The organism is Vibrio sp. J2-4 (assembly GCF_021728155.1).
GTDB classification, from domain to species: Bacteria; Pseudomonadota; Gammaproteobacteria; order Enterobacterales; family Vibrionaceae; genus Vibrio; species Vibrio diabolicus.
Genome location: NZ_JAKKCN010000002.1, coordinates 979537 through 1037207, shown reverse-complemented (window position 1 = coordinate 1037207; position 57671 = coordinate 979537). Strand labels below are relative to the sequence as shown.

General features: G+C 44.3%; 46 protein-coding genes (1 of these 46 running past the window's edge). 8 read left to right on the top strand and 38 right to left on the bottom strand.

Annotation, left to right across the window (positions count from 1 at the left end):
* The first annotated feature begins 60 nt into the window (after positions 1-60).
* Entirely contained in the window at positions 61-354 is a 294-nt protein-coding gene (locus tag L3V32_RS10175; protein WP_237284226.1) for a hypothetical protein, read from the top strand.
* Between the two features lie 221 nt (positions 355-575).
* Here L3V32_RS10175 and L3V32_RS10165 read toward each other — a convergent pair whose 3' ends face one another.
* The 3 genes from L3V32_RS10165 to L3V32_RS10150 all read right to left on the bottom strand — a co-directional run bounded on the left by L3V32_RS10165 (position 576) and on the right by L3V32_RS10150 (position 2762).
* On the bottom strand, positions 576-998 hold the full coding sequence (locus L3V32_RS10165) for a hypothetical protein (protein ID WP_149192595.1): 423 nt from the start codon (positions 996-998) through the stop codon (positions 576-578).
* A 156-nt stretch (positions 999-1154) separates the two neighbouring features.
* On the bottom strand, positions 1155-2114 hold the full coding sequence (locus L3V32_RS10155) for a phosphotransferase (RefSeq protein WP_213969127.1): 960 nt from the start codon (positions 2112-2114) through the stop codon (positions 1155-1157).
* Between the two features lie 135 nt (positions 2115-2249).
* Entirely contained in the window at positions 2250-2762 is a 513-nt protein-coding gene (locus L3V32_RS10150; protein WP_237284214.1) for a GNAT family N-acetyltransferase, read from the bottom strand.
* A 665-nt stretch (positions 2763-3427) separates the two neighbouring features.
* Between L3V32_RS10150 and L3V32_RS10140 the strand changes: the two genes are divergently transcribed.
* Entirely contained in the window at positions 3428-4390 is a 963-nt protein-coding gene (locus L3V32_RS10140; protein ID WP_012841657.1) for an integron integrase, read from the top strand.
* 43 nt (positions 4391-4433) lie between these two features.
* Here the strand turns inward: L3V32_RS10140 and L3V32_RS10135 are convergent, their stop codons facing one another.
* The 8 genes from L3V32_RS10135 to L3V32_RS10100 all read right to left on the bottom strand — a co-directional run bounded on the left by L3V32_RS10135 (position 4434) and on the right by L3V32_RS10100 (position 12319).
* Complete coding sequence (locus tag L3V32_RS10135; RefSeq protein WP_046876177.1) at positions 4434-4907, bottom strand: DUF2947 domain-containing protein; 474 nt, start codon at positions 4905-4907, stop codon at positions 4434-4436.
* A gap of 13 nt (positions 4908-4920) precedes the next feature.
* Positions 4921-5508, bottom strand: a complete 588-nt coding sequence (locus L3V32_RS10130; RefSeq protein WP_005376917.1) for an HD domain-containing protein — start codon at positions 5506-5508, stop codon at positions 4921-4923.
* A gap of 1 nt (position 5509) precedes the next feature.
* The gene (gene rimJ / locus L3V32_RS10125) at positions 5510-6094 is read right to left on the bottom strand and encodes a ribosomal protein S5-alanine N-acetyltransferase (protein ID WP_237284213.1); all 585 of its coding nucleotides are present in this window, start codon (positions 6092-6094) and stop codon (positions 5510-5512) included.
* A 36-nt stretch (positions 6095-6130) separates the two neighbouring features.
* Positions 6131-7675: a transcriptional regulator TyrR gene (gene tyrR / locus L3V32_RS10120; RefSeq protein WP_005396927.1), complete on the bottom strand. Its 1545-nt coding sequence runs from the start codon at positions 7673-7675 to the stop codon at positions 6131-6133.
* Positions 7676-7775: 100 nt separating this feature from the next.
* A complete protein-coding gene (locus tag L3V32_RS10115; RefSeq protein WP_237284212.1) occupies positions 7776-8816 on the bottom strand; it encodes a YcjF family protein in 1041 nt (346 codons plus the stop codon).
* Entirely contained in the window at positions 8813-10189 is a 1377-nt protein-coding gene (locus L3V32_RS10110; RefSeq protein ID WP_237284211.1) for a YcjX family protein, read from the bottom strand. The genes L3V32_RS10115 and L3V32_RS10110 overlap by 4 nt, the downstream gene beginning before the upstream one ends.
* Before the next feature lie 253 nt (positions 10190-10442).
* The gene (locus L3V32_RS10105; protein ID WP_012841654.1) at positions 10443-10628 is read right to left on the bottom strand and encodes a hypothetical protein; all 186 of its coding nucleotides are present in this window, start codon (positions 10626-10628) and stop codon (positions 10443-10445) included.
* 173 nt (positions 10629-10801) lie between these two features.
* On the bottom strand, positions 10802-12319 hold the full coding sequence (locus tag L3V32_RS10100) for a fumarate hydratase (protein ID WP_140244820.1): 1518 nt from the start codon (positions 12317-12319) through the stop codon (positions 10802-10804).
* Between the two features lie 271 nt (positions 12320-12590).
* Here L3V32_RS10100 and pabB point away from each other — a divergent pair, with 271 nt between their 5' ends.
* Positions 12591-13952 (top strand): aminodeoxychorismate synthase component I, encoded by a 1362-nt coding sequence (pabB, locus tag L3V32_RS10095; RefSeq protein WP_237284210.1) that lies wholly within the window; start codon positions 12591-12593, stop codon positions 13950-13952.
* 370 nt (positions 13953-14322) lie between these two features.
* Here the strand turns inward: pabB and L3V32_RS10090 are convergent, their stop codons facing one another.
* Positions 14323-16023 carry an ATP-binding protein gene (locus tag L3V32_RS10090; RefSeq protein ID WP_237284209.1) on the bottom strand — a complete coding sequence of 567 codons (1701 nt, stop codon included), beginning with the start codon at positions 16021-16023 and terminating at the stop codon, positions 14323-14325.
* A gap of 7 nt (positions 16024-16030) precedes the next feature.
* Positions 16031-16570 carry a heme NO-binding domain-containing protein gene (locus L3V32_RS10085; RefSeq protein WP_104973913.1) on the bottom strand — a complete coding sequence of 180 codons (540 nt, stop codon included), beginning with the start codon at positions 16568-16570 and terminating at the stop codon, positions 16031-16033.
* Between the two features lie 242 nt (positions 16571-16812).
* Between L3V32_RS10085 and L3V32_RS10080 the strand changes: the two genes are divergently transcribed.
* The 5 genes from L3V32_RS10080 to L3V32_RS10060 all read left to right on the top strand — a co-directional run bounded on the left by L3V32_RS10080 (position 16813) and on the right by L3V32_RS10060 (position 22958).
* Positions 16813-17412 (top strand): CoA pyrophosphatase, encoded by a 600-nt coding sequence (locus L3V32_RS10080; RefSeq protein WP_005396902.1) that lies wholly within the window; start codon positions 16813-16815, stop codon positions 17410-17412.
* Positions 17413-17756: 344 nt separating this feature from the next.
* Positions 17757-19010, top strand: a complete 1254-nt coding sequence (locus L3V32_RS10075; RefSeq protein WP_005396901.1) for an aromatic amino acid transport family protein — start codon at positions 17757-17759, stop codon at positions 19008-19010.
* A gap of 98 nt (positions 19011-19108) precedes the next feature.
* The gene (locus tag L3V32_RS10070; RefSeq protein ID WP_005396900.1) at positions 19109-20470 is read left to right on the top strand and encodes an L-serine ammonia-lyase; all 1362 of its coding nucleotides are present in this window, start codon (positions 19109-19111) and stop codon (positions 20468-20470) included.
* 210 nt (positions 20471-20680) lie between these two features.
* Entirely contained in the window at positions 20681-22396 is a 1716-nt protein-coding gene (locus L3V32_RS10065; protein WP_046876184.1) for an EAL domain-containing protein, read from the top strand.
* A gap of 94 nt (positions 22397-22490) precedes the next feature.
* A complete protein-coding gene (locus tag L3V32_RS10060; protein WP_065646580.1) occupies positions 22491-22958 on the top strand; it encodes a GNAT family N-acetyltransferase in 468 nt (155 codons plus the stop codon).
* A 91-nt stretch (positions 22959-23049) separates the two neighbouring features.
* Here the strand turns inward: L3V32_RS10060 and queD are convergent, their stop codons facing one another.
* The 25 genes from queD to L3V32_RS09935 all read right to left on the bottom strand — a co-directional run.
* Complete coding sequence (queD, locus tag L3V32_RS10055; RefSeq protein WP_167394193.1) at positions 23050-23421, bottom strand: 6-carboxytetrahydropterin synthase QueD; 372 nt, start codon at positions 23419-23421, stop codon at positions 23050-23052.
* Positions 23422-23772: 351 nt separating this feature from the next.
* Entirely contained in the window at positions 23773-23934 is a 162-nt protein-coding gene (locus L3V32_RS10050; protein ID WP_153904392.1) for a hypothetical protein, read from the bottom strand.
* A gap of 281 nt (positions 23935-24215) precedes the next feature.
* A complete protein-coding gene (locus L3V32_RS10045) occupies positions 24216-24767 on the bottom strand; it encodes a hypothetical protein (protein WP_021453316.1) in 552 nt (183 codons plus the stop codon).
* A gap of 42 nt (positions 24768-24809) precedes the next feature.
* Positions 24810-35267 carry a PLxRFG domain-containing protein gene (locus L3V32_RS10040; protein WP_237284208.1) on the bottom strand — a complete coding sequence of 3486 codons (10458 nt, stop codon included), beginning with the start codon at positions 35265-35267 and terminating at the stop codon, positions 24810-24812.
* Between the two features lie 90 nt (positions 35268-35357).
* The gene (locus L3V32_RS10035; protein ID WP_237284207.1) at positions 35358-37109 is read right to left on the bottom strand and encodes a hypothetical protein; all 1752 of its coding nucleotides are present in this window, start codon (positions 37107-37109) and stop codon (positions 35358-35360) included.
* Positions 37110-37120: 11 nt separating this feature from the next.
* On the bottom strand, positions 37121-37390 hold the full coding sequence (locus tag L3V32_RS10030; RefSeq protein ID WP_237284206.1) for a hypothetical protein: 270 nt from the start codon (positions 37388-37390) through the stop codon (positions 37121-37123).
* On the bottom strand, positions 37391-37897 hold the full coding sequence (locus L3V32_RS10025; protein ID WP_021454673.1) for a hypothetical protein: 507 nt from the start codon (positions 37895-37897) through the stop codon (positions 37391-37393).
* Between the two features lie 19 nt (positions 37898-37916).
* The gene (locus tag L3V32_RS10020) at positions 37917-38594 is read right to left on the bottom strand and encodes a hypothetical protein (protein WP_237284205.1); all 678 of its coding nucleotides are present in this window, start codon (positions 38592-38594) and stop codon (positions 37917-37919) included.
* Positions 38587-38940: a hypothetical protein gene (locus tag L3V32_RS10015; protein ID WP_127891400.1), complete on the bottom strand. Its 354-nt coding sequence runs from the start codon at positions 38938-38940 to the stop codon at positions 38587-38589. The genes L3V32_RS10020 and L3V32_RS10015 overlap by 8 nt, the downstream gene beginning before the upstream one ends.
* A 125-nt stretch (positions 38941-39065) precedes the next feature.
* Entirely contained in the window at positions 39066-41483 is a 2418-nt protein-coding gene (locus L3V32_RS10010) for a hypothetical protein (protein ID WP_237284204.1), read from the bottom strand.
* Positions 41484-43094, bottom strand: a complete 1611-nt coding sequence (locus L3V32_RS10005; protein ID WP_237284203.1) for a hypothetical protein — start codon at positions 43092-43094, stop codon at positions 41484-41486.
* Entirely contained in the window at positions 43094-43318 is a 225-nt protein-coding gene (locus L3V32_RS10000; RefSeq protein ID WP_020840883.1) for a hypothetical protein, read from the bottom strand. Before L3V32_RS10000 ends, L3V32_RS10005 begins: the two co-directional genes overlap by 1 nt.
* Positions 43319-43439: 121 nt before the next feature.
* Positions 43440-44300, bottom strand: coding sequence for a DUF4376 domain-containing protein (locus L3V32_RS09995; RefSeq protein WP_169628560.1), 861 nt, complete (start codon positions 44298-44300; stop codon positions 43440-43442).
* Positions 44297-48841, bottom strand: a complete 4545-nt coding sequence (locus L3V32_RS09990; protein WP_237284202.1) for a hypothetical protein — start codon at positions 48839-48841, stop codon at positions 44297-44299. Before L3V32_RS09990 ends, L3V32_RS09995 begins: the two co-directional genes overlap by 4 nt.
* Before the next feature lie 19 nt (positions 48842-48860).
* Entirely contained in the window at positions 48861-49532 is a 672-nt protein-coding gene (locus L3V32_RS09985; RefSeq protein ID WP_031856814.1) for a DUF6682 family protein, read from the bottom strand.
* A gap of 8 nt (positions 49533-49540) precedes the next feature.
* On the bottom strand, positions 49541-50119 hold the full coding sequence (locus L3V32_RS09980; RefSeq protein ID WP_062850815.1) for a hypothetical protein: 579 nt from the start codon (positions 50117-50119) through the stop codon (positions 49541-49543).
* On the bottom strand, positions 50119-50583 hold the full coding sequence (locus L3V32_RS09975) for a hypothetical protein (protein ID WP_020840888.1): 465 nt from the start codon (positions 50581-50583) through the stop codon (positions 50119-50121). Before L3V32_RS09975 ends, L3V32_RS09980 begins: the two co-directional genes overlap by 1 nt.
* 113 nt (positions 50584-50696) lie before the next feature.
* Positions 50697-51143: a hypothetical protein gene (locus tag L3V32_RS09970; RefSeq protein ID WP_025604732.1), complete on the bottom strand. Its 447-nt coding sequence runs from the start codon at positions 51141-51143 to the stop codon at positions 50697-50699.
* 59 nt (positions 51144-51202) lie between these two features.
* Positions 51203-52426 carry a N4-gp56 family major capsid protein gene (locus L3V32_RS09965; protein ID WP_237284201.1) on the bottom strand — a complete coding sequence of 408 codons (1224 nt, stop codon included), beginning with the start codon at positions 52424-52426 and terminating at the stop codon, positions 51203-51205.
* A gap of 14 nt (positions 52427-52440) precedes the next feature.
* Positions 52441-53553, bottom strand: a complete 1113-nt coding sequence (locus tag L3V32_RS09960; RefSeq protein WP_127891399.1) for a hypothetical protein — start codon at positions 53551-53553, stop codon at positions 52441-52443.
* 207 nt (positions 53554-53760) lie between these two features.
* On the bottom strand, positions 53761-54246 hold the full coding sequence (locus L3V32_RS09955; RefSeq protein ID WP_025562158.1) for a hypothetical protein: 486 nt from the start codon (positions 54244-54246) through the stop codon (positions 53761-53763).
* A 26-nt stretch (positions 54247-54272) separates the two neighbouring features.
* Positions 54273-54527 (bottom strand): Gp49 family protein, encoded by a 255-nt coding sequence (locus tag L3V32_RS09950; RefSeq protein ID WP_213967218.1) that lies wholly within the window; start codon positions 54525-54527, stop codon positions 54273-54275.
* A 66-nt stretch (positions 54528-54593) separates the two neighbouring features.
* Complete coding sequence (locus L3V32_RS09945; RefSeq protein ID WP_020840894.1) at positions 54594-55106, bottom strand: hypothetical protein; 513 nt, start codon at positions 55104-55106, stop codon at positions 54594-54596.
* Positions 55107-55125: 19 nt separating this feature from the next.
* A complete protein-coding gene (locus tag L3V32_RS09940) occupies positions 55126-57231 on the bottom strand; it encodes a phage portal protein (RefSeq protein ID WP_021822480.1) in 2106 nt (701 codons plus the stop codon).
* Positions 57232-57242: 11 nt separating this feature from the next.
* Positions 57243-57671, bottom strand: partial view of a putative pyruvate/2-oxoglutarate dehydrogenase complex, dihydrolipoamide acyltransferase gene (locus L3V32_RS09935; protein WP_021454674.1) — the final stretch only. The gene runs 1365 nt beyond the window's last position; the window shows 429 of its 1794 coding nt (coding positions 1366-1794); the start codon falls outside the window, past its right edge; the stop codon is at positions 57243-57245.

Below are 57671 nucleotides of genomic sequence, written 5' to 3'. Positions count from 1 at the left end.
CAATAAGCTTTATGTATTTTGATGCACTCAAATCAGGCGTAGTTTCAAAGCGGCGACTCAATGAAACCACGTGGAATAAACAACGCCGCAGAAAACGAACTCACAACACCAAAGAGCACTTTTGGAAAACCAATCTCACAATGTGGACTTTCAACAAAGCCACTGAAACCACATGAGCTTACCACACCAGAGAAAACGCCATCTCAGCGAGTAAATCGGCTTTTGTATCAACAAACTCAACGAGCAGAGTTTCAGCAAAAAAAGTTCGACTCAGTTAACCCCAAAGTCACCGTACCAAAGAACAAACCAACCGTTGAAACGATGCCAATTTTGGATTGTCAGCACACTAGTTAACACTAAAATTGAAAGCCAATACGACAACTTAAACCTTGAGCTTTTACCACTAGATCTTGCGATATAGCTGCGTTTTTCCTCTTGCAAACTAACGCCCGCTTAAGTGGTGAGCAACACTACCACGAAACTCAATTATTGCACCGTAAACACCAAAGCCAAATCAAACCAAAACCGCCAAGCGTTGCGAATCCGTCTTAAAGCGTTTGTTAAGCGCGTTTTATTTACTGGTGATTATTTCTTTTTTGCAGTTCAGCCATTTTAATTAAAGGTTCCAAAGCACCCATCATATCACCCGCTTTTTGTGGATTTGACATTAACTGCTGCATAAACTGTATACCCATTTCTTCACCCATATTGGTTTTTTTGGGAATTACCGTTTCATTAATTATGTTAGTCATTGTATCCATTAACTGGCGCTGAGATTCAGAAACCGTTTTTTCGATAACCGCTGATTTTTTATCTATCTCAGCTAAAACGGCTTTGGTTCGTTCTTGATATTCTTCCATTACTTTCTGAGTTTTTTCGAAGTTTTCGCGAACTTCACGCTCTGAATTTCTAGCAGCTTGAATCGCTACGATAGCAAGAATTAGTGATGCGATACTTGCTAAGAAAGAGATCGTTTCTATTAAACCTAAATTTTCCATAATGTTCCTTATTTTGATTGAAGCGCTTAACGCCCTGTTAAGGTGTGAGCAACGCAATACCCAAGCTCCCGCATACCACCTTAACCACTAAAACCAACGCATTGTAAAAATGCCATGCGTTGTGAATCACTCTTAAACAGTTTGTTATGTACCGCCTCAAAACAAGGCACTTTCAATTTGGAACCATTGCTCCATAAAAGGGATAAAGTCCCTTTGAGGTATGAACTTCTGTGCTGCTGTATTATTTTTTAAAAATACTTCCTCCAAAGCCCACACATGGTGGTCGGCGTAAACAGCCCACGCCTTTGCTCCATCGTTAAGCTCTAATCGGGATAGAGGCTTGACAGACAGATAGCCTTTTAACAAAGCTAATGACCTATGAAGCTCCAAATCGAACATAAACATGCATGCTCTCGCCAACTCATAACCAGGAGGCATGTTTTGCACTAAATCCCAGTCGATCACGTCGCTTACTGTGCAATTAGAATCAAAAAAGACATTGAAATGATGAAAGTCGCCGTGGATTAATTGCCTGCTTGTTAACGGGGTATATGAGTGCGCAGCTTCTGAGCTAGCTAGATAATCACGCTGTTGCTTTACTCTTCGTAGCACCGAGCTATTCGTATCAAACTCACTATTGGCTTCAATAGTGGCGACTATGTTTTGTAGTCTATCGACCCAAGCACTTTTACCCCAAGATAGCTCAATTGTTGGAAAGTCGTTTCCAACCACAGAAGCGAGTTGAACATGCAGGTCAGCAAGGGCTTTTCCCAGCTGAAAAGCATGAGACTCAGACAGAGCACTTTTTTCGATTAACGTTCCTTTTGCTTCAGGAAATAGAGCATAAAACTCATCACCTATTTTACAAAAGGAGTGGTGATCGCGCGTCAAAACAGGGGCAATTATAGTATTCAAATTTTTCGATAGCTTTCTCAGTAGCTCATGTTCTAACTTGATCTTAGCAACATTGCGAACACTATATTTTCTAAGATAATAAGTCTCTGAGGATTGGATACGAAAAACATGATTCGTCGCACCAGCTGATTGACGTTTTATACTAGCGCCAGAACCAATCTGACTCCAGTTTTCACCAACCTCACGAACAAAACCACTCATAATTCCAGTTACCTCTTAGGTACATAACGCCTCATTAAGGTGTGAGCAGCGCTTGGCTATACTTGAGCGAAGCGAAAGCGCCAAGCGTTGCGAATCACTCTTAAATGCTTTGTTATGTGAATTTTTCCAGCGCACTCAATACACACAACCATTAAACTTAATGACTTGACTGCTTAGAGCGTGACCAACATTGTAAGTCTTAACCATGCCTCCACGGTAGACAAACTCGTTCCAATTTTTCTGCTGTATATCGTAGTAATGAATAGGACAAACTAACTCTGAATACCCTGAACTTCGATATACATCTGGCTCATAAGCAAAGAGAAAAGAATGAGTTACACCAAAAAACACCAAGTATTTATCAAGTTCTTTTACGATGACTTTGGCTAAGCCCAGACCACGCTTATTTGATGCAACAGCAATGCCGCCAACTATGCCCGCTTTGAAGCTTCTTGATCCTTGTGACATTAAACGACTGTAAGCAAAACCAGTAGCGATAATCTGATTTTCGTCTTCGATGAGAGCTGCACAAACGAACTCGTGATTAAAATTGACCGTAGAATCTTGGCCAAAAACCGAGTTTAGATGTGCATTAAGTGCAGCTTCATGCGCCTCGATTCCACCATTTTCGACGACTGATATTTTCAATATTCGCTCCATTCACATAACGCCTTGTTAAGGTGTGAGGCACGCAATACCGAAGCTTCCGCATAACACCTTAACCACTAAAACCAACGCATTGTAAAAATGCCACGCGTGCCGAATCACTCTTGAACAATTTGTTATGAGACATTTTTTCGCAATAGATTCTTTCTGTGCTTTTGATACTGCCTACTTTTAAAAAACCAATCACTGCCTGCGAGAAATACCGCGCCAATGACAGTAACTAAATAAAGACGGTACGAAATAAAAGGCGACAGGTTCAAGTAAAAATCGTTTTGAACAAATGCAGTACCAAATATAAATGGTACACAGAAAGCTAATCCATGAGTAAGACAGTGCCTTAGAAAGCCTCTCTTTTGAATCTTGAGCCACTGAACCTGTTTTTTCCGTTCCATCTATTCCACTCTATTCTGCATTTTTTATGGTGGCTCATAACGCTTTCTATACGGCAATTTGCCTCCTTTCTGGCAGGCTACCGCCTTCTTTCTGATCAAAAGCGCTATGAATCGTAGCACCTATATGCATGAAACAAATAGAAAAACAGTATGAATATGTGTGGTCGCGCGCGCAATTAGACGGCGCAATGCACGCTAATTACAAAAGAGCTGATAGATTGAAGGGGCTGTATAAATAAACAGGTCAATTTTATCATGAAAAGTCAGTTTTTACTTAGTGTAAAAGAGCACATGCTTACTCGTCATTATGCGAATAAAACCATCGAAAGTTATCTATTTTGGATAAAACGCTTTATCACTTTCCACCAGCTTGCCCACCCTTCAACACTAGCAGAAGATGATGTCGTTCAGTTCCTGAGTTACTTAGCGGTAAAAGAAAAAGTTGCGGTAAAAACGCAAGCTTTGGCACTGAACTCAATATCATTTTTATATCGTGATTATTTCAAAACTCCACTATCACTTGATATGAGATTTCAGAAATCTCTGACCGAAAAGAAACTTCCCGTTGTGTTAACCAGGGAGGAGATCCGACGATTCGTTCAACATATCGACCCGAGGTATAAACTCCATATTCAGCTGCTTTATGGCTCAGGGCTTCGAGTCATGGAGTGCTTGCGCTTAAGAGTTCAAGACATCGATTATGATTATGGTGCAGTTCGCGTTTGGCAAGGAAAAGGAGGTAAAAATCGTACAGTCACATTAGCCAAAGAACTGCATGAACCACTCAAAGCTCAAGTTAATTTAGCAAGAGATTACTATTTTAAAGATAGACACATGCCTGGTTATGCGGGCGTATACATCTCTGAAGGTTTACGACGTAAATACCCAAAAGCGGAGCTAGATTTTAACTGGCACTTTTTATTCCCATCAACAAAGTTAAGTACAGATCGGGACACCGGAGAGCTCAGAAGGCATCATATCAATGAAAGTGCAATACAAAGAGCGGTAAAGCGCGCTGCAACGGATGCGTGTATCGAGAAAACAGTAACATGCCATACACTCAGGCACAGCTTTGCCACGCATTTATTGGAGTCTGGTGCTGATATTAGAACAGTACAAGAGCAGCTTGGTCACACCGATGTAAAAACCACCCAGATTTATACTCACGTTATCGAGCGCGGGGCTGGTGGCGTGTTGAGTCCATTATCCAGCCTTTAGAAAAACAAAGCCACCTCGAAAAGGTGGCTTGCTGTATAACTCGCTATTGACGAACACCGAGTTTCACATTGCCTTTTGAATCAAACCAAAGCGCTTGTGAACGGCGACGTCCAATCAATATTGGACCATCATCATAAAAGAGAAAGTTCTTCCAATGCTTTTTAAAAATCGACCACTTAGTTTCGATGACATTGTACTTCTCGTAGCAAAAGTAAACGGTCACATCGTCTTGCCAATCGATATGTGCTTCTACTTCCGCTGGCATGTCCGGATCATCCAACTCCCACGCAGCCATCCAATCAACGACTTCAGACCAGTTCGCCTCATTCATTGGCCAATCTTGGGAGCTAAGTCGATCCATATCAGGGCTTTGAGCACTAATATTTTCTTTCCAAAATTGTGCTGAACGAGCTTGGCTCATCGGCTTAATAAAAGCCAAATCTTCTTTTGGCACAGGCATCGACTGATGCGTAAAAATCCATTTTCTTTGGTATTCATCCAAAGGCAAATAAGACATTCAGTCTCCTTTATTACGATTTCAGCCAACCTTTCTCTGTGGCTTCTTCTATCAACTCTTTCGCTTTGTCCCATAAGGTAACAGAGCCAAATTCAATTCGTTTATTAATGGTAAGTGCTTGTTCACGAGAGACGCCATGCTCCTTCCAACTCTGACCATTATTATGGTAGTTCAAGAGCATTGGAATTAACCGATCGAGTGCTTTTGCATACTTAGCATCATCGGTCTGCGCGGCTTCAAATTCATGCCAAAGCGCCAATAACTCTTGCTCCTGATCGCTGGGTAACATACCAAACAAGCGCTCTGCGGCTCTAATTTCTTTTTCTGCTTGCTCTTGAGACGCGGCAGTATCATAAACAAAGGTATCACCCGCGTCGATCTCTACTACGTCATGTATCAATAACATTTTCATCACTCGGCAAATATCAACAGGCGCATTCGCATGCTCTTCCATCAATATTGCCATCAGTGCGACATGCCAACTATGCTCACCACTATTTTCGAGACGCCCTTCAGCACTTTTAACTCGGGTTCGGCGCAAAATACTTTTGAGTTTATCGAGCTCGATTACAAGTGCTAATTGCTTTTCCAATCGCTCCATACTATCGCCCTTCTGGTTGCCAATTCGGATTAATAAGTGACGTTAGAACGTGGTCTTGCCATTCACCATTAATCAAAAGGTAATCTTTTGCATACCCTTCTCGATTGAACCCTACATGCTCTAGCACAGATTCACTGCGTTTGTTGTGAGGCATGTACCCGGCTTGAATACGATGCAGTTTCTGAACGTTAAACATGTAGTCGCAAGCCATAGTTAATCCACGACGCATATAACCATGCCCTTGTGCTTTTTCAGCGAGAGAGTATCCTACGTTACAAGAATAAAAAGGGAAACGACTCAAATTACTAAAGGATATCGTACCTAGCATTTCACCCGAAGAGGCTCTGACCAAGAGGCAATAATACCCCAGCCCCATTCGATGCAGCTCATTGAGCTTGATAAGCTTTTGCAACCAACCGTTCACTGAGAAAAAAGCCTCTTCACGTTTCGGCTCAAACGGTTTCAGGTATTCTCGGTTCCCTTGAAAATACTCGGCAATCATATCTGCATCACCGATTTCAGCGGTACGCAGAAGCAAGTCACCGTCCAACTTATGAACGGCGATAGATGAGCTGTTATCTTCCATTACAAATGATTAATTCCGTCTTTTCGTTCAATTCGATTAATTCTTGCGGATACCGTAATCACGCAGTTTATTAGCGATTGAGGTATGCGATACATTTAAGCGCTTAGCAAGCTTGCGGCTTGATGGGAATGACTGATACAAACGCTCCAGAACCTGAGATTCATAGTCACGCATGATCTCATCCAATGAACCGTCGATGTTAAGCGTTGCACTACCAGCGCCGACTGATTGAGGCTGAGGTAAATTGAAGTGTTCCGCGTTTAGTATACCACCATCCATTTCTGTGAGCGCTCGAAGAACCATGTTATCCAGCTGGCGCATGTTTCCTGGCCACTGATAATTTGCAAGGGCATCAACTAGGCCATCATCAAACTCTGGCTTATCAATCCCAAGCTGTTGAGCATGTTTCGCCACAAACAACTCAAGCAATGGCGCAACGTCATTTGAGCGCTTACGTAACGGAGGAATGCTGAGCGTAAGTACGTTGAGACGATAATACAAATCTTCACGGAACATACCTGCCTCAGAAAGTTCGGCAAGGTTATGTTTTGTTGAAGCGATGATACGAACATCGACATGCATCTCATCTTCTGCACCGACACGACGGAAATTACCATCTTGTAGAAAACGTAACAGCTTGATTTGAAGATGCGAACTCATTTCACCTATTTCATCAAGAAATACTGTCCCGCCATTTGCTTGCTCAAAGATGCCTTTGTGACCTTGTTCATGATTAAATGAACCCGGGGCATGACCAAAAAGTTCGGTTTCTGCTACATCGTCAGGCATCGAAGCACAACTCAAAACTAAGAATGGCTTGCTCGCACGGCTAGAACGGCTGTGGCAAGCTTTAGCAAGCATTTCTTTACCGGTCCCCGTTTCGCCCTCAATCAACAGTGGTTGATCAAGCACAGACAGCTTCTTAGCTTGGTTCATTAGCGCTTTATGACGGTTCGATATACCAACAAAGTGCTCAAAACCCAGAGGATTATGCAGCGGTAGCGCTTCTTCAATTCTGGCAACTTGCTGACTAGAGCGAATCGTCATTAGAGTACTCGCTAGAGTCGAGTTTTGCGCTTCGTCTCGGATATAAACTGGCATCAACTCTAGAACATAGTCCAAGCCATCAATCACAAGGTTTTCCCGCGTTCGGCCATTAACACCTTCAGACCAACGAGAGAAACGAACACTTGGTAACAAAGCACCGATTTGAGTACCAATCACTTCTTGCTTGTGAAGGCCAAGCAATGAAAGTGCAGACATGTTTGCCATGTCTACGGCACCTTTAAGGTCGATGGCAAAGACCGGATCGGGCAAGTTATCAACTAGCGAGAGCAGCTCCGTATTGTGGCGCTCCATCGGCATAAACTGGATTTTACGTACGTCTTTCACCCCCGGAATACGGCGGATTTCAGCCATCAGCTCACTAAACGTATCAAAATCAATATCTGGGCAATTCAAATAGATAATACCGCTAATATCGATTTCGATACCACGCAAGTCGATGCTTTTAGACGCTAAAATATCGAGCAGTTCTCGGGTCAAGCCGAGTCGATCTTCACATAAGACTTCAAGACGCACTGAAAATATCCCAATTCACAACTGTCAGGAAAAGTTGACAGTAGTTTCTATCATGCTTGGAATGGCGTCAAGCAATCCTATCCATCAAAGTTGATATTCGTTACGGTTTAATCGTAATTGATGCAACTTTCGCCGCCACTGCCTTGCGTATGGTGCCCAATTTAACCTGACGGTCAGGATACCAAGGTAGTGGACGCAATAAGGTCATCGCTTTCAAGCCCAAACGTGCAGTGAGAATACCAACGCCTAGCCCCTGCCCCGCACGAGCGGAGACTTTGCCTGCAAGGTCCATCGACATCAAGTCCATACTGGCATCAATAGCCAGCTCACTGGCACCAGCCGCCGCCATATTGACAAATACCGCTTTTAGTAGCTTGATGCGAGAGGCGTAACCTAGCTCTACCCCATATACTTTGGAGAGGTTGTCGATCATTTTGAAATTTCGCCACGCCACCAGCAACATATCAGCAGCAGCCAGAGGGCTCACCGCGACTAGGGCCGCACACTCGGTTGCGTGCTGCGATACGATTTTCGTTGCCAACTTGTCTTGTTGGCTCACGACCATCGAGTCATACATATCAAGGATTTCAGCATCACTATGAGCAGGGTTAATGCTGTTCTGCCAACGATCAAAGCCCGGGTTCTCTGCCATCACACCACTTTGTTCTGCCACTGTTTCGCAAAAGGCTTTCCCTTTCCCCACACTCTCACTATTAACAAGTGCTTCGGCTTCTTCTTGAACACTAAAATGATTTCGTAGTTTGCGCAGTTTCCAAAGCTCTTTACCCATCGCCCCTAAACCAAGCGAAGCGATCGCAGCAATAAACCCCGTCCAGCTTAAAGCCAGCCAATCAGAAGTTTGAATTGCGGTTATAACCGAGTCCACCGCTTGCCAGCCAACCAAACCAGCAAAGGTGGCAAATGCGCCAGTCGCAAGCCATTTTCTGCCCGGTTTTGGACGAATGACATACTCGAGTTGCAATTCCTGTTCGGTCTCCTGGCGCTCTTCTTTAAGTTCAACAGGTACGAATGTTTCTTTTTCGCCGAATGTTTGCTGCACCGTCAACTCCGGTTGATTCGATTGCTGCTCTTTTTCCATCGCCTTTTCAGAGAAAACTTGTTTTTGCTTCAACTCACTCATTTCAATTTATCTCCAATCAGGTAATCCAGTGCTTTGTCTAAGCGTATGTGCTTCACTGGCTCATCATTCTGTGAGGGCATTGGACGGAATGACGTAAAATCAAACCCGTTGTTTTGCCAATAAGCCGCATTTGGTAGTTTTTTCGGCACTTCTCCCGGGAACATCGTCATCGGCTCACCATCCAACGTCGTACCCTGTAACGCCGGAATCGTCTTATCTCCAGAAGAAATAAATCCCGTCGTGGTTGATTGGATAGAAGCGATACTCATGCAACTCATCTCGATATTCTCGTAGGCTGCGGTTTGCCACGCTGGATGCACCATTTGTTGTAGCAAAGACACTAAATTGGGATGCTGATCGGGCGTTATGTGATCCGCTTTTGTGGCAGCAAATAGCACTTTGTCTATTTTTGGCGAGAACAAACGACGTAAAAAGCTACTGCGACCATAACGAAAGCTATGCATGATCTGCTCTAGCGCTTGGCGCATGTCGTAAAACGCTTCATCGCCGGCATTGAGAGGCTGCAAGCAATCCACAAGTACAATCTGGCGATCGAAGGTCGCAAAATGATGCTTATAAAACGCTTTCACTACTTTCTGTTGGTATTCCTGAAAACGCGCTTCGAGCATCGCCAAGTTGCTGCCCTTAAGCGCCTTGCTTTCCGAACCAGCACGACACGGAAAAAACTGCAGCACAGGCGCGCCTGCGAGCTCACCAGGTAATACAAATCTTCCTGGTTGTACCCAATGAAGACCTGCGTCTTTACAGGCATGAAGGTACTCGGTGTATGTATGCGCAACTTTCTCGAGTAGTTTCTCGTTCACTTCAGCAGAAAGATCCACCTTTTCTAATTCAGACAGCCAAGCTTTGGCTAAATCGCCACGCTGGCCTTTAAGTGCATCAAACTGAGTTTGCGACCACGTCGCAAAGTCCATGTCCAATAACGGCAGGTCGAGCAGCCACTCTCCCGGATAGTCGATAATATCAACATTTAAAATTGCGGTTTTACTCAACAGCTTTTTCGTGGTTTTATTTGGTTTGTACTTGAGCGCTAAGCGAATCTCACTCACATCCCGTGTTGGTACTGGCCATTGAGGTGGGGTCGCATGGATCTGGCTCATCGCTTCATCGTAAGCAAAACGTGGCACCATCATATTCGCTTGAGGTTCACGCTTCGCTCCAATAAGACGCTTATCTCTGGCTGCAGTCAAAAGAGGCAAATTATCATGGGTAGCGGTATGGAGAAGCTGATTCACTAATGACGTGATGAATGCCGTCTTACCGGCACGAGAAAGTCCGGTGACGGCAATTCGAACATTGGAGTCCATACCTCTGTTGATAAAGTCATTGACTTCTTTCTTTATTCTTTTCATTGCGCTTCTTTATCTTGCTCCGCTCTAAAACAACGTTATCAGCAACTTCGGGTATTAATCTATGAATACTTACCTTTCAATACTGAACTCTATGAGTCTAACTTTATATACCTTAATAAAAGATGAACAAAACATTCGCTTAAAGCAGGATGAAAAAAGAAAAGCCCCTGAGTGGTTCAGAGGCTTACTTAATCAACACTAAAGCATTAGTGAGCTGATTACTGTGTTGAACAGAAACCTGCTTTCTTTGAGTCTAGTCGTCTTCGATTAATTTATAGATAACAAATAGAGCGATTTCTAAAATCAGCCACAATACACACGTGATGGTCACGTACTTCTCATCAAAGATGCTGATGCCGTGAAGGATCAAGTCGTAGCCAACAAAGCCACCTACCACTACAGCAAGGATAATTTGTAGAATCTGAATAAAACGAGGCATGCCGTCTCCTAATTATTGTTCGCATAACGTTTGATTGCTATGCCCTGAGGTTTATATCTACATTATATAGACAAAAAGTGCAGTTTTCGCTGCACTTTTGTCAAATGTTTGCTAGGTAAATCAGCACCTTGTCACATTCTCTCTACTGAGACAATGTAAGATTACCGTTTGCCTTACGCTTCCATCTCTTGGATTTTCACTTTCCAAGTGTCAGGACCGATTTGGTGCGCGTTAACGCCATTTGAGTCTACAGCCACTGTTACTGGCATATCTTCAACTTCAAATTCGTAAATCGCTTCCATACCTAAATCTTCAAATGCGACAACGCGAGCTTTCTTGATCGCTTTCGCAACCAAGTACGCAGCACCGCCGACAGCCATTAGGTAAACCGCTTTGTGATTCTTGATAGATTCAACCGTTGCAGGGCCACGCTCAGCTTTACCGATCATGCCCATGATGCCTGTTTTTTCTAGCATCATATCGGTGAATTTATCCATACGCGTTGATGTTGTTGGGCCAGCAGGACCAACGACTTCATCACCAACTGCATCGACAGGGCCTACGTAGTAAATGAACTTACCGTTTAGATCTACGCCTTCTGGTAGACCTTCGCCATTATCTAGCATGCCTTGAATACGTTTATGCGCAGCATCACGGCCAGTCAGAATTTTACCTGATAGAAGAACGGTTTCGCCTGTCTTCCACTCTTGTACTTCTTCTTTAGTAATCGTGTCTAAGTTTACGCGACGCGTGCTTTCTCCCGCTTCCCAAGTAATGTCTGGCCAATCTTCTAGTTTAGGTGGCGTGAGCTCTGCTGGGCCGCTGCCATCAAGCGTGAAGTGCACGTGACGAGTCGCCGCACAGTTCGGGATCAAACAAACAGGCTTAGAAGCCGCGTGCGTTGGCGCCGTTTTGATCTTAACGTCGACAACAGTTGTCAAACCACCAAGGCCTTGCGCACCGATACCAAGTTTGTTCACGCGATTGAAGATATCAAGACGAAGCTCTTCTTCTGCGTTTTGTGGGCCACGGTCAATAAGCTCTTGAATATCGATGTGTTCCATTAGAGATTCTTTTGCCAATACTGCTGCTTTTTCAGCCGTACCGCCAATACCAATGCCAAGCATGCCTGGTGGACACCAGCCCGCGCCCATTGTTGGTAGCGTTTTCTCTACCCACTCTGCAATATCGTCAGATGGGTTTAGCATCACCATCTTAGTTTTGTTTTCACTACCGCCGCCCTTCGCTGCGATCTGAATTTCAACTTTATCGCCCGGAACCATGTTGATGTGTACGACAGCAGGCGTGTTGTCTTTGGTATTAATACGTTTACCGGCAGGATCCATAAGTACTGACGCACGCAACGGGTTGTCTGGATTCGTATACGCTTGTCGAACACCTTCATCTACCATCTGCTGAACCGTCATGTCGGTTGAGTCCCATTGCACGCCCATACCGATGTTGACGAAACACGTCACGATACCAGTATCCTGACAAATTGGTCGGTGACCTTCTGCGGACATTCGGGAGTTAATTAGGATCTGAGCAATCGCGTCTTTAGCGGCTTGGCTCTCTTCGCGGTGATAGGCTTTTTCAAGAGCTTGAACAAAGTCTAGCGGGTGGTAGTAAGAAATATACTGTAGCGCATCAGCGACACTGCTGATCACATCCTGCTTGCGTATTACCGTCATTACATGCCTCGTTATAGTTATGCTTCCATTATTGGCTTGGCTTCAATCGTGTTTGTTGAGCTTATTGCTCTTTTGAGCTTCGTTTTTTTATAAACAATTGTCGAACGGCTGATATCGACACACGAAACGCTGAAGTCGCCTACTTGTAAACCATCTCAAAACCCTATGAATAGAGGGAGTTTGGCTATACAGAGGAATATGATACTCTTGCTGCCCATGACATGCCATGCAGTGAACGATCTCTTTGTCACAAATTACACAAATGAACAACATGGACAATCAATTCATTGATTTTAAAACGCTGGAATACGCACCAGAGTTTGCTCTTCACCTCTTTTCTCGCATTCAACACCTGCCTTGGGCGATGTTGCTGCGTTCTGCATCAGAAACACATATAGATAGCCGCTTCGATGTGTTGGTCGCCAACCCGATTGCGACGTTAGAAACCACTGCCGAAATTACGCAAGTAAAAACGCCTTCGAATGCCTATTCAACTCAAGATGACCCATTTGCGCTGCTTCATCAGTTGCAAGAAGAGTGGCTTCCTCACGTTGAGTTAAATAAAGAATTGGATTTGCCTTTTGTCGGCGGAGCGCTCGGTTACTTCAGTTACGATTTAGGTCGACGCGTAGAAACAATGCCAGAACTGGCCGAAAAAGATCTTAACACGCCTGATATGGCGGTAGGTCTTTATGAATGGGCCGTCGTTGTTGACCACAAGCTTAAAAAAGCATGCTTAGTCGGTCAGAATATCGAGCAAGCTTGGCAATGGTTAGACGAGCAAGAAGCAGAGCAAAGCGTTGACTTTGCTCTGTCTGGTGATTGGCAGTCAAACATGACGAAAGAGAGCTACGCTACTCGCTTTGACAAGGTGCAAGAATACTTGTTGAGCGGTGACTGCTATCAGATCAATTTGGCGCAGCGCTTTAACGCACCGTATCAAGGCAGTGAGTGGCAAGCGTATCTGAAATTGGAGTCCGCCAACCAAGCGCCATTCTCAGCGTTTATCCGTATGCCTGAGTCTTCAATTTTGAGTATCTCTCCAGAGCGCTTTTTAGAGCTCAAAGATCGCGTCATTGAAACGAAACCAATCAAAGGTACTCGCCCACGCAGCGAAGATTCAAAACAAGATAACGCTAATGCCCATGACTTGCAGACAGCAGAAAAAGATCAAGCAGAGAACCTGATGATTGTCGATTTGCTGCGTAATGACATTGGTCGAGTTGCATCACCGGGGAGCGTTCACGTGCCAAAGCTGTTTGAAATTGAAAGCTTCCCCGCAGTGCATCATTTGGTGAGCACCATTCGTGCGAATTTGGATGAACAATACTCTCCTGCAGATTTGCTGCGAGCGTGTTTTCCAGGCGGTTCAATTACGGGCGCACCTAAAGTTCGCGCAATGCAGATCATTGAAGAATTAGAGCCACATCGACGTAGCGCGTATTGCGGCAGTATTGGCTACATTTCTCGCCATGGTCGTATGGATACCAGCATCACCATCCGCACTCTCGTAGCGGAGAATCACAAACTGTACGCTTGGGCTGGCGGCGGCGTCGTTGCAGATAGCGATTGCGCTTCTGAATATCAAGAAACGTTGGATAAGCTCTCAAAGATTTTGCCAGCGCTGCAATAGTAGGTTTCGCCAAATGGCAACGGTCTATGAATCCTGCTAACGAAAACAAGCAAAAACGCCTCCAGTACGGATAATGCCGCTCGTTTAACAGCGAGTGGGCATATTTCTGTATCTCGTCATCCTGCACAGCGACGAAGGAGCGTGATGTAGGCTCTTCTATCCGAGCACTTTATGGTCAAATTTGTTTCATTAGCCGCTCAGCATGCTGCTATTAGATTCCTAGTCTCGCCAAGGCTCGCTGGAATGACACAAGAAACATCGTTAAGCGATCGGCATTATCCAGTGTGGAGCGTTTTTTGTATGTTTTATTTACAGGTACTTTGGCTTTTAGCCGTTGGCTAACAAGAATCCGTTTTTTAAGAGGCAGCGTCTACTGCTCAAGCCACTTACACATGATCTGTTCAATATCGGTTGCGGTGTACGGCTTAGTGAGGATGTCGTCCATGCCTGAATCAATACACTTTTGACGCTCTTCGATAGTAGTGCCAGCGGTTAATGCGATAATAGGATGGGTAAAGCCACGCTCTCTCAGATACATCGTCGCCTCATAACCATCCATTTCTGGCATTCGGCAGTCCATAAATATCAGTTCGTAATCTTTGTTTTTCACCGCTTCTAAAGCTTCTTTCCCATTGGCTTTTAAATCAGGCGTAATGTCGAGTTTTTTCAGCATTTGAGTAACTATCACTTGGTTCATTCTGATGTCGTCAACCACCAATATTGAGCGTCCTGCCAAATCACTTCGCTCTATGGTAGCTAATTCCCCCTCAGCTGCGCCTTGGGCTTGTCCCTCCTTTAGAGGAATAGAGACTTTGAAGGTGGTACCTTTGCGTTCTTCACTTTCAAAGCTAATCTCGCCCTGCATCAAATCCACTAGATTTTTACAAATCGCAAGGCCCAAACCTGAGCCTTCAAAACTGCGCTTCGCCGAGCGATCTACTTGCACAAATGGGTCAAATAATGAGGGCTGTGCTTCTATCGGGATGCCAATACCCGTGTCTTCAACCTCAAAATGCGCAATACCGTTTATCCACTCCACTCGCAGCACCACCCCCCCCAAATGAGTAAACTTAATAGCATTTCCCACCAAGTTGACCAAGATCTGTGTAATTCGCTCTAAGTCACCAACTAAAAACTCGGGAATACCGAGCTTTTTATCGATGGAGAAATGAATTCGCTTTTCTGCTGCTTTAGCTGAAAATACGCCCATGATGGCTTTTTCAAGCTCTTCCCAAGCAAAGACCTTATCGATGATTTCCATCATACCGGCATTCATCTTGCTGAAGTCGAGAAGATCGTTAATGATGACCCTCAACAAGTCTCCCGATTGAGTCAAGTTGTTTAGGTAATGGCGTTGCTCTTCACCTAACTGTGTTCGACTTAGTAGTTCAGCACTACCTAACACGCCATTAAGAGGTGTTCGCAACTCGTGGTTAATCATGGCGACAAACTCTTTCGTCGCTTTTTCCGATTCCTCTGCCCGCTTTCGCAGCTCCACTTCTCGCTCTAAACTCAAATGCCGGCCAATGACCCCATGAACCAAATCCGATACCAGCTCCATCTGTTTGGAAATAAACGACTGATCGATTTGGTCCAACTGAACAGAGAAGATCAACTCCCCGACTGTTTGCTTGTCAATGATGATAGGCAAATGCAAGTTCTCCCCCTGCCAATTGGGGACAGTCTTAATCGTATTCTCATGGCGAAGCTGTAAATGACCAAAATGATGTCGGCGCAAAGAAGAGAGTTTTGTGGAATCAAGATGTAAGTAAGCCGCAGAAATGATTGAGTTCGAAGTGAGCTGCTCAATAAAACTGGCAATCATAGCTTCATCAAAGGTGCTCGACAAAAAAGTTCGACCAAACTTAATCAGCGTCGCGTCAACTTTCTCTTCGAACTCAAACTTGCGTAAATCCTTTTTTGATTTCAACTCAAGCTTTTTCAAAGCAACACTTAGCTGTTGAGTAGATTCATAAAGTTCGAAGCTCTTCTGCTCCAATAACCGCTCAGCTTCTTTTCTTGATTCGATTTCTCGTTTGAGTTTCCTTTCTAGCGAGGAACTTCCTGTCATATCGTTCTTATTGTGCCTCTAACCAAAAGCGAACCTGGCTACCATCTTCTGACTGGTTTTGGTGTTTAATATGAATAACTTCACCAAAGTTCGCCGCGCAGCCTTTTATTAGACCTAAACATACGTGAGACATACACCGCGCACTCCGATAATCAAACACCATGTTTGATTGAGTCTCGCTGATAAAATCAAACTGAGGAGGGTTAGCATCTGGGTAGAGCTTTTTGACCTCGACATGAATAAAATCTTCAACATGGCGAACAAATTGAAATGTCGTTTCACACTGCTGCAAACTGGCATGACTAGGAATCGAGCGAAGTAAATTCAAAAAAACGCACTCTCCAAATACTTCTTGCAGTTGTTCAGGTGGAATGCCAGATACTTTACTGAGATTCACAATCAATTTAACCAAGTCTTTATGATCGTAACTACCAACCGCCGTATAAATCCCTTCGTCATTAGAAAGGTCGAGCACTTGGTCTAACACATCGAGACCAAACTTCTCTTCCACTAACTCCATGAACTCGGTGAAAATAATCCCTTTCATCAGTCAATACTTGCCCTATAGTGACGTCTTAAAATAAAGAATGGTTTATAACCTTATAAGTTTCAAATTATTATACCCAAGCAGAGTGAGACACACGACACAAAGCAGGGAAAGAACCAATGGACATGCTTTGGTATTGCCGTACTACTACTTTAATACCGTACCAACGGCGATAGCACCACGCCTCTTGCGGCCATTGAGTATAATAAATAGTGGTTAGGCACAATAAATAAGGATTTGGTTTGGTTATCGACAAAACTCAATTACTGCAAAACTTTCAATTTCGGCTTCCAACGGGTTACCACAAAGAGTCCCTCGCGCGACTGAAATGGATGAAAGGAAAATCACTGCGAGACGCAGCGGTCTTAATTGGTTTTGTAGAACGCCCGGAGGGGCTACAGGTCATTTTGACAAAGCGAGCAGCGCACTTGCGTCATCATCCGGGACAAATCAGTTTCCCCGGCGGTAAGTTTGAGCAGGAAGATCATCATCTAATCAATACGGCATTAAGAGAAACCAAAGAAGAGATCGGTATAGAAGATGAACATATTCATGTATTTGGCCAGCTTCCAACATTGCCTACGATTAGTCAGTTTAATGTGACACCGTTTTTGGCCTTTATTTCTCCTGAGTATAAAACGCATATTGACCCAAATGAGGTGGAGTCCGTTTTTGAAGTTCCTGCTAACCACATTCTGAACCCGAAAAAGCTGTACAGCACCAAGTTTGACCTAAAAAACAGCAGTCATCGTGTATTTGCTATCCCATATAGACAGCATTTCATCTGGGGCATGACCGCACAAATCATCGAATCAATGCAAAAACATATCATTTCACATTAAAAACTTCTGATATCGGTATTTTTATGGATGCGATCATCATGCGCATCAATATTAATAAAACGTTGCTTCATAAACATTCATTCACATTAGATTAATTTGCCGTTTTCACCGCAAACGCTTGCGGTGAAATAAATTTATACAAATAGCCCTATCGATAAGTTTTTCTAATTTTACTCATTAGCAGAAATCACGAGTAGCACATCATTTTCGTGATAAAAAGCAGGTTTTTGACATATCATTCAATAAGCGTAAGCAATAAATGATTTAGATCTAATTTTCCTAGTGTAAAATCTTGCAAAATTACTCCCGACTTATTTCCTGTTCCCAAAATGAGTAACTAAAAAATGAATACAACTACTTCTGCGGTTTCTACCGCACAATCGTCTAGTAAGTTTTCTTACAAAGACTTTACCTGGTGTCTGTCCCTTTTTGGTACGGCAGTAGGTGCCGGTGTACTATTCCTTCCTATTAAAGCAGGTGCAGGTGGCTTTTGGCCATTAGTAATCCTAGCCCTAATCGCAGCACCAATGACTTGGTTCGCACACAAATCTTTAGCTCGCTTCGTTCTTTCTGCGAAAAACCCAGAAGCGGACATCACTGACACAGTAGAAGAGCACTTTGGTAAGACTGGCGCAAACCTTATTACGTTCGCTTACTTCTTCGCTATCTACCCAATCGTACTTATCTACGGTGTTGGTATCACAAACACGGTTGACTCTTTCCTAGTTAACCAAATGGGTATGGAATCTATTCCTCGCTGGCTACTTTCCGGTGCACTTATCGCTGCAATGACAGCGGGCGTAGTGTTCGGTAAAGAGCTTATGCTGAAAGCAACTTCAGCGATGGTTTACCCTCTAGTGTTCATCCTACTAGCGCTGTCTGTGTACCTAATTCCTGGTTGGAACACTTCAATGATGGAAGTATCACCTGACTGGGGTGCAATGCCAGCTATCGTATGGCTAGCAATCCCTGTTATCGTGTTCTCTTTCAACCACAGCCCAATCATTTCTCAGTTCTCTAAAGAACAACGTCGTGTATACGGTGATGACGCAGTTAAGAAAACTGACGCTATCACTGGTGGCGCAGCGATGATGCTAATGGGCTTTGTAATGTTCTTCGTTTTCTCTGTTGTACTTTCTCTGTCTCCAGAGCAACTAGCAACAGCACAAGAGCAAAACATCTCTGTTCTTTCTTACCTAGCAAACGTTCATGAGTCTCCACTGATCTCTTACTTAGGTCCACTGGTTGCTTTCGCGGCTATCACTTCTAGCTACTTCGGCCACTTCCTAGGTGCGCATGAAGGTCTAGTTGGTCTAGTGAAATCTCGTTCAAAATCGCCAGTAAGCAAGATCGAGAAGATGTCTCTTATCTTCATCGTAATCACAACTTGGATCGTTGCTATCGTTAACCCAAGCATCCTAGGTATGATTGAAACAATGGGCGCACCGATGATTGCGGCAATTCTATTCTTGATGCCTATCTTCGCAATGCAAAAAGTTCCAGCGATGGCTAAGTACAAAACTTCAGCACCTGTGCAAATTTTCACAGCAATCTGTGGTCTTGCTGCCATTAGTTCTGTAATCTACGGCGCTCTTTAATCATCCCTGCCCTAGCACGGTATGATTAATCCAAAAATATAACGATAAAATTAAGCCTCCCAACTCCCCTTGGGAGGCTTTCTTCTGAGGTAATCGATATGATTAGTGTTTTTGATATCTATAAAATCGGTGTTGGACCTTCAAGCTCACACACTGTAGGCCCAATGAAAGCGGGTAAAGAGTTTATTGATGATCTTCGTGCAATGGGAAAACTGCGCGACATCACTAAAATCACCGTTGACGTTTATGGATCACTATCACTGACAGGGAAAGGTCACCACACAGATATTGCTATCATCATGGGTCTTGCAGGCAACACTCCTGAGAAAGTTGATATCGATTCTATCCCGGGCTTTATCGCTCGCGTAGAAGAAACTGAACGCCTTCCTGTTGGCATGCACTGTCACACAGTATCGTTCCCACGTGAAGGTGGAATGAACTTCCACAAAACAAACCTTGAGTTACACGAAAACGGCATGCAAATCCACGCTTGGATTGATGACGAAAAAGCGTACTCAAAAACTTACTACTCTATCGGCGGTGGTTTCATCGTTGATGAAGAAAACTTCGGTAAAGAAGTTGAGAACCCAGTAAAAGTTCCTTACCCGTTTACAACGGCAGAAGAGCTTGTAAAGCAATGTCATGAAAGCGGCCTGTCTATCAGTGCGCTAACCATGAAAAATGAACATGCGCTTCATTCTGACGAAGAAACTCGTACTTACTTCGCAAACATCTGGCGCACAATGCGCGAATGTATGGATCGCGGTATGAACGAAGAAGGCATTCTGCCTGGTCCACTACGCGTGCCTCGTCGTGCGGCAGCACTTCGTCAGCAACTGCTTACTTCTGAAAAAACAACGAACGATCCAATGTCTGTTGTTGACTGGGTAAACATGTTTGCTTTTGCAGTAAACGAAGAGAACGCAGCAGGTGGTCGTGTTGTAACTGCGCCGACTAACGGTGCATGTGGCATCATCCCTGCGGTACTGGCTTACTATGACAAGTTTATTCAAACCGTAACTGAGAAAGACTACATCCGTTACTTCGCAGCTTCTGGTGCCATTGGCGGCCTTTACAAGCGTAACGCGTCTATCTCTGGTGCAGAAGTTGGCTGTCAGGGCGAAGTTGGCGTGGCATGTTCTATGGCAGCAGCTGGCCTTGCTGAGCTTATGGGTGGTAGCCCAGAGCAAGTATGTATGGCGGCTGAAATCGCGATGGAGCACAACCTAGGTCTAACTTGCGACCCGGTTGCAGGTCAGGTTCAGGTTCCATGTATCGAGCGTAATGGTATTGCAGCTGTAAAAGCAATCAACTCAACTCGTATGGCACTGCGTCGTTCTTCTGCTCCTACTGTTTCTCTAGATAAAGTTATCGAAACAATGCTAGAGACAGGTAAAGACATGAACGCGAAATACCGTGAGACTTCTCAAGGCGGCCTAGCAGTAAAAGTTATCTGTTAATAAGCCTTGCTGAATATCGACGAAACCCGAGCCGCCGCTCGGGTTTTTTATACCTCATTAACTATGAATAATGGGTTGCTACGCCCAGCATAAAAAAACCTAAAACCTTGAATATATCCAATTATTATGGATATCCCCGTAAAAAATCACATCCCTCTCCTAGCTTTATTGATAACGTAGCCAAAAATTAAACTTGGAGCACACCAACACATGATTAGGTTTGAAATTGGAAACCAAATCTGCGTTTGCTTGTCCGAAAACGAAATATCTTTAGAGCTCAATCAATCACTCCACCACTCCATTCCAGTCAACCCAAATGAGTACGCCATTCTGTCAACCATCGCCAAATACGGCAGCTTAAATACGCCAATTAGCCAGCGATTGATAGAAAGCAAAATCACTCAACAATACAAAATGACACTGCCTGAAAATGGCTTTAAAAACGCGGTGGCCGCTCTAAGAAGGAAATTTCGCAAGCTCACGGAAGAACACGTAACCACAAAAAAAAATATTATCGAAAATATTCACCGGACCGGATACTTCATCCCTTTTACTATGCAAAACAACCATCAGAATGGCATCGACCATCAACATAAGATCAATCAGTACACAACAAACAGCCTTGGCAAAGCCCTTCGTATTTGTCTGCGTAATAAAAAGATCTATTCAGATACGCTGTGGGTCGTGTTGATCACAGCGATCATTTTCTTTGCCATCTGTTATTACGCGATAAACAGCATTGTGAAACATAATTATCTGGATAACGCCTTCGAAATTGCAGAAAACCTTTCCCAAAAGAGCTGCTTTGCTGATGAAAGAGAATTGAAGTCGCTCTTTGATAATGTAAAGCTGGTGGAATCGAGCATGATGCTGGACCGTTTCAATATCCGGTGTTTAGTCACCCCCGAAACCGTTGTCCCTGTCAGCAAAAAAGCATTTGAAGAGTGGAGTAATAATAGCAATTATACGACCCAATCATTTGACTTGAATAACGCGACCGTTTTGGTTCGTGTCAAAAACATTAACTTATCCGACAACGTTGAAAATCATATTTCGCGTTTTTTTCTTTCCGGCATGAAGCTATCAACCAATACAGGGACCTCTTTAGAAATTGGTAACACCAATGAACGCTTTTTCAACTATCACGTGAAGAACAGCGGCTATAAAGAGGTGTATTACATCTCTGGCCCGTTTCAAAGCATCATTTTATTAAGCTTGCTGTTTCTCATAATACTGCGTCATCGCTCCCTACAAGCCTTTATGGCTTATTTGTGTGCAATTCGACAATTTAAAATCAAACTGGAGCCGATTTATGACACTTCAGCGCAAAAGATTGTGCATTACGAAGCGCTCTCGCGGTTTAAGGTAAAAAATACGCAACGGTTTATTGAAACACTGATCCGCAATGGACTGCTTCTTACTCATACCTTACTGGTGATAGAGTCCATCTATACTAAGCACAAAGCGCTGCCTATTCCTATCAGCATCAATATTTGTCCTTCTTTGCTGCGAGGACGCAACTTTTCAATCCTACACAGAGAACTATCTAACCGAGATTGTCGTTTGCTGACGATTGAAATCACGGAAAATGCATCGATGTACTATACCTCCGAGATTTATGGCAATGTCGCGAAACTAAAAGCACTGGATTGTAAAATCAGTATCGATGATTTTGGCACCGGCAACAACAACGTGTCGCTCATCAGTAAAATCAATCCAGATTATTTGAAAATAGATCGGGAGTTTGTGATTGGTTTAAAGTCGGACGATAAGAAAGTGGAAACGTTGCGTCAGTTAATCGCCATGGGAAATACGTATCGGTGTACCGTCATTGTTGAAGGCGTAGAAACCGCCGATAGCGCTCACTTACTCACAACATTAGGTGCCTATATTCACCAAGGTTATTATTATCCTCTGCATTTCTAGCTTTTCTTAACCTCGTGAGTTACTTAAACTAGAGGGAATACTCTATTAAAATTCGTGGCGGCATGAGGATATGCCGCCAATTTGTGGTTGAACGATGATTGCTATTAAACCCACCAAACTGAAAGATTTTTCGAGTTTGATGCAATTGGATGTGCAGGAAGAGCAGAAAGGATTTTCTACGCCGTTTGAAGTGGCTTATCAAAAACGCAATAAGTCTGAAGCGTTCTTTACGATTTATTCTGACGATCTATTAGTTGGCTATCTTGTTATCGATAAAGGCTTCTCCCAACATGCGCCCTTTGCCAAAAGGCACGAACTGGGGCTCAAGTACTTGATGGTTGATCAACGTTTCCAACGCCAAGGGGTTGGGAGTGAAGCGTTACGCAAACTGTTCGTTTACGCGTATACCATTGACCCTGAAAGCAACTCTCTTTGCGTCACTGTGCCACAGAGTCAGCAATACGCTATCAGTTTTCTTGATGCGTGTGGATTCATCAATACAGAGAAAACAACGTTTGGTGAGAACGAAAAAGAGTGGATTTTACGTCATCCACTGAGCTAGCAAGAAAAGTATAAAAAATTAGGGAATATCCAGATACAACAAAGGCAAGCTCATGGCTTGCCTTTGTCTTCAATGCTCAATAAAAAGTGACTTATTCACCTTTGTAAATACAACCGGCTGTGCACGTCTCTTTGATTTCAACTTTACTTAGCAACGGTAAACTTGGCTTAAGCTGTTGCCAAATCCATTTTGCTAGCACTTCGCTCGTCGGATTCTCCAAACCTTCAATGTCGTTCAGGTAATAATGGTCTAAACGATTGTAAATTGGTTTGAATGCCGCTTTGATTTCAGCGAAATCCACTACCCAACCAGTATGCGGGTCTACCTCACCTTCTACATAAAGACGAACTAAGAAAGAGTGTCCATGCAAACGACCACACTTATGGCCTTCAGGTACATGTGGCAAGTGATGTGCCGCTTCGAACATAAACTCTTTGTATATTTCTGACAAATGGGATGACAACTTTATAAACCTCTGTTTTATATAGATTTTTACAGCATTCAAATAGTGCGAACATGAACTCATATACACGCCTATATACACACTGTATTTTTTCGTGCTCCCCGATATACACACAAATCGGCGTGATTTAAGAAAAGGATCGGGCAAACACGAAACGATAATGTGGTCATTATCGTCGGCTAAGAGGCAATGCGCAAGTGAGTTAAACTGATATACACAACATCCGGCCAGCAGCTATATACACACCAAAAAGCACAAAAAAAGGGAGCACTTTCGCGTTCCCCTTTAATCAATAAATTAGAATCATATCTATCAGAGATAGTGGCCGGATTGCCACACAAAGCATATCTGTTACGACTCTTCTTTATTGCTATTGTTGATAAACTTGGCTGCTTCAAGCAGCTTGGCCGCCTTCATTACTGTTCGCTGAATAAACTCCTTCGCAGCTTCATCCAAAGCTTCACATTCCATAAGCGTAGCGACCACTCTAAGGTCATTTGACGTATATTTCATTTTTTTCTCCTTAAAAGCCGAGTGGTTTACTGTCAAATAATTTACCAAAGAATTAGCAAGTTCTAAATAATGAAAAACAAAAATAGATTGGCTACCGATATAAGTGAAATTACTTAACGAAATATGCATCTAATTTCGCGAATTTCATAACAAATCGGAAACGCGCATAAGCTACCAAACCACTGTTCATATATCCAGTTCTTTATAGCTATTTAGAGGTATTTTTTTATACATATTTGATAAAAAGCAAAAAGCCGCAATTTAGCGGCTTTTTATGGCATTTAGATGTTTCTTAGCGCTCTGGAACGGCATATTCTTCGAATTTCGGCTATTGCTGCGCTGGTGGAATCACCCTTAATTTTCTCGTAGATACAGTCATCGGTTTGGGCTGCAATTTTGGCTTGAGCCTCTTCTATCTGACGCTCAATTTTGTCGCGATCAAGGTTAGTAACCAAATCACCATGAACACCCAACTCAACCTCATAGAACTTGCAAACCTTATACTTTTCGATTTGCTCTTTTAGCTCCACCTCACGCATTGCACTATTAAAGTCAAGTTCCGACTTACCAAAGCCATGCATTTCAGCAACTTTGGCTCTGCCATATTCAAGCGCTTCTTCATCCGACAAACCATTATCAACACCTTGCGCAACATTGATTTTAAAGTCACGCGAGTACAGTTTGCTCTCCATCAAACGTGCATAATGATAATCATACGGGTTTCGTTGTTCCGTTACCGTCGGGCAACGTGGTAGTTGCGCTGCGGTGGCGCACGACGCGCCACCAGCTAAACCCAAAATCATTGCTGTTAAAATGCTTTTACTAGCGATCATTTTAGATCTCTCCATACTTCTTTTCTAAGCACTCCATTAATGCTACCAACTCTGTTGCTCTTGCAGCAACTTCATATATTTTTGATTATAGTGCGCACCATTCTGTGATTTACTCGCCATTTTGAAATGTTGCTTCACCGAACGGCTTAAAACTTCGTTGGTGATCGGGTTTTGTCGGCCCCATTCCGAGCGGTTGAACTCACGGATATTGTTAAGCACGCTTTTACGTCCATCATTGTCCTTAGTGCGTACCGCCAGCCAGTAAGCATTCATTAAGCTTTGACGACGGCGAGTAACTTGACGTTCGTAGCCTTTCAATGCGCTGTTTGAGTCGTACTGCTGAACAAGTCGAGCCGGAGTAAAACCAAGCGCTTGTTGAGCATGTTCAAACAATGTCACATCATCAATGATAATTTCACCATTTCGGTTTGTGACAGTGCCACCTTCTGAAGCGTATCGCGCAGTTCTAAACACGTCCTTAATCCATTTTGGAGTCATGTATTCTACGCCGCGCAAATACTGGCCTTCTGTCATGTAGTCCAAACCACGCGCCCAAGATACAGCAATACCAAATGATGCACCTGCCGCCTGTTGAAGAATGTTTTCAGCAACACCAACGCTATCTTGTGCGTCTGATTCTTGTACCCAAAGGCGAAGCAAATCAATGTTGATTCGGCTTGAAACGCTAGGCATTGAACCGTAGTACAAGCCTTTCGCAATATCTTCACCGAACGTCTTAGCAAGTAGCGATTTTAGCTCTGTCTCTGCATCCCAAGGCTCATTGTCATCACCTGCCACTGCATAGGCCATATTAGCAATTGCCGCGATTGTAGCGACTGGTAGAGCGTTTAGACCGCCAATGGCAAACGTAACTGCAAATGTGCCAAGCAACTGCTTACGCGCTTCCTTTCTCACCTCTGGCGTTTCGCCCTTAATTGAATCAAAGAAACGGCTAAACAAGTAGTAAGTCATGTTTTGGCTGTACTGCTTGAACTGCAATGCTACCGCCGCAACGTCACCTTGCATGAATCGAGCGCGGTTACGGCTCGAATAGTCAAAGTGACTATCCCAAGTCGCTTTAGTTGCGTAATCAAGTGACTCTTGTTTGCTTAGTCCGTTCTTCTTCGCCATACGGTAAGCAGTGATAAAACAAACCTCACGGTTCATTACTTCGGCCCAATGGAAAGGCGCACCGATTAGTTGCTGTGCTTTCGCCCATTTACCCGTATAGTTTGACGACTCTTGCTCTGCCATACCTGTTAAGTCGGCCATTTGAGTTACGTCGATAGCACCAATTTTGATCGCGTGGCGTAACGCCTCTCTCTCTTCTTGGTTAAGTACGTCTCCCAAAATGCCGTTGGTCATGTCCATATCACCACGCAAGCCAGCTTTTGATTTTTTAGCAACGAACGTCTTAGCAAATAGGCCCGATAGACTTGCCATTTCCGACGCTGTTTCCTTAAAACCAAAACGTGAGCCAATGTAAGGCAAAGCAATCTGCCAGTTTTGGGATAAGTTGATCATCGCTGACGCTGGTGAAATACCGATTTGCCAGAAGAACCCAAAACCAGTTAGCGCTTGCGCCCATTGTGCGCGTTGTGGGTTCATCATCCATTCGTGACGCTTAACCATTTCGTTATACAAGCGTGACGCCGAAACGTTATTGCTCTTATCCGTAGCAATCTTCAATTCTTCCATTAGATCGGTAAAGCGCTTCTCTGTTTCTAGTCGCGCTTGTTGGTTCGCTTGGCGAACACCCTGATCTGCTAGCACACGAGCCGCATCTTCTGAATAACCAGCCACACCTTTACGGTGAATGAATGATTTACGAATTGAACGATCAGGCATGGTTTGCAAATACATTTGGTAGATTTCATCAGTTAACTGATCTTTCACCTTGTCGTTAGTTTGCGCACCTGAGATCGCCTTAATAATATCGCTCACGAATGACGCGCTAGCACCATTTAGGCCGCGACTCTCTTGGATTTTTAGACCAAAGCGCACTTGTCCAACTTCTAAGTTCGCATTCTTATCATCCTGAACCTTGTAGCCAGCCGCCTGAAGCTTTTTAACGTCTTTCATCATGGCGTTTTCAGTCTCATACATTTGGAATACACGCTCACCGCTTGGGTCAACGGCATCGATCCAGTAGTTACCAAAACGCGCCAACGGAACATAGAAACCAAGGCGTGATTTTTCCATCATGTAACGATGGTAAGTGTTCTCACCTGCTCGTTTGTTACCAGCCATGGCAAGATCAGTAATGCGCTCTTCTAGCGCCTTATCCATTTCCTCGCGTTGACTAATGTAGTGATCGCGCACATCGGTAAAGACTTTTTGAGCATCTGGCGAAAGCTGTAGGAACTTCTCGCGTAATGCCTTGTGTTTAAGTCTTAGTTTCGGCTCGTTCTTAATCTCACGCTCTAGCGCTTGGCGTTCTTGCCAAATTTCAGAACCGCGCTTAGTTTGCGAACCGCCGTACTCTTGGTAAAGCTTCGCTAGTGTTTTGAGTAGCGCTTTCTTCTCATCAGTTTGGTCAACATACTCTTTTGACGGGTCAACATCGGCCAACGTCGCATCGTGCAACAAACTAAAGGTAGCTTCGGCGTCTTGTGGCTTATCCTTACGGAACTTATTCAAGGCATCAGCTTGTTTGTGAACTTTCTCAATCAAGTCTGTTTTGCGTGTAGTAAACAAATCTTTGTTGTTTACATACGACTCAAGAATGTTGCCAACCTCACGGCTTACTCGTTTTCTACCTACTTCAGCCATTTGGCGTAGGTTTAACAACGCCCAACCACCATTTTTAAGCGCATCAAACTGCTTGCTAATAAATGGAACGTTGATCTTGCCAAGCATTTGCTTGTAGAAACTCTCATTCTTCGCTGCCAACGCATCAGCAATGCTCACAATTGGATCGCCTTGCTGCGCCAAATCCTCATCCATGCTTGAGATTGTTTGGCTAAAGCGCACAACGTTAGAAAGCGTGGTCATTCCGTTAGGTTTTCGAAGGTCGCTATCCACGTTGTTGATCATGTTGCGCACTTCGGAAAGCGTGATTTTCTCTGCACTCAAAATGCCAGAACGACGCAATGCACCAAGCACCCAAGACAACACTTTGTCTAAGATTCGTTGAGAAACGCTAGACTCTGTTTCTGCAATCTTAGCGATCACCTCTTCCGCTTTTACGTCTTCCGGTGCGGTTCGATATGATTTATCAACCTCGGCAAAGATGCCTTTCAAAGAGTTAACGTTTCGTAGGCTGTTGACCTTCTTGGTTAACTGCGCTTGTTGAGCAACGTCTAGGTTTGCGTATAGGCCATTGTGAGCAATAAACTCATGGCGCAAAGTGCGGCGAACGTCAGCAACGTTTTCCAAGTTTTCTGCCACCAGCACAACACGGTTATCACCGGACAACCATACGCCTTTAACAATCGCATTGGATTCAGTTTCAACCAGTTCATGCAGATCGGCCATAGTTGGCACAACTATTACATTCGCACCTTTCAAACCGTCGTATTGGTTAATCCAATCTTGAGCGGCTTGAGTAACCTTTTCAGGCGATAGGCTGGTGGAAGGCTTTTTGTTGACTTCGCTGGCCTTGCTGAAACGAATATCGTCGTACTGATCGTTCGCTGGTTTTTCAATGACAATAATCTTTGTTGCTACGTTCGTAGGGTTCAAGCTGTTCTTGAATGCGCCAGCGTCTAGGTTGATCTCTTCTGCACCAACTTCATCTAGGTAACGACGGAAGTTTTTATTTGTTGTGTTGCCACGATTACCAGCCATTGAGCTAGTGATAGCAACCAACTTACCGCCATCTTTTAGCATCGTTAGCGCATGGTTGATGTGGTGAATATCTGCATCGTTACTAAATGGAGGATTCATAACAATGCGGTCATAGATTTCACCAGCGTTATATTCCAAGAAATCACCAGCAACAACGTTGTGCCCCTTCTCTTCAAGTAATTCGCTTAAAGTGAAAGCAAGTTCACCAACATCAAGATCTACGCCATTTAGAGCTGCAATTTGATCGGCAATGTGACCCATACCAGCACTTGGCTCTAGCACTTTCATACCTGGTTTAATATCGGCTAAATCAATGAGCTTTTTCACTTCTGCTTCAGGAGTTGGGAAGAAGTCATTAAACGCATTACGGTTACCGCGTACAGTTTCCTCAATCTTCTCTGTGAGTTTTTGTAAGCGTGTTTTTTCTTTCTGCGTTGACATTTTTCCGTTGTTCGCTTGCTCATATTCACGCAAGGCTTGGCGCAACGTGATATCGCCTTTAATACCCATGCGAATTAAGCGATCTTGCGACTTGAATAACTCGTTGATGTGCTCGACACGGTAAACAGTGTTTGATTTGCTACGCGCTAGCTGGCGCAATTTAGGAATAACTTTATCCCAACGCGCACCATTCAAGTTAACGCTCTCGTGCTCCTTCAAGCCTTTAATGTTTGCTCGAATAGATTTAGCCGTCATCTTGTAACCGTCTAGGTTTTCGATTTCTCGCGCAATGTATTCAAGTGACGCTGGCGTACTCTTCGGCGCTGGAAAACGAACGTAACGAGCAACCTGATTAAACTTAGTTTCTGGTTTTAAATGCCAGTTGCCTTTCTGATCTCGATACGCTAGTTTTTCTCGAACATCTTCAGGCATATCCCATTTAACACGGTTCATAACGCTTGTTAGTTCTTCAAGCTGGCTGATATCAGTCAAGTTGCCTAGCAGTAGGAACTCGCCAGATTCAACGCCATCGGCAATCTTACGCAAGATATTAGCTTGCGCCTCTTGCTTATCTGCTCGTGCCGCTGCGCTTGCTGCCATGGCTGCGCGACGAGAAGTATTAGTCAAACGCTGTGCGTTGTTTGACTCATCAGCTTTCGCCTGTAGTGATGCCGCTTTTTCGCGTAGAGCTTCAACTTGCTTCTCTTTTTTCGACTTCGTTTTCTCTTGATCGCGTTGTTTAACTCGTTCGCTTTGATCAACGTTCAAGCCGCCCATTACAGATAGGAAATCATCACGCGCTTGTTCAGATTTAAAGTCAAAACGAGCTGGCAAGTTTTTAGGTTTGTAAGCTCGTGCGTACCAACCGCCTAGCTGTTTCGCCTTGGCTCTCATATCGTTGAAAGTATCGCTATCAACTTCGCTAAACGCAGCGCCATAGCGTTGTTCACCTTTAGCTTCGTTGAGAACATCGACCTTGCTCAACTCGATAGTCCCGTCAGTTTCAACGGCCTTAACTTCAGCTTTTCGCTCTAGTTCGCGCTTTTCTTGCTCTGCTAGTTTGCTTAACTGATTTTCAGTGTATAGACGGTCAAACTCGGCTAGCTGCTGGTCATTGAAAGCATCAATAGTGCCGCCGTTAGCTTGTGCGTAGGCTTGGAAATCATCAAGTGTTTGAGGATTATCAAGAGCCTTTTTCTTGCGCTCGGCTTCCTGCTCACGCTCGATTGCTTGTTGTTTTCGTTTCTCAGCAAGCTTGTTGTAGTCAGCATCACTCATTTCAGAAAGAATGTTGCGCATAGCTGAAGGTGATTTAACTACAAACATTCCACCATCAGACTGAATAGCAGCAAACTGGTTGCCGATATCTTTAACCGCTCGCTTAACTAGATCGTCTTTACGCAAGCTTGTATCAATCCATTGGCCCATTTGAGCAAAGAAATTGCCGATAGCTGGCTTCGTGAATTGGCTAAATTCTTCCTCTAAAGCCGGAACATCATCAATGTAGTTATCGATCAGCTCAATTGCCTCTTCCTTGGTGTACTCGCCACTTTGAAGCGCGTTGATAGCTTTTAGATATTCACGCGCTCCACTTGGGCGAGAACGGCCTTTTTTAGCTTTAGACGCATCAGTTTCGTTGCTGGTGGCCTTGCTAGATTTTAGTTTGCTTCCTTTTGGTGGCGTTGGCTCTGGCTTCTCGTCACTCAGATAGCTTTTTGCTAAGTCGATTGCTTTTTGGCGATCTGATTGATATTGGCTAGTGATCCAATTGCTGAATGAATACAAGTCGTGCGTATCCGCGCCAGCTTCTTCCATTGCTTTAGATACTGCTTTCCAAGCTGGTTCTAACTCGTAGCTCTTGACGCGATAAGTTGGGTTTTCTGCGTACTTATCTGATACAGCTTGAAGAGTATCAATGAGCGAAGGCTCTTGCTTATCTGCTTTTGTATTGGTTTTGCGCTCTTCTAATTTGGCAATATCACCTTCTAGTCTATTGATTAGTAGGCGCATGGCTTCGCCGTTCTCACCATTAGCAATACGAGCTTTGTAGTGAGCGATCTCAGCTTGTTTGTAGTTGATTAGCGCATCCAGCTCTTCAACGGTTGGATTAGACAAATCTTTAAATGGAGGAACCTTGGCCGGAATCTCTGGAATTTCCACATCGGAATCCGCATCTTCACCAAAATCTAGGTTCAAATCTTCCCAAGAGTTGGCGTCTAGGTGGCCTTGGTTTTCGTTGATAAACTTATCCCAAACCGCTTCGTTACCGCCTTTCGCTCGGTACTCTTTCCAGACTTCACCAAGCTCGTTGTAAGCATCTTGTTCGGCTTTTTCTGCTGTTCTTAGTCGGCTTTGTGCTGCTTTAACTCGTGGATGTGCCATATCAACACCACTACGATCCGTAGAATGTTGCATTTCAACTTCATCTAAGTTCTCTTGAGCTGCTTCAACTTTCTTTTGAGCTGTCGAGATTTTAGAGAGTTTGCCCTTAGCTTTACGGCTGATTGTGGCCGGAATCGCTTTTAATTGTGTAGGTTTGTTCTCAGCTTTTTTCGCCGTAGAGTCGCGCTCTGACTTCACTCGTTCAGATAAGTGGCGATCAGCATAATCACGCAGATACTTATCAAACTCTTTATGCTGTGAAGAAGTTAGATCGGCACCCTTTTTAATTCCGTTTTCGTCTCGGAACTCCGCAATACGATGAGTGATCCAAGACATATAGCCAGCATTGCTATTGATAGCTTCAAGCTCTTCCGCTTCCAAAGTATCTAAGTACGCTTGATAACGTGGGTTATCTGCCTTACCTGTTTTTGCTTTAGCAAAGCGTTCTTTTGCAATTGTCTGATTTACGTCTTTAGCTTTCTCTGGAGTGGTAATGCCTCGACGCTCAGACTCAAGCTCTGAACGTAACCATTTAAGATCCTCAGTAGTGCCTTTGCCGTCTTTGATTTTGTTTAGACGACCTAAACGAGCGGTAGCGCGTTGGCGAGAAAGGTCACTGTCACTTGCTTGGTATGCCTTCTTAGCGTCGGAAATCTCGCGATCCAAACCTTCCAGCTCTTCATCACTAAGTAGTGCGTCATATTTTGATAAGCGAGTTTTCAGAACGTCACCAAAGCGGAGCAAATCACCTAGCTTGCCAGTAAAGTAAATCTTGCCTGCTGAATTGATATATTCCGCAGCATCTTGCAAAACATTCATTTGTTCAGGCGTAGGCATTTGACCGCGATCAAGGCGTTGCTCAACACTAGGCCAAATATCAACGGCTTTCGCTGTCTTTTCGCGTTCTTCGACTAAAAGTGATTGGTCAACAACACCTTTGCTTTGGGCTTTTTCTGCTTCGCTCTGAAGGTAAGATTCATTGCTTTTTACAATAAGGCTTACATATTTATCCGCTGCTTGATTAGCTTTTCCAATAGCATCCATCAAGCGCATATCGCTACCTTTGCCATAGTCAAAAGTAGTAACCGGTTCCTCTTGTTCCGCTAGTCGGATTTGTACCTGTTTAAGCTCTTTATCTTGAGTGATGTAAACCGATCTCTCGCCAATAGTTGCGTTCCACTTTTCGACTTTAGGCGTCAACGTTGTGGTATTACCGCTGCGCTTAACGTCCACTCCATCAATACCTTGACCTATTTTAAGGGTAGGTTTCTTGGCTTTTTTGCTATCAGCTTGAGCGTTTACTTCTTTGTTCAACCAGTTCAGATCATCTTTTGTACCCTTGCCTTCCAAGATGTTCTTGATGCGTTGTTCACGGTTAACTTTCTGACGGCCTTTGATTGCGATTTCAGCTTGAGCTTTACCAAGTTGACGGCCAAGCTCTGAACGTTTTGCAGCTTCACCAGATTGGTAAACATACTCGTCGCCAGTCTGTGGCAACTCTTCACTGTATGACTCAACCTCTTGAGACTCGCGCTTATCAAATTTCTTTTGAATACGAGCATTGCGATTAGGTTGGCGCTGTTCGACCTCTTGGATTAATGTGGAAATAGGCTCTTGAGCAACTATATAAGGCGCACGATAACGCTCCTGCTCTGTTTCTATAGGATTTAGGTCATATTCATTCGCTAGCTTGGTGAATCGCTCATCACGATTAACGTCTTTAGGATTAACGTCAGACCATCGATCAAACTCAACTTGTGGCGCGTCATAAACTCGTTGATTCTCGATACCCGTTGCTAACGGAGTAACGTCACGCTCACCGTTTGGTTGATGTCCACCAGCAAACGAGTTGGTTTGAGCTTGTTGTCTCATACCTTGAAGAACACGCGCCTGATTACGTTGAAACTCTGGCGTTTCCTCAACGTTTGGTTGATAGCCATTGGTTCGAATGCCGCGATTCTCAAGTTGCTGTTGAGCATTGCGCTCTTGAGCTTGCTGATCACGCAGAAAACTCTCTTCATCAGTTGGGCGTAACTGATCGACTTGTTTTAGCTCTTCGGAGTTAATGACACGCTGCAAAGCGCTGATCGCTTGCTCTTGGCTCATGCTTCCGTCACGACGCGCTTTTGCAATCTGAAGCACTGCTGCTGGCGAGATTTCCATGGCGCGTTGCAAGCCTTGTTTAAAGTTTTCGTCTTGCGCTGCAATTTCATCGACAAAACCAAGCTCACCACGTTGAATTGATTGGCTCAATTCAAACTTATCTCGTTGAGCATCTTGAGAATGGTATAGCTCTGAATCTGCCATTACTTCGCCAGTTTCAGGATCAAACATTTCTGCTTGAGCAAGTTCATTATCAACTGGTGATTTTTGTTTCTGTCCAATAGCACTCAAGAACTCATTGTAAATTGAATTCATTGAACGCTGCGCCGCTTGACGTTCTTCAATGGATAGATCTGTATTAAGAGTTGCCAAGTAACGGCTCATGTCTTGACGCAATTGCTTCGCGTAATCATTGCCTCGGTCTTGTTTTTCCCAAGTTTTGATTGCGCTGACAGCTTGCTGGCCGTCACGGATTAGATCGGCATGATTGTCTGAAGAGAACAGATTAACAGGCGCTTGCTCTTGCTGTTTTGCAGCTTCAGAAATTGGTTGTTGTGGTTGCGCTTGCTGTGGCTGTACTGGTTCCGGCTGTTGTGGCTCAACACTTTGTTGTGCTTCCGCTTGATCTTCCGTTGCGTGACGCTCTGCTGCTGGTGGCACTTTACCCATTGCAGCACCTAACGCTTGATGTGCTAAAGCCGTAGATTCGTTAGCATCAAAGCCCATAGAAAGAGCGCGGTTCTCAATCTTCGGTCTTAGAAGAGCCTCAATCTCTTGATCTGTTTTACCAACCGAGCGCAATTGCGAAATCACTTCTGGATTGATCGCTTGTTCAATCTTGGTTTCAAAGTTACGACGACGGTAACGACCAGCCACACCACTAGGCGCACCAAAACCACCACCGATCAAACCACCGACTAAACCAGACTCAAGCGCAGCCGCGCCAACGCCTTCGGAGTTGTCGCCTTCAACGTCCATCTTTTCGTTGGTATGAACGTTAGAGCGGTATTGTTCAACGCCACCTTGTACGGCCTCGGTGCCACCTTCAGCAAGTACACCTTTACCAATAGCACCTTTGATTGTTTTGCCTAAACTACCTTTTAGCAGTTTAACCATTGCCTGATCACCTACCGTTTCACCGATCAGGTTGACCATGCCTAGAGTAAGGTCGGTTTTAATCGAATCTCCAACCTCTTGGGCCAATCGAGTACGAGCGTTGTTTAGCGCCTCTTCATCAGAGATATTCTTATCCGCTTCTTCGGCCACATAACGCTTGAACTGTGGAGAATCCATTAATTCGTGATAAGGAATGTTCTCGATTTCTCGTTGAACATTTAAGGCTTGACCACCGTTACCAGCCGCCAAGTTTAGAAGTGCGTTAGTACCGACATTGGCACCTTGGGACACCGCAGCGCTTCGACCTGCCATTGACGCTGCTTTACCTGCTGCACCTGCTGGCAACATGGTTACAGCCATACCACCAAGCACATTAGATGCTGTGCCTAACCATGTACGCCAATCTTTAGCACCTTCGCCAAAGCTCATATCATCATTGATGATATCTTTCGCCATGGCTTCGCGCATTTCAGGCGATAAGGTTTCGTATTGCTCATTAGCCCAATTCTCTAATGAGCTTGCTGCCTTTTCTGCACCAACGAAATTCGCAGCACCAGCCAAAGTTTGCAAAGCGCCTTGTTGAGCCATATCAACAACGTCACCAAACGTTGATGTGTTTTGATTGCGTTCCCTTTCCTCAACTAGACGCATCGCCTCTCTGAAATCCATCGGTATCCCCTCTTATTCTGCATAGGAAATAGACAGGGGAAGTATAACCCCAACCGCACCGGTTGGGGATTTTTGTTTACGTTCGATGAATTAACGATTAGCCAAACCTAATGCCATGTAGCGTGCGGCTGGTGGCGCATTTTTACGCTGCTCTTCTACTCGTTGAGCCTGAGTTTTTAAGTTATCTCTGGCGTTACTTGTTAGCTTATCGGCTGCGCTATAAAAGCCACTATAGTTAAGCCAATCCATTGCCTGTTGTTGCTCTTCAGGACTCAAGTTCGCTGCCTTAATTGCTGCAAGCTTTTCTTGATAAGTTCCATCAGAGTTTAGGATTTCCTCTCGTAAAGCCTCTAACTCACCTTGATTTGACGGTTCACCTTCTGTCTGTCCGGCGGCCTTCTTCTCGCCATTGGTGAACTCTTGAGACTCGCTTATCAGCGTTTCATTAGATGGCTTTTTCTTGATGATATCTTTACTTTTAATCATCTCTTGAATAGCCTTATTTACCTGATCAGGCGTCGCGGCTGGTTTTTCCATTAGATAAGACTGAAGTTGCGCTTTGCTGCCCGCTTGGAACTCATAATCAGGATATGACTCAACAAACGCTTGCGCTCGTTTTCTTGCCATACTTTGCGCTTGTTCCTTGGTTAAGTATTGAGGATCATAACCTGTTAGTGGCAAATACATCATCGTATGACGCTCTAGTGCCTTCTCCCTTTCTCGATTCAAGCGATCAATTTCAGCCTGATAATCTTGTTCCTTATCGAACATATTGCGGTCAAGTTTGACAATCTGTTCGTCATACTTACTATTAATTCCGTTTTGTTCAGATAGCTGTTGCTTCGCCAATTGAGCCATTGAAGAAGATGAACCACTAGAGCCAGATCGACTAGAACGGCCTGAGCGACCACCATATACAACATTGCCATTTTCATCGAAGTTCAGAGATCGACCTGTTTGAAGTTGACGCCAGTTGTTCAACTCTTCACGGTTCAAATGCTGACGAGTATCAATCATGGTTTTCATTCGGTTACTAAACTCCGACAATGGCACAACTAAGATATTGTCATCTGGCTTGCTTGTTCGGTTTTGAGTAACCGGAACTGTGACAGTTTTGCCATTATCAAGAGTTAGATCTTGCTCAATAACTGCGCCACCGCCTTGAGTGATTCGAACTGCCGAAACTTTTCTCTCAACTATTTGATGTTGCTTACCATCCTTATCCGTGTAGATCGTAGGTAAACCTTTTGCCTTGGTGATTTCAGGCATCAATGTTTCCACTGCATTGATCAACATTGGGTCATTTTCTGCTGGCATTTCACCTTGTGCCATTTTGTTGAACAAAGTCGCCGCCTCACCTAAAGCCTTGCCAGCATCACTACCAAGAATGTTGTTCACATCAAATTGAGGGTTTTTAGCTACATAATCTGCAAACTCCGGCGTCTCCATTAAGGAAAAATCGCCGCTGGCAATCGCCTTATCAATCGCTGGAAGGAAGATTGTTTGAAAACCTTCTTGGCGTTCCATAAGTGTTTTCTTATGGTTATATTCTTCCTGTTGCTGCTTAAATGTAAGCTCTGCTTGCGCCCACTGCTTTTCTTGTTGTTTTCGGCTTTTGGCTTGCCAATCTAGATCATCTTTACGCTGTAACTTTTGTTGTTCTCGATCTTCAAGCCCTTGCTGCCAACGAATATCTTCTCGCTGTTGTAAGATTTTCTTTCGTTCTCGGTCTTCGTTGTGCTCCTGTCTCCACAACTCACGATCTTGCTGGCGGTTGTGTAGGTCAATTAATCCTGCACCAACTCGAACGCCTTCATTAAAACTACCAATAACGTTTGCCATGAAAAAAACCTCTAAAAAAACGACGCAGCTAGACCACCAAGAACGGCACCAATTGCACCACCAGCAACAGTACCAACGACAGGTACAACACTACCAATTGTTGCACCTAGAGTTGCACCAGTACCGATACCTGACGCAATACCTTGCTTGTATTGCTGTTTAAGCTGCTCGTTCACTTGTTTGCGCTGTTGCTCTTGGTTAGAAAGATTTCTATAAGTATCAAGCGAACTTCTCGCGTTATTTCGACCAATATCAATTAGACCGTATCCCATATTAGCCACCTACACTCCACCAACTGAGTTAATTAAGTTTCTGCTTCCTGACGAAACACCCGTCATTAATCCGACTTGTAAATCGTTTATGGCTTGGCGAGTGTTGTTATTAGTTGAAGCTAGCGCAAGCGCATTATTCATTTCCAAGTTTCGTTTTTGCTGATCAGTTCGAAGATCACCTAAACCATACTTTCTGGTTGCATTTGCAGCATTGATATTTGCTTGTTCTAAGTTCTTCGTGGCATTTGCGTTATTTCTATCTAACTGCTTATTTAACAAATTATCGGTCATAGCAAGATCGATAAGTTGATTCTCATATTGTTGGAAGCGCTTTAGATAATCTTCGTACTGCTTTCTCGTAAGATTCGCGTATATGTATTCAGGATTACCATAAGCGTTAACCATCATGTTTGAAAGATTATCGCTTTTAACACTGGCGGTTGGAGAGGTTGTGGCTGGCGCGGCTGAACGGCCAGTATTTGGATTGTAATAACCTAATTCACCCTCTTGAGGCATGATTATTTTCTCCTAACGTTTAACTTAAACCGTATGAACTAGCGCCGCCCATTGGCGCAAAGCCATCGTCTGATTTCATACTTTTGTAAGTATCTGGTTTGAAGTAATTACTTAATCCCTGTCCAGCGCTTGATAGCATCTCTTTGCCTGTATCGGTGCCAGTAAGTAAAGAGGCACCAGCGCCAGCAACCGCCGCCGGAATAGATACGGCGTTAGCTTCATCAATTGCAGCTTGGTTGGCCTTGCGCGCTGACGCCGCCGCAATATCGTTAAGCCCTGCCGTAGCTTGAGTCGCCTGACCTCGCCCCATTGCAACTACGTTTTGAAGATTGCCAGTAAAACGCTCGGTTACGTTGTGTTGGCCTTGCGCAGTAGTTTGTACCTCGTTGGCATTGGAGCCTGAGATTATGTCGTTTGAAGCGCTAGACGCCTTACCTGAACTTGGATTAAAGCCAGATGCCGACAATTGTTTTTGAGTCTGATTTACAGCCGAACTCGTTGCACTATTCGACGTTGTATTGGCCGCTCCTGCTATTATCTCGTAGTTTGCCTCGTCCCCCATTTTTTCGGTGATACGCATATATTCGTTTTCAATTGGAACAAACACCTCTTGATATCTATTCCACTCTTTAGCCGCCACCTCTGCTGCTGCAATCTGATCGGCAGTTGGTTTTGCTTTTTCTGGCCCTTTACCCATTGTTTACCAGCCTTTTCTCAAACCTGATTAAACCTTGCTCATTGTACCCTACTTTTTTAAATCCGTGAGCGCGCCAAAGCCTGTACACACCTGCTCTTCGAGCCAATGAAACAATCTTTTCTGCTCCCACATCTTTAGCAAGTTGATAGTACGCATTGATGTAATCTGATATGCCATGTCCGTTATCAGACCATCCAAAAACCACATACATAACTATCTCGTTATCTTCGTGCGTCACCTCCAAAACTGCGCCACAACGCTCACCAACAAACAAGTGTGCATCACCACTATCCAACTTACTGATCACCTCTTTCGGCAAATCCGGCAAATCATCACGACCAGCCACGTAAACAAGCTTTCTCACAAGCATGTAGATATAATTGTTGTGATCAACTTTAGCGAACCGCACTTTTTACCCCTGAACGATCTAGAGCACCTTAACAAAATGGCGCAATTCCAAAAGCACTAAACCTAAGCTTTGTAGGTGAGCACTAATCCAGATGAGTTCCACACATGCCAAGAATTGTTTTCATGGTTTCTTGCGCGCAAACTAACCTTATAAGCCTTACCAGCCGGAAGACTATGCCGCCAGATCGGTGAGTTTTGAGCGCTCATACCACCAACATCTTGACTATGAACAACCTCATCATTAATTAAAAAATCAAACCATGCACCGAACGTAGTCACATACACACTCCCCCAAACAACCTCACGATCCCAAGTAGCCATTGGAATATTTACTGAGTAGAGCGTCTGAATTAGTCCTGTAGTACTTTCTGTCTTCATAACCGTGTACGGATAAGGTTTTATTACATCACCAACGATCTGATTAACATTGAGACGACCTTGAATATCGCAAGAATCAGTAATCGTAACGTTCCTTAGCACACCAGAAGTCGCGGTAATTTTCCCCGAAACATCAGCATCAACCATTTTTGCCACACCAGCCGCGCTCACATAGAACTTGCTGTTCGGGTCATTAATCGTTGACGCTCGTAACGTTACGTTTGCGATCACTGTATTTGCTTGCACGCTTGTTGCCACTACATCGCCAGCAACCAGATCTCTAATGTCTGCAACCTTGATTGATGCAGTGTCGATTGCGAGTACATATTTTGGCGGAGCTGTACCAACTTGACCGCCGTTAACCCAATCCTGATAGGCTGGGTTTTTGATAGTGCCAAAAACCGGAACGATGCTGTTGCTACCTGTACCACCAGTATTCTTGTCGTAAGCGACTTTAAACCCTGCGTTCTTAACAACAAATTCTGCGTTTGCTGTGCTCGTATCAGTGGAAGACTTGGCTATAAGAGCAACACTAGCCGTCATTCCACCTATGCTTGTTTTAACGCCCCACAACGCAGAATAGCCATCATCAAGATCGGCCAATGCTTCACTAATCTGTGTGACTGAAGATGAAACGCCGTTAACCGTTGCATTAACTTTTCCAATCTCGGTACTAATCGCCTGATTGGTTTGCGTCTTTGTGTAGTAGTTCTTGGATAGATTCGAGCTAACACCGTCAATTGATGATTGCAGCGTCAAAGCAGATTTAGCAATGGCCTGATCGGTTTGCGCTTCAGTGTAATAGTTGTTGGCTAAGTTACTCTCAACCTCTCCAATTTTTGAAGACAATGAATTGGTTGCAATATTGATCGCCTTTTCAGTATCAACCCACGTTTTATAGTTGGTTGATAGATTGCTCTCAACTCCTTCAATTGACGCTGACAACGACGTATTTAATTGAGAAATTGCTGACGTTAGCTTGGCGTTCGTCGCGTAGTTTTGCTCAATGCTTGAAATCGAATCGCCTAACTGAGTTTCGAGATCTAACTTGGCTGTAGATATAGCCTTATCAAGCTCAACTTGAGTCGCAAACTCTTGGCCTACCTGCGCAAGAATTGACTCCCCATTAGACTGAATTTCTGACTTAACAGACTCTCTTAATGCCGATAACGCGCTATCAACTTCAACCTTCGTTGCGTACTCTCGTTTGATCTGAGCAAGAATTGATGTCTCGTTTTCCTCGATCTGAGAAGTAACCGACTCTCTTAAAATCGCCATTGCCTTATCGGTTTCAACTGCTGTGTAGTAGTTGGTTTCAATCTCGGCCCTTAATGTCCGGTTCTCTTCTCTGCGAAATGCGCTTTCCTTATCAACGGTTACAGCGTTTTGCATAGCTGCTTCCGCTAATAATACGTCGATATTCTCAATAGTTTCTGCGTCTGGAATGGATGAAAAATCAATGCCTTCTAATGCCTCCGGTAAAGGAATTAGTTCGGGATGTTCTTCCATCTCCTTAATGATCAGGTCAAGGTAATATTGAGGGTCAACAACGCTCTTTGCATGAGTACCATTAATTGAGTTAATCGCTGAACGTTCGCCTTTTAGGTTTACGAACTTGATCCAATAGTAATAATCACCCGTAGGCTCAATCGGCAATGACGCAACGCTAGACGGAGTTGTTTGCACCACAATAGCATTTGCAAATACGTTATCTCTTGCTTGATAAATTTCGGTGTAAGCATGGCCTTTATATGGCGCGGTATCCCACGAAAGCAGTGCGATACCAAAGCCAGATTTAACCACTAAGTTTTGTGGTGTAGTTGGCGTCTGAACTTCCTCACCAACAATCGGATCACCACTACCGCCGTCCGAACTTGGGATATTAATTGTGCTCTGTAATTTACCGTTTCTGTAGTCAGCAAAACCGAGCTTTTTCATATCTTCCCAAAGGACGGCTTTTTTGCCGCCCTCGCCACGCATACCGATCAACTGTTCCAAGTTGTCGGCAACTGCATCCATTACAGCGTCACTTCCTTTCTTGTGGGGAATAGATTGGAATTTACCCTTTAGCTTTTTGCCGCCTTGTAATGTACGAACTGCCATTTACCCGTAAACCTCTGCCATACTAGAAGCAATGATCACCTCTTCTAATATTCCAGTGCCATAAACTTCAAATTGCCATGAGTTGCCCCTTGCTGGTGGAATGCGTATAGGTCGATTAGTTAACGTACCTATCTCATAATCTTTGATGACGACTCCATCAACGATAATTTTCATTCCAACCAATGCCGGATCTTCCGCTCGGATATACAGCGTACTAAGTGTTGGATACATGGCGTAATACTCTTTAGAACGCCAAACATACGCTTTAGGTTGGCCCTTGTTCCATTCAGCCAATTTTGTTCCATCTTCGCTTCGAACATAAAGCGTACCTGTCACTAAGTCAGTAAATCCAAGGTTTGAACCTAGAGAATGGAACGTAATGCCACCCGTTTTAGGGTCGAATATGAACGACTTATCAAGCGCCTTTCCGTAAAAAGCCAAATACTTTCCATCGTAGTAGTAAGCTTCAATGGTTTCTGGCTCCAATGCTTCCCACTGCTTAGAGTCAATAATATCTTTGGTAATTAGCTCAACGTCTTGACCAGTGAACGCACAAAGGCCATGAGGAGACGCATAGATAATTAGGTTGTCGATATTTCTCATAGAGCGCTTGGAAACACACGCTTGCATAGACTCAAGCTTTCGCCCACTGATCGCATCACTGGTGATACCTTGGAACACCCAAGGGTAACCTTTCGTGCCAACCAATAGCATATTGCTCACTGATTCCATTGCTACGATTTCGTGCTCTGTTGTGAGCTGATAATCTACAGGCCATGCGTGAAGCAAATACGGCTCACTAAAACAAACAGTTCGGTCATAGCCACCAGCCATAATTCCGTTAGGCATTAGGGTTAAAAACCGTAGCTTTTTGTTAGGCATTTCGTATTTTTCACTTTCCAGCGGGAACCCAAGATCATCGGCTGACTTATCATCCACAAACGTATTTTGTGAAATCGGAATTTCCCCAACCAGATAGAAGTCAGAAACACCACCCTCTGTTGACGTTCTATAGATTCGACGTTTAGTGATATTGCCGGATAAAACACCTTCACTTTGAAATGTCAGCGTAACCGTACTCTCTGGGAACTTAATTTCAGCTTGATTGCTGATCGGAGATTGCGCCCCTTCCTCTTCTTGTTCGCTAACAAGCGTGTAGACATAAAAACGAGTTTCGTCGTCGGTTGCCTCGTCTTCTTCTGGTAGAGGATCAGGAGCATTTACTTTTGCTGTCACGCCATGCTCTGGCGCTGGCACTCCTAATGGATAAGAGTCAACGGGAAGATCACCAACACCATTAAATATCTGGTTATTGGTAACACGAACTCCGATATCACTTGTAAAATAAACACGGTTCCAAGGGTCACCAACAATTGGCGACACAACCACATCAACATCAGTTTTCCACTTGAACCACCAATCTAAAAACTTATAAACCGTTCTATGGCTTTCCGTTAAGCTTTCAGTGGTGTCCTTCAAGCCAAGGTAAGGCTGAAGGTTTCCAACCGGAAACTGACAATCTACCGCTTTTGTAGCATATTCATTTGGTAGGAGTCTCGGCGTCTGTTTTGGCCGTTCTCCAAAGAAAGTAGCGACGTTAATTCTAGGCATTATTTACCTGCTCTCTCTTTGTAATCAGCAACGGCTTTCAAGCCAGCAACATCGGCCTGTAGAGCGCTTATATCTTGGCGAATATCTTTTACATCAGTGCCAATGTTTTGTTGAGTCGTCTCGATACTGTTCAAGCGATAATTCATCACATAGCCAGTCCCAACTATCGAAGCACACAACATCACAACGCCTAGTGGATTGTTGTTTAGTAACTTCTCTAACATCTTTCGCCCCTTTCAATTCGGGGCACTTTCGCACCCCGTCATAAACTGCAATGCTTGACCAATAATAACTCGGAATAAAAACACTTTCTCGATTGAAAACAAAAATCACCAATCGAGAACTTTAGATTTCTAAAAATTCGAATGGAGTTTGCATATCCCCCTCTGTCCAAGTGGCATATTGATTAAATAGCTTTTCCAATCGAATCGCATAAGCATCTTTAATTTGTTGGATTTGATTGTACGTCAGTCTTACAGGTTTATTATTTGCTGCAATCCAGACCGTCTCTTTATCCAGCATATTATTTCGCTCTGCATACCATAGCGTTTCATCCATGTTGTTCCGGTCAACTTGGCGAACTTGGAACTCATATCCATGAATAAAGATGTTTGATAGTTGTATTTCATCTCGCAAAGCTTGCGCCTTGTTCCGATGAAACTCCGCGATCACATTATCAGGCTTTCTCTCGACAACTGGCGTCTTGGTAACAGTAAACTCTTCATCATTGACCAAATAATCGTATTCACCATTATGAGTGTAATAATTAGCGTCGTATGACACTTCAATTACTTCATAAACGGCGCGGCGATTTTGCATATCGATCACTGGCCGCGCTGGTGGCAACGTGGCAACTTCTTCACCATCTTCGCCAATAGTGATTTCAGGAACAAAGTTCTCTACATCCACCAGCCATTGAAGATATTGATCGTGGTTTACTTGAAAATCTTCCCAAGCAATTGCTCGTTCAAGCTCTGGCTTAACAAGTTGCTCCCAAGACTTACCCTCCCAGCGTCTTTGGTTTGCATCCTGATAAGTAATTTCTTCAGGCTTATTAAGAACGATAACCGTGTATTGCTCAGTTATAGGGGAAGTTTCCTCCCCCTCTGCGTAGCCAATCACTCGTTCTCGAACATCTTCAGCATAATAATGCCGGATATTCTCATCAATATCGGTTAGAGCTGTGTAGTCGGTATCAATGATCATAAATCCACCCCACTAACTTGAGAACCAGCACGAGCTTTGTTCTTTGTGTAGCCGTATGGAATTGCCAGCTCATGCGTACCATATAGACATAAATCACCATTGAGATTCTTATATGTCCCAACCTCACTTACGATTCGCAGTTTTCCATCATCACCCCATAAGTCCGACTGTGAACCATATACGACCAAGAAAGGATCTCCCGTTGGAGCTGTGATATACACAAAGCCTTTTCCGTTCTCTAACCACACATCCCCCCAAGACGCAGTAAAAGACTTAACGCAGCGAAGCAACTTATTACCCAAAGCATTTGTAATACTTGGATCGGTTAAATAAAACTGACCAGCAACACCATCAGTCGCAGTGTTAGTGGACGTAATTTTGGTTACATTCAACGACGAATAGCTACCAACCCAAATCAACTCATTGAATGATAGATTTAAATTGGCCTGTTGGTTGTTTGAACTCTGACTCCACAACACTTTGATTGCTGAATCATCATAAGCTGGTTCACCTAGTGCAATACATTCATGCGTTGGCGAGAAATCAGGGTTACTAGCAAAATATCCATCAAGCAACGTACATTTGTTCAGCTTCACTGCTTGGCTGTGTGGATGCTTCTGCGAGTAGCCACTAACAACTTTGTTTATAAAACTTTCCCGTAATAATCCACCACGAGTACGATCATTAAACATCGTTGCGTAAACATCACCGACGCCATTAGCGCCATTTAATATAGGCTTGATGTTTGCTGATTTAGTAAGTTTTGCGCTAGCAGTATAAGAATGTAATGCAACGCGAGTTGATGGGATTGCAGAACTGTTATCACGCGCATTTAATGATGAAGCGAACGTATAAGTTCCGGTTTGCCAAGCTGCGTCACCGTCGCTCCAATACATTCGCAGATCCTTATCCACCGCAACGTGAGTCATCGGAAATTTATTTGCCACCAATGTATTGTTTGGAACAACCGGAATCCAGCCACCAAGCCAACCATTTGCTAGTTCAGTTTTAGCCAAAATGCGCTCTGGCGAACCAAGCACATCAATCATATTGAAATTGCCCGATATCTCAAAAGACGCATAGTCACCAATAACACCACAAATAACATCCCCAACAGCGTTACCTAACCTATCTTCCATTTCTAGGTAGTAATCAAGGTTAGTGTTTCTGTATATCTTCTTAACTTTCCTTACCACGCCATTGACGATCAAGCTACCAGAACACTCTACACCTTGTGCAATGCTGCTAGCTGTTGGGATCCAATCTGTATTTCCCAATAGCTTATTAGCCTCAATCCGCAAATAAGTACCATGAGCGGCGCTTACTGTGTATTGAGGAACAAACGAACGCATACGGGGAAGATGTTCTTTACCACGATAAGTACCTTCGATTAGCTTTTGGAAAACCTTAGCTGCTTCATCTTTGCTCCCCATATCCCAAGCAGATAAACGGTAGTCAATTACACCACCTTGACCTGAAGCATAGATAGCATCGTAACGTTTAGCATCAGGACGACCGTAATGACTTGATGCAATAGAACCACCATAAACGCCTGTGGTGTTCGAGAATGCAAAACACTTTTGTACGTTGATAAGATTCCTAGCACCTTCACCTTCATACCATTTAGAGTAACCGACACCGTCAGTTCTCCACGTTGCCGAACCCATAGGGTTAAAGCTTGGATGATAAGCACCTTTGTTTAATCGAGGAACTACACCGCAAACATAGAAATAACACTCACCGTTTACTGCGTAAGAACCATCTGAAGCATGAGAGAAACGAACTTTATACGCGCCCAAACTTTCATCTGGACGAATAGGTTCAACGTTGCCATCAAAAACGCCATACCCAAGAACATTATTAGGTTTACCGAATGAAGTGCCATTACCTCCGAGTACATCTTTAATGCCCTGTGGATTAACCACCGAACAGTTACCAAACACGCCGTAGAAATGTAAATAGTGTTGTGTTGCATCGACAGGACTAAAGCCTTCCCAATCCCCATTACCTGCACCTGCAATAGTTCTCTGACGCACACGCCATTGAACAAGGCGTCCATCATCAAGTAAATAAATGTTGTGTTCAGGATTAGAAACTAAAGCTCTCTTCTGCTCATCCGTTGCAGCCCAAAAGTCAACGCCTTTACCTTTTGAGCCTGTATCACCATCAAAAGCGGCATAATAAGTTACAGGTCGATTAGAGCCTGTAGTAGCAATACCTTCCATTGTGGAAGCAAGCGACTGAATACAACCATAAGGATAAACAAATGGATTGGACTCGCTGATTTCTTCTAAGAAGAACTCAAAACCAAACATATCAACACGCTCAATAACCACTTCTTCGGTTACTGGCCGCACATAATGCAACTTAAAGTGAGCAGTACCATTGGCGGCTGCACTATTCGCTATAAAGCGAATTGTTTTTGAGCTTGATTCTGTCGAAGTGAAAGTACATTTGTAAATGCCAGTCTTTCTAGGGTAATACCATGCTGTGGTACTATCCTCACCATCACTCGGTGACAAGCTAGTACAACCGCGCAGTGAAATACCTTGACCAATCTGACCGCCGCTATTAACTATTTCAAAACAGATTTCGTATTTCTGACCAGCCACAAGCTCAATCGGAAGATAAACACCAGACCACGCAGAAACATAGCTAACAGCTAGAACACCATTGCCTGCATTATCAATAGTCGCATCGGCAGTAGATGGACGCCAATACTCTAAGCCGAGACGCAAATCAGCGTTTTTACAAGCTCCCTCAAATGCACGAGCAACTGCTTCATTACTATTAGCAGCAACATCCCCATACTTAGGATCAGCTTCCTTAGACAAATCTAGATTAACTTTACCAGAACCACGACAGTTACCAGTGGAGTCATAAACAACTGCGCCGTTCGGGGCTTCAGGAAACTTAATCGAAGCCCTTGGTTCAAACGCATCGTTGATATTAATCAGTTGCGAAATAAAGCCTGCGATATGCGTAACGGCATGGTTAGTTTTTGACGTTCCTGAAGCATTGGTGACCTTACCTATTCTTAGGCTATTTGGTGAATCTAACTGCGACCAAAGCCCCTCATTGACAGGAACATAATTACCAGAACTATAGTGACGACCAAAATCAACGAATCCACTAGCCGCAAACTGTTCACTAGCTAGCATTCGTGCTGCTTTCATGTTTGCTTCGCTTTGGCAATAGATTTGCCAACCAACATAACTACCGGATTTAATCTCTTCCGCTACTTGCTTTGTTTCATTCGCTAAGGCTTCAGTTTGCGTTTTCAGGGTTTGAGCATCGGTTTTACTTTGTGCTGCGCTTGTAGCTGAAGCAGCCGCTTGAGTAGCCTTTTGTGTTGCCGTTGATGCTGCTTGTTCGGCGCTCTGTTTTAGTGAAGTCATTTCACTAATTGCTGCGGTTGATTGCTGCGAAATGGCTGCTTTTTCTGTGGTAGCTAGATCCGTGATTTCGGTTTTGCTTGCACTAACTAAGGTGTTAATTGCACCCTTGCTCGTATCGGTAAGTGACGTAATGCTATTAGTGCCACCAGCCACTAGATCTGAAATTTCACCCTTACTCGTTGTCGTAAGAGTCGTAATATCTTTCTTGCTCTGAGTAGCAAGAGCCACAATGTCACTTTTGCTTTTGGTAGCTAGCGCCGTTATTTCACTTTGACTCGTAGAAGAAAGTGAAGAAATGCTGTCCGTTCCACCAGTAATAAGCTCGGCAATATCGCTCTTACCAGTAGTTACTTGCGCAGAAATCTGGCTCTTACTTGTCGTAACCAGTGTTGTGATTTCGCCCTTAACGGTAGTCGCTTGCGTAGCAATAGCCGTACTAATAGCAGTAGCCTTGGCATCAATTTCAGTTTTTGATGTACTTACAAACTGCTCAATATCTGTTTTGGTTTGCTGAACTTGAGAGGCTTTTAAATCCACATCGCTTTTTGCTTTGTTCACTAAAGCCAACGTATCCGCCGCATCAGCCGCATAGCTCTTCGCTGAATACTTGCCAGGTTCAACTTCGACACCTTGCGCCGCATTAGAGTATTGACGAACAAGATCTAGAGCTGCCTGTGTATTAGCTAGATCGTTTTTAATACTTTCAGACTGAGCGATCAGGTTTGTGATATCTGACACCAGTGTTTGAAGTGGCACAACCTCTATAGTTGAGCCGTCATCGGTGTGAATAAGAACCTTGTCAGCCGTTGATGTGTAATAACCTCGAAGGTCATCAAGCAACACTTGTTTTGAGTTGATAGCCGCCGCGACCATTGCGGCCACACGAGTTGCAATAGTTACTGAAGTATTTCGAATGATCGCATACTCACCATTTGCTGGTGGAACGCCAGTAAATGGTCTGAACAGTGACAAATGTTCGTTATCGGTGATCGATTCGACCTCATAAATACTGCCAGCTATGAACATGATATCGCCAGCTAGCGGTTTATTTCCGGCATCAACCCATAACGTACCAACGCCTACAACCTCTTTTGAGCCGTCGGTTACAGTTACCGTACCTCTTCGATACCAGCTACTACTCATTGTGCTCTACTCCAATTAATTAGCGTGGTTGGTTTTTGATATCAGCGCTCTTTTGTTGAACGATGCTATCTGCTTGGCTCTTGTCGCCTAGCATTGTTCTAAAGGCGTTTAATGCTGTGGTTGCACGAGCGGCGTTAGCGGTAAACTCCGCATCCTCACTAAATGCGCGGTAGACAAGCCACTCAATGATTGCGTTGTCGTACATCGGGTTTAGTTCGCATTTGGTTTCAGAGTCGTAATCGCTTTCAGTTATTGGCGTAGGCACTTTTGCAAATACGCACTCAATGGTTGTTCCAGAAACTACCGGAGGATACATATAAAACGTGGTTGGATTTCGGTCATCGTAAAGCCACGCTTTGGCCGTGCTAGCAAGAGGCTCTGAACGCCATTCAGGGCGATAATCATCAAGCATCTTCAAATCCACATTGCCAGAAATGGCCGCGCCGCCTTTATTTCGCAGAACATCAACAACAAAACGAGCACCTACTGGAATTGTCTGAGTTGAACCCTCAACACAAACAAAGTCCTCATTGGCCGTTAGCGCATCAGATCGAATTGCTAGGATTGCTCGAACTGCCGAGTTGAACGCATCAACCCAAAACGCTTTATCCCAACGGATCATGTTTTTATCGACAACGAGACGAGCTGCCTCATCGATCAAGTGTTTGACCGGAGTGTTATTAGCAGACATACACACCTCTAGTAGAAATTGTGCTTGCGCACTTTGTTTTTGAATGAATTGAAGTTGTCTTTGCTTAGTCGGTAAGCGCGGCGATAACCCTCTATAAATTCACGCTCGTACATCAACGCGAGATCAGGATTAAACCAATTTGTACCAACCTGTAGTCGGAGGCGGTAAGCAGCGCCAGCCGCTAGAGCTTCGCCGTAATTTTCAACTAGGTATGAATTAAGGTTGTTCTCATCGAAATTTAGCTTTGGTTTTAGTACCGCCGTAACGGTCACCACATCAAAGTGATTCGTGAATGTGAACTCGTTGGTTACAGGATCAAAAACGTAGTCGTCATTGACGTAAAGCGGAGAACCGCAATTACTCACTACGCTGTCAATTTTTAGAATTGCTGAATCGGTAGGAATGCCAGCAACCGGAATTTGCACACCAGACACAACGGCGGTCAATTTGACCTTTGTTTTTAGGAACTCTGATTTCTCGCAAAACTCGCGGTAAGAGTCGCGCAAGGCGTCATCCATCATGATATCGACAACGCCAGCGCAACGCTGACGCACTAACCGATATAAATCAGATAGTGCGCTCATCATTAAGCCTCTGGAATACCGTGTTTAGCGTGTAGCTTGTCACGCACTGCCATGCGTAGAGCTGACGCATGTGTTTCGCCTTCTGGAACTTCCAACGCTAACGGATCAATCGGAAGCTCTTCTGCTAGGATAACGGTTTCAAGTTTCGCCTTGGTGTATTTGGAAATGTTGACGACTTCACCATCAACCATAACGAGCCAAGTGTTTGCTTTCTCTTCTTCAGCTTTTAGTTGCGCCGCTCGTTCCGCTAGTTGCTGGCGCTTTTGTTCTTCAGCTTGTAGGCTCTCGATTAGAGACTGAGCACTTTCAGGAGTAGCAAAACAAGATTTGATTTGCAGTAATCGGTGCGCCACTTGTTCCGGTACGCTGGTTGGTTCGCCACGGTTAAAGTAGTAGTCACGGCCAAGCGTGTTTACTTTTTTAATTGGCTTTTCACCGATCCAAACAATTTTCTTTTCTGCTGTCATAGTCAATACCCTTATGTGTATTCGATGTGTTGAGCTGCGGCCATTGCCACGGAACATATAAAAAAGGCCAGCCAATTATCTGACTGGCCTGTTTTTCAACAGAGTGGACTATCTTAGATAGTGCCGACTGAAGTGGTGTAAATCGCTAGACGGATCTTGTCTTCCGTAACTGCGGCACCTGCGAACGTTAGAACAAGACACTTATCTTTTTCAGCAACATCTTCTGACGGAAAGTATCCAGCCGCATCAGACGACAACGCACCTTTCGGAACTTCCGTGGCCGTACCGATCACATCTTCTAGCTTGGTGCCAACTTGAGGCGCATGAATACCATCACCTAGCAGCACTTCATTAAGCGATGCTTGTGCAGTCAAACTAGTAACCGCTTCGCCTTTGGTAAGAATCTTAACTTCCACCAGCTTCACGCCAGCCTCAAGGCTTGCTGCGATAACCGAGTCACCATCAGCAAGTGCCGGAACTTCAGCGAACATCACTGAAAGGTTACCGTGAGTACCGTTGTAGACGTTTTGCTTAACAGCTGGTGATACTTTAACTGCCATTGCAATTCTCCTTTGATTCCGATGAATAAAGGCTGGCTAGATAGCCAGCCAGTCACTTATTACTTAGATAAACCGCCAACGGCTGTATCTAGCACCATTACGCCGTAGTCATTGATTCGGCCATTCTTCTCTTGGAAGCGAACTTTCTTAACGCCGCTCATCCAAGCGATAGACGTTTCACGACCGTTGCCGTGGTCAACCTTCTCGGTGTGCATAGAGAACTGAGCACCGCTTGAAGATTTACCGTAAGCCACTGCTAGCGCTTGGCCGCCAAGTAGGATTGCGCGGTCAATTACGGTAGCTGCTGTAGCTTCAGTTTCAGTGCCGTTGCCGCTTGCTGCGCCAACTTTCACTTTAGAGCCAGCATTGAAACGTACTGGTTTGCGGTATTGACGAACCAAGATATTGCGCCACATTAGGCGGTCACCTTGGAATAGTGGATGCTTAAAGCCTTGCGAACGGTTAACCGCATTCGCGATCAGCTCTTGCACTTTGCCAGCACCTTGAACGTCAGCCCATAGGTCGGCCCATTGGCGCGGAGTAACAAATAGAACGTAGAAAGGCGATTCACCGTAAAGCTCATCTGCTTCGAAGCGGATAGGCTTGATTGGATGTGCCATTTCTTCTAGGTAAAGCGCAATTTCATCGATCTTCGCTAGGGTTAGCGTGTCGGCTGCCACGATATCTGCAATACCTGTTGCGTCACCACCGAAGAAGTGGCGATCCGCTGTAGGAGCGGTAACAGGGTTAACCATGATTTCACCAAACATTGGATGATCCGCAGTTGGAACAATCATGTCGGAAGGCATGAAGTCACCACGCGCACCAGCTAGGTGATACGTTGCGATTTCATCTTGTAGATCGTTGAAGTAGTTACCAAGCATTGTACGAGCTACTTGAAGTAGGTTTTGCTTGGTGCGTTGTTGAGCCATCTTACCGCCTGAATCGACGTTATGACGGCCTTGGTTAATGACTAATTCAAACTCAACTTTTGATAGAGACTCGCCACGACCTTCGATTTTTTTATCGCCCATCGTTGGCATACCGCCCAAGTTGTGGAACAAATCCATTTCAACTGTGTCACCAGCCTGTTTTGTAAGGTCGGTGATCATTACAACTGGCGCACCAGCTTCAGTTTGAGTTTTGTTTCGGTTGCGGTCTGCTGGCACTACCTTTGGAGCTTTACCAGTTAGCATGTTTACAAAAGTGTTTTGGCGGCGCGTATGAGTAAACAGCGCGGCACCAAACGCTTTAGCAGCTTGAGCTTTAGTGATAGTAGTCATTATGAAATCCTCGACTAATCTAGAGCTATCACCGCTTGAGCTAGGAACTCTTCAACCTTCTCTGGCGACATATTGGCAAGTGATTGCTCAAGCGCTAGTGCGTCTTGATTCAACAATGCCTGATTAGCTGCCGCCGTAGTGTCCAGTGAAGAACCACCTAGACTAGACGGTGAATTAGGTACAACGGTTTGTTTTTCTGCCGTTTGTTGAGGTTGCTGCTGGCCTTGCTCGGCTTGTTTCTGTGCCTTTTCAGCATCAATTGACGCTTGAACCGGATCACCGAAAGCGGCCTTCACTCGGCGTTGCACTTCTGCAAAGCGTTCTTTTAGTGGCATGGCTTGGAACGCTGGATCATTCTTGAGCTTGTTGTCGATAACTAGGGCCATATCCCAACGGTCACGGTCACTCGATTCCCAAGTGCGAAGTTCTGTTAGTTCGTCAGCGTTTAGCGCGTTAGTAACTTCGTTAACTCCGTCATTGGCTTCTTGTTGAGTGGTCGCAGCCTTACTTTGAAAACGCTTAACTAGCGCCGTTAGTAAATTTGCTGCCGTTTCTGGCAACTCATCACGCAGCGCATTGAGTGCATTTTCATCGTTCAGCAATTCTTCAGGTAGCTTTTCAGGCGTAATGCCAGCTTCTTCTAATTGCTTGGTGTATAGCTGTAGTTTTTCCTTGGCGGTTGTAGCTTCACTTAACTGTTGCTCTAGCTCCTGCATACGGCTTGACGCTTCGCTCGCCTGATTGCGAGCCTTTTCTAGAACTGCATAAGGAATCGTATGTTTACCGTCCTTACTTGCTACCGCTGCATTGTCTGGATCAACTTCAATGTAGAGCTTGCCGTCAATCTCTCGAACCCCAATGCTATCTTTGGCCGCATTCGTTTTAGGCTCTTGGCCCTGTTCTGATTTATCTAGGTTGGCGTCACCTTTTGGCTGAGTAGTGTCAATAACACTTGGTAGTGCCTCATCTTCCTCGCCTACGCCCATTTCGTTATCAGTCGAATGGTTGTCTTGGTCATTTTCACCGCTGAGAACGCCCAAATCGTCATCTAGGTCAATTTCATCTAGCAGTGCGTCAATGTCTTCGACGTTGCCAGTTAATAGTGCTTGGTCAAGTTCTATAGTCATAATCCCCTCATGTGCGCTTATCGCTGCGCTTGCGTTTGGTTTGTGCTTATCGCCGCACTTGCGAACAAGAAAGCCAGCTAACGCAATCGCGCTAACTGGCTTTTTTATGTTCTCGTGTTGCGTTAGTTTTTCGCCGCACACTCAATTTGCTGATAAATGTACCACAAATTTACGAATGCAAACTAAAAATTAACGTTCGATAATTATCTAGGCGTAACGAGTCTCACCTGATTTAGTAAACAACAGGATTGCATTCTCTGGTGCATCTTCTGGTAAGTTGAACACATCCAAGTGCAACCAACTCACACCTTCTTCCATTCTCGTTAGATAAGGGAATCGGTCTTTGTGTTTAATAATCAAATCACGCAACTCTTGAGCCGTGTAATGATTACTAATTAAATCAACAGCTTGCCCTCTGCCATGCGCAGAGAATGGAGTGAAATATTTGTCACTCGCAAGTCGCAAACCTGAGTAACCACGAGATCCACCAGCTTTCCAGTTGTTACAGATAAGCGCCGCTTTCTTCGGATCGATTTCACTAAGCAGCGTTCGCAGCTCATCAATGGTGATCAGCAATCGAGCATCCATACCAAGCATGGCCTTTTCACCACGCGCCTGATAAGCAGCTTTGCTCACAAGTTCCCAAGTCTTGAACCATTTAGGTCGATAGCTTCTTAGTCGTTTGTCATACATGGCTTTTCTCTCCAAACAATTACGTCTTATGCGCTCATCTTTCTGTAAGCTTCTAGCTTGTAGATCTCTTCGAATGTGTTGTTAAAACTCACTTGTCGGCCAATCTGGTCACGCCAGTTTTCAGGGTCGATACAAGTTGCTGGTTTACCAACAACAACAAAGCCGCCTTTCATCTTGATGCCGCAATACATGAATTTATTACCTGCAAGCGTGACGGTTTGAAAATCAATCTCTTCAATTCGATCAACAATGTCTTGAGGCTTTACACGTTGCCAGTGCAACCTAGCTCTTCCATCATTTCTTGAATTTCAGTATTCGGCTTAAACTCGGCTGGTAATTTCATTTACTTACTTCCCCCACTTCATAAACTTCATTGGTTGCTTTGTTCGACCTAAGCCCTGCATCATCGTTGAGCCTAGCCAAAACACGATAGCCGTTGAGAACGCGCCCATTACCTGACCTGCGATCATGATAATTAGTTGCTCGTATGATTTTGGAACCGTCCACCAAAACAATGAGCAAAACATACCTGACACCATGACACACAAGATCAGAGTTAACGCTGAAGGCATCCAGTGATCGCCGTGTGCGTCTCTCGCGTCTTGTGTGTCTGTTAGCTGCATAGATAACTGGTTAAGCGCCATTTCTTGCAACTTAACTGCGTGTTGATTCTGAAACTCAATAATCTTTGTTAGAGCTTCAGGGTTTTCTATCAGCTCTTTGATAACGGCGTCCGGTGTATCTTTGACACCAAGAACGCCAGCGATCAGAGTACCTATTGTTTTACCAGTGGCACCGCCAAGTAATGAACCAACCAAAGGGGCGGATTCGCCCACGATGTTTTTAACTTGTTCCCACACTTCTAGTTACCTCTTACATTTAGATTTGAAGGTTTAGCAATTGCTGGTCGATGTTCGCTAATATTGCATTAACTGTGCTATCTGCTTGTGCTTTGACTTCTGCGACCTCCTGTAAAACTTTCGCAGTTTCGGCCTCAACCTTGTTGTCTTTAACGTCTTGGCTTTCTGCATCACGTTGTAGTTTGGCAATCTTGGCCTGTAGTTCTTCAACCTTGGCCGCGCCTAAAGCAACCTCGTTTTGTAGCTGCTGCATTTGAATTTCAGCCATTTCTTGCTGCTTGCGTTGTTCTTCCTGCATAGCTGCTTGTTCTTCTGGCGTCATATCTTCCGGCGCTTTTGGAATGTTTAGAGTTTGTCTGATACGGTTCAGGATCTCTTGCTTGTTAGGTACATCCATTAACTCGACAACCATATCTAGCGTTGCCATTTGAATTTGTGGTGGCAACTGAGCAACTAGCGCGGTTAGTTGTTGAGCCATTTGAGCGCGGAATGTGGCAGTTTGCTGGATTGGAGCTTGAGCGATATGACCTTTCCAACGCTTAACGTCGTTGGTCACTGTGCCGTCGTCATTGGTCACGTTTAGGTGAATGACTTTTCGCTTATGGGCGTCTTGCTTGTTGATAGTTACAGCGATATTGCTTTGCTTCGCTAGGTCTTCGATTAGATAGGCCATTAACAGATCAGCAACTCGTGTTCTCGAATAGTGATAGTTGTCATTGATCTCTGCTAGCGTAGTCGCGCCTTGTTCCACTAGAGAGTTAATAGCCACTCCGCTGGTGGCTGAAGAGTCTTGGCCCAACATTGCATTGTAGATACCAGCAACGTCTTGGATTTGCTTCATTGAGTCCTGCATAACAGTAAACTGCTGACTCGCAATATTGAAATCTTGCTGAATCTGGATAGCTTCACTGATTGATTTCTTGTTCTTGCGATCAGGGTTTAACTCAATGTAACCGTCTGCGCGTTCGACCTCTTCTAGCAAGTCCTCGCGGCTCATGTTGGTTGCGTCTTGGTCTGCAATGACACGTTTAGCTTGTAGCAACCACGTAAGCTTCATACGACGATAGTTGATCTCATCTTGAGCACTAATCATTCGGCTTACAACACCATAAGGTTGGCCGGATTTATCCATTCGATAACCGAAGAACGGAACAATTGGAAAGTATCCGCTCGGTGCAACTGATTTACGATCAATAATTCTATGAATACCAACAAACCACGCTTCGCGTACTGCTGACCATGTAGCAATTCGTGGTTTAAATGTACCCATTTTTACGCCAACGGCTTGAGCGATATTATTTGGATTGTATTCAACTGTTCGGCCATTCTTTAGGTCGATGACATAACCGCGTCTAAATGTACGGTAGTAGATAACCTGTAAGCAGATACGGCCACGCGCCTGATCTAACCATTCAGACGTATTTCGATCCCAACTCTCAAATTCATGGTAAGCAGCAAGCAAATCTTGGTCTTGCTCTTCGTAGCTTTCAAGGTTTGCAAAGTCTTCCCAATTATTCATTGCTTGGCGAATGATTTCGGCGTGTTCAGGGAAATGAGCAATAGCCTCGTCAACGTCTACCCAACGTTTACGCAGCAACCATCGAGCATCAGACAAGTCGGCCTCTTGAGCGTTCCAGTCCCACCACATTTCCTGACGGCGAACTGGCTTGATGTTGTAGCCACCACCATAGAAAGGATCGTCATTTCTGGTAACTTCTACCCAACCAATACCAGCTTTAATTTGTGAAGCGTAAGCGTCGGCATTAGCGCGATCAGCTCGTGCAAGCCGCCACGCATCTTTAAACTTCTCCTGAAGTGCATCGCGTAGCTCTTCGCCGTCATCGTCATCGGCTGTAAGTACAAGATCAGTTCGTGTTCTTGCTTCCATACCTAAAACGGCGTCAATAGCTGGCGCTATTAGGTTATTGATAATGATCGGTTGTCCACGTTCTTCGTAGACTTGTTTTACTTCCGGCGCTAGTTGGTTGCCGTCGTAGTAATCACAACACTTTTGCGCTGGGTCGCGCCAGTTTGGTTGTGCTTCCACGTTTGAGACTAATCGGCGTAATTGAGCAAGGTTAAAGCCCTTGCCGTCATGCTCCGCATGGTCTTCATTCCAAGCCATAAATTCTCCCCTCACTTAGTACGCCAATCGCTTGATCGCTTGGTGCGTGGCTGTAACTTGGTCATGGTTCTAGGCATTCGAACAACCATTTCTAGCGCAATCGCATAGCTCATCACTTGGTCATCAAATGCGCCTTCAATTGCGTTCATGCTTCCTTTGGAGTCATAAACGTAGGTATTCAGCTCTGTAACTGTCCCGATCCATCGAATGCCCGACGTATTATTGCGCAATTGCTCATTTAAGTTTGAAATAATTATCGGCTTGGATTTACGAGTGGTAAGCCAGCCTAATCGCCCTGTTTCTTCGTCCTCATCTTCCTTGTCGTGGTGTTCTTCTTGGTAGATTCTGGATATTGGATAGATATCGCGTAGAACGTTTAAAACGGCGTGGCCGTGGTTGTTTCGTTCTGGCGCAGCGTAGGCCGCTCTACCGTTTTTACC

Coding starts and splice junctions, on each gene's coding strand:
- L3V32_RS10065 (WP_046876184.1), top strand. CDS start 20,681: ATGATTAGGTTTGAAATTGGAAACCAAATCTGCGTTTGCTTGTCCGAA.
- L3V32_RS09990 (WP_237284202.1), bottom strand. CDS start 48,841: ATGAGTAGTAGCTGGTATCGAAGAGGTACGGTAACTGTAACCGACGGC.
- L3V32_RS10075 (WP_005396901.1), top strand. CDS start 17,757: ATGAATACAACTACTTCTGCGGTTTCTACCGCACAATCGTCTAGTAAG.
- L3V32_RS10165 (WP_149192595.1), bottom strand. CDS start 998: ATGGAAAATTTAGGTTTAATAGAAACGATCTCTTTCTTAGCAAGTATC.
- L3V32_RS09940 (WP_021822480.1), bottom strand. CDS start 57,231: ATGGCTTGGAATGAAGACCATGCGGAGCATGACGGCAAGGGCTTTAAC.
- L3V32_RS09980 (WP_062850815.1), bottom strand. CDS start 50,119: ATGATGAGCGCACTATCTGATTTATATCGGTTAGTGCGTCAGCGTTGC.
- L3V32_RS10100 (WP_140244820.1), bottom strand. CDS start 12,319: ATGACGGTAATACGCAAGCAGGATGTGATCAGCAGTGTCGCTGATGCG.
- L3V32_RS10175 (WP_237284226.1), top strand. CDS start 61: ATGAAACCACGTGGAATAAACAACGCCGCAGAAAACGAACTCACAACA.
- L3V32_RS10035 (WP_237284207.1), bottom strand. CDS start 37,109: ATGGCAAACGTTATTGGTAGTTTTAATGAAGGCGTTCGAGTTGGTGCA.
- L3V32_RS10130 (WP_005376917.1), bottom strand. CDS start 5,508: ATGGAGCGATTGGAAAAGCAATTAGCACTTGTAATCGAGCTCGATAAA.
- L3V32_RS09960 (WP_127891399.1), bottom strand. CDS start 53,553: ATGACTATAGAACTTGACCAAGCACTATTAACTGGCAACGTCGAAGAC.
- L3V32_RS10105 (WP_012841654.1), bottom strand. CDS start 10,628: ATGCCTCGTTTTATTCAGATTCTACAAATTATCCTTGCTGTAGTGGTA.
- L3V32_RS09965 (WP_237284201.1), bottom strand. CDS start 52,426: ATGACTACTATCACTAAAGCTCAAGCTGCTAAAGCGTTTGGTGCCGCG.
- L3V32_RS10010 (WP_237284204.1), bottom strand. CDS start 41,483: ATGGCAGTTCGTACATTACAAGGCGGCAAAAAGCTAAAGGGTAAATTC.
- pabB (WP_237284210.1), top strand. CDS start 12,591: ATGGACAATCAATTCATTGATTTTAAAACGCTGGAATACGCACCAGAG.
- L3V32_RS10040 (WP_237284208.1), bottom strand. CDS start 35,267: ATGGATTTCAGAGAGGCGATGCGTCTAGTTGAGGAAAGGGAACGCAAT.
- L3V32_RS10050 (WP_153904392.1), bottom strand. CDS start 23,934: ATGAAATATACGTCAAATGACCTTAGAGTGGTCGCTACGCTTATGGAA.
- L3V32_RS10090 (WP_237284209.1), bottom strand. CDS start 16,023: ATGACAGGAAGTTCCTCGCTAGAAAGGAAACTCAAACGAGAAATCGAA.
- L3V32_RS09995 (WP_169628560.1), bottom strand. CDS start 44,300: ATGATCATTGATACCGACTACACAGCTCTAACCGATATTGATGAGAAT.
- L3V32_RS10070 (WP_005396900.1), top strand. CDS start 19,109: ATGATTAGTGTTTTTGATATCTATAAAATCGGTGTTGGACCTTCAAGC.
- L3V32_RS10005 (WP_237284203.1), bottom strand. CDS start 43,094: ATGCCTAGAATTAACGTCGCTACTTTCTTTGGAGAACGGCCAAAACAG.
- L3V32_RS10135 (WP_046876177.1), bottom strand. CDS start 4,907: ATGTCTTATTTGCCTTTGGATGAATACCAAAGAAAATGGATTTTTACG.
- L3V32_RS10085 (WP_104973913.1), bottom strand. CDS start 16,570: ATGAAAGGGATTATTTTCACCGAGTTCATGGAGTTAGTGGAAGAGAAG.
- L3V32_RS10020 (WP_237284205.1), bottom strand. CDS start 38,594: ATGGGTAAAGGGCCAGAAAAAGCAAAACCAACTGCCGATCAGATTGCA.
- L3V32_RS09955 (WP_025562158.1), bottom strand. CDS start 54,246: ATGTATGACAAACGACTAAGAAGCTATCGACCTAAATGGTTCAAGACT.
- L3V32_RS10155 (WP_213969127.1), bottom strand. CDS start 2,114: ATGAGTGGTTTTGTTCGTGAGGTTGGTGAAAACTGGAGTCAGATTGGT.
- L3V32_RS10110 (WP_237284211.1), bottom strand. CDS start 10,189: ATGAAAAGAATAAAGAAAGAAGTCAATGACTTTATCAACAGAGGTATG.
- L3V32_RS09970 (WP_025604732.1), bottom strand. CDS start 51,143: ATGGCAGTTAAAGTATCACCAGCTGTTAAGCAAAACGTCTACAACGGT.
- L3V32_RS10045 (WP_021453316.1), bottom strand. CDS start 24,767: ATGATCGCTAGTAAAAGCATTTTAACAGCAATGATTTTGGGTTTAGCT.
- L3V32_RS10000 (WP_020840883.1), bottom strand. CDS start 43,318: ATGTTAGAGAAGTTACTAAACAACAATCCACTAGGCGTTGTGATGTTG.
- L3V32_RS10060 (WP_065646580.1), top strand. CDS start 22,491: ATGATTGCTATTAAACCCACCAAACTGAAAGATTTTTCGAGTTTGATG.
- L3V32_RS09975 (WP_020840888.1), bottom strand. CDS start 50,583: ATGACAGCAGAAAAGAAAATTGTTTGGATCGGTGAAAAGCCAATTAAA.
- L3V32_RS10115 (WP_237284212.1), bottom strand. CDS start 8,816: ATGAGTGAGTTGAAGCAAAAACAAGTTTTCTCTGAAAAGGCGATGGAA.
- L3V32_RS09985 (WP_031856814.1), bottom strand. CDS start 49,532: ATGTCTGCTAATAACACTCCGGTCAAACACTTGATCGATGAGGCAGCT.
- rimJ (WP_237284213.1), bottom strand. CDS start 6,094: ATGGAAGATAACAGCTCATCTATCGCCGTTCATAAGTTGGACGGTGAC.
- L3V32_RS10025 (WP_021454673.1), bottom strand. CDS start 37,897: ATGCCTCAAGAGGGTGAATTAGGTTATTACAATCCAAATACTGGCCGT.
- L3V32_RS10140 (WP_012841657.1), top strand. CDS start 3,428: ATGAAAAGTCAGTTTTTACTTAGTGTAAAAGAGCACATGCTTACTCGT.